The organism is Bartonella sp. AA16NXGY, assembly GCF_042197325.1.
Lineage (GTDB): Bacteria > Pseudomonadota > Alphaproteobacteria > Rhizobiales > Rhizobiaceae > Bartonella.
Window position 1 is genome coordinate 1 of sequence record NZ_JBHIRR010000006.1, and the last position, 57671, is coordinate 57671.

Sequence of the window (57671 nt, forward strand, 5' to 3'; positions counted from 1 at the left end):
TGAAGAGCAGATGAAGATAGTTCTTGAAGATGCCAATAAGTATACGGATGAGAAAGTTAGTGGTCTTGTCAATGATGGTGTTAACGAGTCGAAATCCTATACGGATATGAAGTTTGAGACATTGAATTATGCTATTCAGGATGTTCGGAAAGAAGCAAGACAAGCTGCTGCTATTGGTCTAGCGGTGTCCAACTTACGTTACTATGATATACCAGGATCTTTAAGTGTTTCATTTGGGAGTGGTTTATGGCGCAGTCAATCTGCACTTGCTATTGGTGCTGGTTATACATCTGAAGATGGAAATATTCGCTCGAATGTATCTGTGACAAGTGCTGGAGGTCATTGGGGAATAGGTGCTGGAATTACTCTGAGGTTGAGATGATAATAGAAAAAATGGCTGTTATTGTAAAAACGAGAAGTATGTTAGTAAAGGTTCTGCTGTTTGCTCTTGCCTTAATAGGCAAGAGCGAAAGCTTTGCCAACGAGAACAATAATATTTATACAGTGCATCCACCGCACTTATCGATACCTAAGGGAGAACCTGGCGAAACACGTCGAATTATTATGCAGTTTTATGATTGGACTTTGATTTGTGACGAAAAACAAAAGCTTAAACATAAGCAAGGTATATGTAATGTGACACAGACGGTTCATGATCAAGAAGGAAATACCATTTTTAGTTGGTCTCTTGTTTCTACGACAAGTGGTCAAGCAGTGATGCTTTTTCGAACATTGCCAAATTCTGATATAAATGTTCCGATTCAAATGTTTGTAAAAGGTGTTAAAAAACCTGTTCTTATTAATTATACGCAATGTAATGAAACGGTTTGTTTGGCACAATCACCTGTAGGGCCGGTTTTGACTAAACAAATAGAGCAGAACAATAAGGTACGTATTTCCTATAAAACTAAAGAAGGTAAGGTATTTTCTTTTACTGTACCATTTAAAGGGTTAAATGCAGCACTTAATTCTTTCCGTCCTTAGAATTCATCGAGTATTTTTAACAAGAGTCATTTTTCCATAAATTGTTGTATTATATTTCTGAGTGTAAATTATAAGGTCAAATAAGTAAGAAGTTTTATATAATATGATATCGAGGTGATTTATTGGAAAGAGTGAGAGTTTTATGAATATAAAGTCACAGTAAGTTATTTATATGTAATAGAAAATAAAGTTAGTGTTTCCCGTAATGCTTAAAGAATGATTTCGTTAGTTATTAAAAGTAAAAAAGATTAGAAATACTCGATTTATTCCTTACAATAATGAGTAGACTAAATTCTTTTTTTAAGCTTAAAATGGATTTTTAAAGCGGTCTGATTAAGCATTAATATTTTTCAGATAAATTTATAATTCTAGAGTTTTTTTTGAACGATAGTTTTTATTGGTATTCACGAAATAACAGCTATTGTAATTGCATTTTGTAGTACTACGGAACTTTTATTCCAGCATAATCAAAGCCATTTCATTGCATATAACAAACGAGGTTTGTGTGTGGATAACAAAAAAAATTTTTTTCTTATAAATCGTACTAATGTATAGGTTGTTGTAACCTTAAGAGTCAGCAAATAGTATGATAGTGTAGGTTTGTTACAATAGAGGTGTGCTCCGTGTGAATGGTATCAAGAAAAGAGCATAATTTATAAAAATTGATGTGAACGTAAACGATTAATTTATAGTTTTAAGTTCATAAAGAGATGCATGATTTCACGGAAACAACCGAAAGATTATACAAAAAACTGAATGATGTTAGTGTAGAAAATTTTAATGATAGAAAAAGAAAGAATGATTTCTTGTATATATCATTTGATGCTGCATTATTGCTTTATTTAGGAATGAGCAGAAGAGTTTTCGCGTTTATTTATTGGGGGACGCTCAAGGGATAAGGGACATGACCCCGTTAAATTATGGTTCAAAAGAGTTAAAGCAAGGAGAAATATACGATACCAAAGCAGATCAATTGTATGATCAGTGCGGTAGTAATACAAATAATCTTTCTGCATTGTCACGAACAGAGGCATACTCTGTCCTTGTTGATATAAAGAGACAACAGAGAAAAAAACATTATGAACAGAAACAGGTTTTTGTTCAATCTGAGGCAGCTTTTGAGTTTCATAATCAGATAATGATAGGTGCTCAAAAAACAAAAAAACTCAAAGCACCTTTTCTTCGACGGTTCCATCCAGTAAAATCTCCACCTCTTTATGCGGCACTTGATCTCGGAACAAATAATTGTCGTCTTCTTATCGCATCTCCCAGTAAACCTGGATATTTTCGTGTTGTTGATGCTTTTTCTCGTATTGTACGATTGGGAGAAGGTTTAATAAATAACGGTTTTCTTAATACACAAGCTATGGATCGTGCGATTGAAGCATTAAAGATTTGTCATTTAAAGCTAAAACAAAGGCATATTAAGCGTTATCGCTTGATTGCAACGGAAGCTTGTCGTTCTGCAGAAAATGGTAGACATTTTATTCAGCGTGTTTTGGAGGAGACAGGTCTTGAATTGGAAATTGTTGATCGGCAAACAGAAGCGCGTTTTGCTGTTACAGGGTGTAGTACACTTGTTGAACCAAATACTGACGCAATTGTGCTTTTTGATATTGGAGGAGGATCATCAGAAATTGTGCTACTTGATGTTTCTCAAAAGCGTTCTTTTCGTTTAGCTCGACAAATTATCGCTTGGACTTCTCTTCCTGTTGGTGTTGTTACGCTTGCTGAACGTTTTGGAGGGAATGATATTAGCTTAGACGATTTTGAAAAAATGAAAAGTTATGTGCGAGGGTTATTAAATAATTTTTCAGATCGTCATAAATTAGGAGAGTTAGCACAAGGTTCAAAGTTTCATCTTTTGGGAACCTCCGGTACGGTTACGACTTTAGCAGGAATGTATCTTAATTTAGAGCGTTATGATAGGAAAAAAGTGGATGGCATTTGGATGAAGGATGCAGACATTACACTTATGACACAACGTCTATTATCATGGGATATAGAAAAACGTGTCATAAGTCCTTTTATTGGGCGCGAGAGAGCAGATTTAGTTTTAGCTGGTTGTGCAATTTTAGATGTTATTCGGGAAGTTTGGCCAAGTCAGCGTTTAAGAGTTGCTGATCGTGGATTAAGGGAAGGAATTTTGATAGAGCTAATGTTACGCGATGGGGTATGGTGTCGTCGTAGAAAGAGCAGAGATTTCAAGTGTTAGAGAATTAAATATGGAGACAATGAATAACGATGAAAAAAACAACAAAAACACCGAGAGGTGGCTATGGAGGTTCAGGGTCACATGAATTATATCAGCGCGTAAAAAAGAAAGCAGGAACCATTAAAGCTTCATCACGACGATGGTTAGAGAGGCATCTGAATGATCCTTATGTCCATCAATCAAAAGTAGATGGGTATCGTTCGCGTGCGGCTTATAAACTCATTGAAATTAATGAGCGCTATAGGTTTTTGAAAAAAGGTCAAAAGGTTATTGATCTAGGAGCAGCACCTGGGGGCTGGTGTCAGGTGGTTGAGCGTATAGTAGGGTCAAGTGATGAGGATCCTAGCGTTGTTGGTATTGATTATTTACATGTTGATCCATTACCTAGAGTTGCCATGTTGGAAATGGATTTTTTGCATACAGATGCACCGCAGAAATTAATTGAAACTTTAGGGACAAAACCGGATGTGGTTCTTTCTGATATGGCAGCGCCAACAACAGGTCATCGTCAGACGGATCATTTAAGAACGATTTATTTATGTGAAGTTGCGGCTGATTTTGCTCTTTCGGTTCTCAAGCCTGGGGGATATTTTTTAGCAAAGGCTTTTCAAGGGGGAGCAGAAAACACTCTTCTTGCAAGATTAAAACAGCATTTTAAAAAAGTCTACCATGTTAAACCACCCGCAAGCCGATCAGAATCAGTAGAGCTTTATCTTCTAGCGCTTGAATTTAAGGGAAAAACAAAAATACAAGAATAGCACCTTCTTTTAAGAAGACTTAACTTTACTTAACCTATTTAAATGCGATGATTTTTTTCTCAAAGAGTTATCAGCGATAGTGACAGTTTTTCTGTTATCAATGATGAAAAACTGGTAAAATTAATGTATTGCCTATAGAGGTAGAGAGATTGATTCCTCAGTGAGTGTTTCCAATGAAATTTCTTGATCAAGCTAAAGTTTATATTCGTTCTGGTAATGGAGGTTCTGGAGCAGTATCATTTCGCCGTGAAAAATTCATAGAATTTGGGGGGCCTGATGGAGGAAATGGAGGACGGGGTGGTGATGTCTGGGCTCTTGTTGTTGATGGACTTAACACGCTGATTGATTATCGCTACCAACAGCATTTTAAAGCAAAAACAGGGGGACATGGCAAGGGGCGTAATATGACGGGTGAGAAGGGTGATGATGTCATCCTTAAAGTTCCGGTTGGGACTCAAATTTTTGAAGAAGATAATGCAACGTTAATATGTGATTTAACGGAAGTGGGACAGCGCTATCGCCTTGCAAAAGGAGGGAATGGCGGTTTTGGCAATCTTCACTTTACAACATCGACAAATCGGGCACCGCGTCGTGCAAATCCAGGTTTGTCTGGAGAAGAGCGTGCAATATGGCTTCGTTTGAAGTTAATTGCTGATGCGGGACTTGTTGGTTTACCCAATGCCGGAAAATCAACTTTTTTAGCTTCTGTAACGGCGGCAAAGCCAAAAGTTGCAGATTATCCTTTTACCACTCTACATCCTCATCTTGGTGTTGTACGAATTGATGGTCGTGAATTTGTTTTGGCTGATATTCCAGGATTAATTGAAGGAGCGCATGAAGGTGTGGGAATTGGAGACCGTTTTTTAGGACATGTGGAACGTTGTCGTGTGCTCCTTCATTTGATTTCTGCTCAAGAAGAAGATGTAGCAAAAGCGTATCAAATTGTGCGTCATGAACTTGAGGCATATGGAAATAATCTAAGTGATAAGACTGAAATTGTAGCTTTAAGCCAGATAGATACTCTCGCTCATGAAGAGCGTGAAGCTAAACGGGAAGCTTTGCAAAGAGCAGCGGATCAACCAGTTATGATGTTTTCTGCGGTTAGCCGCGAAGGTTTAGAAAATGTGCTGCGTGCTGGTGCACATATTATTGAAATATCACGCAAAGAGGAGAACGGTGGGGATAGCAGGATTGATTGAGATGGCTGTTGGATCGCAAAAACTTACACACTATAAACGTATTGTGGTCAAGATTGGATCTGCCCTTTTGGTTGATCCTCAGGCAGGTTTACGGGTTGAGTGGCTTAAAAGCTTGATCAATGATGTTGTTGAATTGCACAAAAAAGGCGTAGAGATATTATTGGTGTCTTCAGGTGCTATTGCTTTAGGAAGGACATTGCTACAGCTTCCTAAGGGGGCTTTGAAATTGGAAGAAAGCCAGGCATGTGCTGCTTTGGGGCAAATTGAGTTAGCAAAAACCTATGGTGATGCGCTTGCTCAACATGGGCTCAAAACAGGCCAAATTTTGCTCACTTTATTTGATACGGAGGAGCGAAGGCGTTATCTCAATGCACGTGCAACGATTGAGACGCTTTTATATTTGGGAGCTGTGCCTGTTATTAATGAGAATGATACTGTTGCAACAACTGAAATTCGTTATGGTGATAATGATCGTTTAGCTGCACGTGTGGCAACAATGGTGAGGGCAGATCTTTTAATACTTTTATCCGATATTGATGGTCTTTATACAAAGTCTCCCCATAGTGATCCTACGGCTGAATTTATACCTTTTGTTGCATCCATTACGCATGATATCGAAAAAATGGCAGATGTTGCTGCTTCAGAGTTTTCACGGGGAGGAATGAAGACTAAGCTTGAAGCCGGAAAAATAGCTAATGCTGCTGGAACGGCGATGATTATCACCTCAGGCAAGCGTATGAATCCTCTTGCTGCAATTGACAAAGGTGAACGCAAGAGTTTTTTTGCGGCAAGTAAGAAATCTGTCAATGCTTGGAAAACATGGATTTCTGGTCATTTAGATCCATCTGGTGTTTTGACGATTGATCAAGGAGCCATTAGGGCTCTTGAATCAGGAAAATCATTATTAGCTGCAGGGGTTATTGGCGTTGAGGGAAATTTCCAGCGTGGGGATACGGTTGCAATTGTTGGTACAGATGGAGTTGAGATTGCGCGTGGACTTGTAAGCTATGACAAAGATGAGGCTGTACGCATTATAGGACATAAAAGTGAAGAAATCGAAGCTATTCTTGGGTATGAGGCGCGCTCTGCTATGGTGCATCGTAATGATATGATTGTACGTTGCTTGACCAATACTGTTTAAAAAAGTTACTTTTGTTTTTATTGTTTTGGCAGAGTGGATGTTACGATGACTTTAGAAGAAAAAATGAAAGATATGGGACAAAAAGCACGCTATGCCGCTGCAGCATTGGCTATTGCTTCTTCTGAGCAAAAGAACAATGCATTAGAAATGATCGCTTTAAGTCTAGAGGCTCAGTCAGATGAAATTTTACGGGCGAATTGTCAAGATTTAGAGAATGCTGCTCAGAATAATTTGAAAGCTGCAATGATTGATCGGCTAAAATTAGATGATTTGCGTTTACGTGCAATGATAGACAGTGTTCGCCAAGTTGCTCGTTTATCTGATCCTGTTGGACAAGTGATGGATGAATGGACGCGTCCAAATGGGCTTCATATAAGTCGTGTACGAACACCTCTTGGTGTGATTGGCATTATTTATGAAAGTCGTCCCAATGTTACAGTTGATGCGAGTTCTTTGTGCTTAAAAGCAGGTAATGCTGCGATTTTGCGCGGTGGTTCGGATAGCTTTCATTCTTCTCATGCTCTTCATTTAGCTTTGGTACAAGGTTTAGAGCGCTCTGGTTTACCCAAAGATGCTATCCAAATGGTTGGAACGACAGATCGTGCTGCCGTTGGGGAAATGCTCAAAGGATTGGATGGAGCGATTGATGTGATCGTACCACGTGGTGGAAAGAGCCTTGTTGCCCGCGTTCAGTCTGATGCACGTGTTCCAATTTTTGCTCATTTGGAGGGACTTTGTCATATTTATATTGATAAATCGGCAGATTTAGATATGGCACGCAATATTGTTTTAAATGCAAAGCTGCGGCGAACAGGGATATGCGGTGCTGTTGAGACAGTTCTCATTGACAGCCAAGCATTAAAAAAATTTCTTCCTGTTTTAACTGCTTTACAGGAAAAGGGGTGTGAAATTCGTGCCACAGAAGATATTGTTTTTCTTATGCCAGATGTCAAATTAGCTTCTGAAGAAGATTGGTCGCATGAATATCTTGATGCTATTCTTTCTGTTAAAACGGTTGAGGGTGTTGAGGGAGCCATTGCTCATATCAAGCGTTATTCATCAGGACATACGGAATCGATTATTGCTGAGGATTTGGAAGTGGTGAAGAATTTTTTTAATCATTTAGATTCAGCTATTTTATTACACAATGCATCTACACAATTTGCTGATGGAGGTGAATTTGGTTTTGGAATGGAAATTGGTATCGCAACAGGAAAAATGCATGCACGTGGTCCCATAGGTGTTGGACAGCTAACATCATTTCAATATCACGTTAAAGGAAATGGTCAGGTTAGAGCTTGAGAACACCATTTTTTCCATGGAAAAATTGTATGCCACATGTTGAAAGATCTAATGTTGTGGGTCTTTTTGGTGGTTCCTTTAATCCACCGCATGCGGGGCATCTTCTTGTTGCAAAAATTGCCATTCGGCGTTTGCATCTTGATCAGTTATGGTGGATGATCACTCCAGGAAATCCTTTAAAGGATTGTACACAGTTGCTCCCTTTAGAGGAGAGAATGCGATTAAGTTTTAAACTTATTGACCATCCGAAAATTCGCTTGACAGGTTTTGAAAAAGCTATAGGGAGCAAAGTATCGGTAGATACGATTTTTCATATTCTTACTCATTACAGTGGCGTAAATTTTGTATGGATTATGGGGGCAGATAGTTTTGCGACGATACATCATTGGTATCGATGGCATGATATCGTCTCTATGCTTCCTATTGCGATTATTGATCGTCCTTTAGGCAATCGGTCAGCACTTTCCTCTCCTATGGCACATATTTATCGCCGTTTTCGTTTGGATGAGAGAGAAAGTAAGCGATTACCTTTTATCAAGCCACCAGTTTGGACTTATTTGCATGGACCTTTATCTTTTCAATCTTCAACAAACCTTCGTTTGAAGAAGAATGATTTTTCTTGAACATTTCATAAGATTCTGTTTCTCTTTAGAGAAGTCTCTTTTTTAGATTCCACAACGATAAGAAAGGATATTGATCTGAAAAACATTGCACACAAACACTCTTACGATACTATGCCTTCAAAAGAAAAAAAAGTTTTTTCTGTTAGTGAGAGTCTTGAAGTTATTCTCAAGAGTTTAGAAGATACAAAAGCAGAAGATATTGTTGCTATTGATATTCGAGGGAAGTCATCTTTGGCTGATTATATGGTCATAGCTTCAGCAAATTCGCAGCGTCATGTATCGTCTGTTGCTGATCATTTATTACATACTTGGAAAGATAGTGGGCAGGGGCTTGCGCGTGTAGAAGGGCTTGCTGGAGGTGACTGGGTATTGATTGATACAGGTGATATTATCATTCATCTTTTTCGTCCAGAAATTCGTCTTTTTTATAATTTAGAAAAAATATGGATGACGCCGGATTTAAACGATACGGCTTTGCTTCTCTTCGGAGATCATTAAAATGCAAATTTCTATTTTTGCGGTTGGTCGTATGAAAAGTGGGGCGGAGCAAAAATTAGTTCAGCATTATTTGGATCGTTTTTCTAAAATTTCTGGAGATGTAGGCTTTCATTTAAAAAAGTTACAAGAGATACCAGAAAGTCGTGCTCAAACAGTTTATCAACGTATGGAGGAAGAGGGGAGAAAACTTATTGAATTTTTACCTGAAAAATGTCGATTAATTGTGTTAGATGAGCGTGGAGAATCGATTTCGTCAATTTCTTTTTCTGAAAAATTGAGGCGTTATCGTGATGAGGGCATTCGAGATGTCGTCATTGCTTTGGGAGGACCTGATGGGCATAATGAACAAATAAGGAAGCGTGCTGATTTTCTTTTATCTTTTGGTTTGATGACGTGGCCACATCAAATTGCACGTATTCTTCTTACAGAACAACTTTACCGCGCTGTAACAATTGAAAATAATCATCCGTATCATCGTTTTTAATATTTTTGTTCAATTTTTAGCACTTATTTATATGTTTATTAATATTGTTTTAGCTGACACCATTTAAAGCATCTCTAATGTATACGATGAGGTGTCATGGTTTTTGCAAATGAAAAAGCTTCTTCATAGAAAGATGCTATATTTATATGAGGAGTGCGTCATATTTGTCATTCTGCTCTTGAGTATATTTTTTTGCTTTTCTGTATCGCATGCGGAAGATACAATGAGGAGTACGGAAGTCCATAAAGAATTAGGAGAAATTCGCCAAAATATTTCACTTTCGCGTGAGCGTGTTGCTTTTCTTATGCATCAAGTTGAGCATTTAAAAAAAGATCAACGTGTTTTGAGTGATGCACTCATAAAGGCGGCTAAAGAAGAACGTATAGTAGCAGATGATATTGCTAAAAGGGAAGAAAAGCTTAAAAAAATGATAGAAAAGCGGGTACAAGTCTATCAACGTTTAAAAAATCGTCGTGCTGAATTTGCGGAAGTTCTTGCAATTTTGGAGCGTATGGGATTGAATCCGCCTCCTGCTCTTATGATACAGCCAGAGGACGCGTTGGCTTCTATACGTAGTTCTGTTTTATTAGGTACCGTTATTCCTCAGATGCAAGAGAAAACACGAGATTTAACAGAAAAACTCAAGGAGTTGACCAATTTGAGTAATTCCATTACTACGGAATATAAGGCATTAAAGACAAAGCTGCAAAATCAAGCAGAGCAGCGAAAACGTCTAGAGCTTTTATTAGACCAAAAAAACAAACTACAAAAAAAATCAGAAAAAGAACTTACAGAACAGCAACAAAAAAATATTGCTCTTGCTAAAAAAGCGCAGTCTTTAGAAGAATTGATTTTAGAGCTCGACCGTCAGTCAAAACTTAGCTCTGATGCATCAGTACAGGTACGGAAAAGTTTGCAATTGTTAGAACAGTCCAATTTTGAAAGCCGAAAAGGTTCTTTACTTTTTCCTGTTTCAGGAAAAAGAATACATCACTCTAACAAAAGTTCGCAGATTACGCGCTTTGGTGAAACGATAGAAACAGAGTCAGGAGCTGTTGTTATATCACCTGTGGATGCTTTTGTTGCTTTTGCTGGGCCATTTCGTTCTTACGGACATTTAATCATTCTCAATGTTGGAAATGGTTATCATATCATTCTTACTGGAATGTCGAGAATTAATGTAAAACAGGGGCAGTTTGTTCTTTCAGGTGAGCCTCTGGGTATAATGGAAATGCAATTTATTTCAAACAGTGTTGCATTGGATATAGGAAAAACTTCTCCAATGCTTTACATTGAGTTTAGAAAGCAGGGAAAACCTGTAAATCCAACTCCTTGGTGGCAGACTGAAAAAATAAGAAGGAGCCAAAATGATTCGTAAAGTTATTCTTTTGGTCGCTGGGGTATTGCTCGGCGCCTGTTCAATGATTATGGTGCAGTCTGTTGCTGCGAATAATGAAGATAATGCATATAAAAAGCTAGCTATATTTGGCGATGTTTTTGAGCGTGTGCGTATGCAATACGTTACAGTTCCAGATGATAAAAAGCTTATTGAAAATGCTATCAATGGCATGCTCACATCACTGGACCCTCATTCATCTTATTTGAATGCTGAAGAAGCCAAGGATATGCGGGATTCTACGAAAGGAGAGTTCGGAGGTCTTGGTATTGAGGTCACTATGGAAAAAAACTTAATTAAAGTTGTTTCACCAATGGATGATACTCCCGCTTCAAAAGCAGGTATTCTAGCAGGAGACCTTATTTCAAAAATTGATGATGTACAAACGAATGGTCAAACATTGAATGAAGCTGTTAATAAGATGCGAGGTGCTCCTGGAACACCAATTACCTTAACAATTATTCGTTCTGGCGTTGATAAGCCATTTGAAGTGAAGATTGTTCGTGATATTATCAAAGTAAAAGCGGTGAAATATCGGGTTGAAGGTGATATTGGATATTTAAGAGTTATCCAGTTTTCTGAACAGACATTAAATAATCTTCTAGCGGCAATTAAAGATATCCAATCTAAAATTCCTGAAGATAAGCTAAAAGGTTACGTCCTTGATTTGCGGCTTAATCCCGGTGGGCTTTTAGATCAAGCTGTTAATGTTTCGAGTGCTTTTCTCAATAAAGGTGAAATTGTGTCGACTCGTGGGCGCAAAAAGAGTGATGTGACAAGATTTGATGCGAAGCCAGGTGATGTCATTAATGGAAAACCGCTCATTGTTCTTATTAATGGTGGTTCAGCAAGTGCTTCTGAAATTGTTGCGGGTGCACTGCAAGATCATCGTCGTGCAACAATTTTAGGGACGCAGTCTTTTGGTAAAGGATCTGTTCAAACAATTATTCCTTTGGGTGAAAATGGGGCTTTACGCTTAACAACAGCACTTTATTACACGCCATCAGGCACTTCTATTCAAGGAACAGGGATCACACCAGATATTATTGTAGAGCAACCACTCCCTGAAAAATATAAAGGTTATGATGTAAAAGTTGGTGAGTCTGCATTAAAAGGACATATCAAAGGAAAACGAGAGAGTAATAAAGGATCTGGTTCAGCTGCTTTTGTTCCCAAAGACCCTAAAGATGATATTCAATTGAATGAGGCTTATAAACTGTTACGAGGTGAAATGGCAAATGCAGCATTTCCACCAGATCCCAATAAGGATGTGTTAAAGTGAGAATTGATATCTATAGCTTGCGATTTTGAGGAATATTAAATGGATGCAGATATTAATTTGAAGATTCTTCCATATCGCAAATGTGTTGGGATTGTTGTCTTTAATCATGAGGGGAAAGTGTGGGTTGGGCGTCGTTTAATGATGCCCATTCATGCAGATGCAGATATTGACATATCTCATCGTTGGCAGCTTCCTCAAGGAGGGATTGATGAAGATGAAAAACCATTAGATGCAGCATATCGTGAACTTTATGAAGAAACGGGTATTCGATCTGTAAAGTTGATTAAAGAAGCACAAAATTGGTTCCATTATGATTTTCCACAAGAACTTATTGGGTGCACATTAACAAATAAATATCGTGGGCAAATACAAAAATGGTTTGCTTTCCAGTTTACAGGAAAGCTTTCTGAAATTGCGATTAATCCGCCACCAGATGGCAATAAAGCGGAATTCGATCAATGGAAATGGATTGATCTAGAAACCCTTCCGTTGATTGCTGTTTCTTTTAAAAAGCACGTTTATACGAAAGTTGTCAGCGAATTTCGAGGTAGCCTTAGACCATTATAAAAGCTATATGATTATGAGAAAGCTTTTTTTATTAAGATGCTTTATATTATAATAAATAATAAACATGTTTATCTTTTATGTAAAGAACAGGAATATAAAATGAAAAAGTTATTTAATTTACTTATAGTTTTTACTCTCTTGAGTATTTCATCTGTTGCATTTGCAACAAGTTCAAAGCCTCCTGCATCAAAAGATGCGGCAGCGACATTGCCAAATGGAGCTTCTTCTTTGACTGAAACCTACGGTTTGTGGACTATTAACTGTGGTATACAAGAAGGGAAAAGAATTTGTTTTATGCACCGTCAAGAAGTAAATGAGCAGGGGCGTGTTGTTGTGGCTATGGGCCTTACTCTCGATGCTGAGGGTGTTGTATCTGGTAATTTAACAGTTCCTTTTGGCATTTTGGTTTCTAAACCTGTTCGTTTACAAGTTGATGAGGGAAAAGCTGTTATCGAAACCGGTATCCGGACTTGTGTACCAGCAGGTTGTGTGGTTCCTGTCGTTTTTGACAAAAATCACGTAGCAGCTTTACGTTCTGGAAAACAGTTAAAGTTGGCGATGACAATTGCTGCTGCAGGTGAACCAGCTTTGAATGATTTATTTGTTCAGCTAGATGGTTTTAGCAGTGCTCTTAATCGTTTGACTGCTTTGCAGAAATAATTTTAAAACTAAAAGCGGCCTTTAAAAGGCCGTTTTTAGTTTGTTTGTTTTTTATAATTAATAATTAAAACGATGAGATTTAAGATTAATCCTATAAGGGATATTCAGATTTTTTGCCGTTTCTTCTATTTTATGTGCTATTTTTAATTTTGATATTTGTTTTCTAACTGCATCGTCATTAAATAGAGAGATGAAGAATTTAGATGTCTGGTTTTTATTCAAGAAAAAAGAGTATTGAAATATAAAACCATTTTTTGATACACAGACCTGCTTTAATGAAGGTTTTCTATACGCTCTTCTGTTTCCTTGATTGAAAGGGATGACGCATGATTTATGCATTGCTTCGAACGATTGATTTGATTTTTGAGATTTATATTGATATTTTAATCGCGAGTGTCATTTTTTCTTGGCTTTATGTCTTTAATATCATAAATTCGCGCAATCGCTTTGTTGTTTTGATAGGAAGCTTTCTATATCGTCTTACAAATCCCGTTCTAAGCCGTATCCGGCAAATTTTACCAAATTTTGGAACGATTGATATTTCACCTATTGTAGTGTTCATTATTATTTATTTTATTCGTACTTTTATGTGGCGCGTTTACGCAAACATGTATGTATAGAAATATTACTTGAGGCGAATACATGTTTTATCAAGTTGATAAAAATAACTTGATTTTGTTTGTATATCTCATTCCAAAATCATCTGTTGACAAAATAATAGGGGTTGAATGTAGGGATGGTGAAAAACAATATCTGGTTATACGCCTTCGTGCTGTTCCTGAAGATGGAAAAGCGAATAAAGCTCTCATTAAATTTCTTGCGAAGCAGTGGAGAATCCCATCTTCTTCTATTTCTCTGAAAAACGGTGCAATATCTCGCTACAAACAACTTTACTTTTCAACACATTTAGAAGAGCTAAAACAGATATGGCAATCCTTTAGAGATTACATCTCGTAGAAAAAATAAATAACAAAGCCTATAAAAAATAGGCTTTATTTTATTAAATCGTTATATTTTGTTATTGCGCTCAACAGCTTGCTTAATTAATTCATGAGCAAAGTTTTTATCACGCCATCCTTCAATTTTAGCCCATTTTCCAGGTTCCAGATCTTTGTAATGCTTGAAGAAATGTTCAATTTGTTTGAGTGTAATCTCGGGCAGGTCTGTATAGTCATGAATATTGATATAGCGTTTTGTTAATTTTGTAGTGGGAATGGCAATAATTTTTTCATCTTTACCACCATCATCTTCCATCATTAGAGCTCCGATGGGGCGAACATTGATAACACAACCAGGCATAAGTGGACGGGTATTACAGATAAGGACATCAATAGGATCACCATCATCTGAAAGCGTATGAGGGACAAAACCGTAATTTCCAGGATAAACCATTGATGTATGAAGAAAACGGTCAACAAATAATGCACCCGACTTTTTATCCATCTCATATTTTATTGGCTGCCCACCAAGAGAGACTTCCACAATAACGTTAATATCTTCTGGTGGATTTTTGCCTACGGGTATTTCCTTAATATTCATAGAGACATCCTTTCTGGAATATAGTGAGGCTCAATACAATTAAATATTTTACCAAAGAGATTATGAAATTAATTTGAAATTGATGCACGTGTTTTTTCAAAACGTTTACGTTCATTAGGATCAAGATAGAGCTTGCGGAGACGAATATTTTTAGGGGTTACCTCTACAAGCTCATCATCTTGTATCCACGATAAGGCGCGTTCTAACGTCATTTTAATGGGAGGCGTTAACTTTACGGCCTCATCTTTTCCAGAAGCGCGCATATTGGTGAGTTTTTTTCCTTTTAACACATTAACTTCTAAGTCATTATCTCGTGAGTGGATGCCAATAATCATACCTTGATAGACTTTCACACCCGCATCGATGATCATAGGTCCACGATCTTCAAGATTAAAAAGAGCATAAGCGACAGATTCACCGTTGTCATTTGAAATCATAACACCATTAACACGACCAGCAATGTCTCCTTTATAAGGTTCATAAGCATGGAAAAGGCGATTCATAATTGCTGTACCACGTGTGTCCGTTAAAAGTTCAGATTGATAACCAATGAGTCCTCGGGTTGGGGCATAAAAGACAAGGCGGACACGATTACCTCCAGAAGGACGTAACTCCACCATTTCGCCTTTACGTTCAGACATTTTTTGTACAACAATACCGGAATATTCTTCATCAACATCGATAACAACTTCTTCGATTGGCTCAAGAGTTATTCCATTTTCATCTTTTTGCATAACAACACGTGGGCGTGAAACACTAAGTTCAAATCCTTCACGGCGCATATTTTCAATGAGAACTGCAAGCTGTAATTCTCCTCGTCCTGAAACGTAGAAAGAATCTTTATCGGCTGATTCTTCAATTTTAAGAGCGACATTGCCTTCTGCTTCTTTTAACAATCGGTCACGAATGACACGGCTTGTTACTTTATCGCCTTCAGTTCCAGCAAGGGGACTATCGTTGACGAGAAAACTCATAGTAACAGTAGGAGGATCAATTGGTTGGGCAGTAAGGGGTTCATTGACAGTAGGATCACAGAAAGTATCAGCTACGGTACCTTTTTGCAGACCTGCAATCGCAACAATATCACCAGCACTTCCTTCTTCAATAGGTTGCCGTTCTAAGCCACGAAACGCTAAAATTTTTGAAATACGCCCAGTTTCTAAAAGTTTTCCATCTTGTCCAAGAACCTTGACATTTTGATTGGGTTTCAAAGAGCCAGAATGAATCCGTCCTGTAATAATTCGTCCCAAAAACGGATCCGCTTCAAGAATAGTTCCAATCATGCGAAACGGTCCTTCTGCTACACTAGGAGAAGGGACATGCTGCGTCACAAGATCAAATAAAGGACCTAATCCCTGATCTTTTGGTCCTTCAGGGGCTTCCGCCATCCATCCATCGCGTCCAGATCCATAAAGAATAGGAAAATCAAGCTGTTCATCGGTTGCGTCAAGAGCAGCGAAAAGGTCAAAAACCTCATTAATGACTTCATCAACGCGTGCATCCGGTCGGTCAATTTTATTAATAGCAACAATAGGGCGCAATCCTACTTTCAATGCTTTGCCAACGACAAATTTTGTTTGTGGCATCGGTCCTTCAGCAGCATCAACAAGTACAATGGCTCCATCAACCATATTGAGGATGCGTTCAACTTCTCCACCAAAGTCGGCGTGTCCTGGTGTATCAACAATATTAATTCGAGTATCTTTCCAAACAACAGATGTCACTTTCGCTAGGATTGTAATTCCGCGTTCTTTCTCAATATCGTTTGAATCCATCATACGTTCGCTTGTACGCTGATTATCACGGAAGTTTCCTGATTGCTTGAGAAGCCCGTCTACAAGCGTTGTTTTCCCATGGTCAACGTGGGCAATGATGGCAATGTTACGCAATTGCATAAATTTTCTTCTTTTCGTTTAATGAAATTTCATTTGAGGTAAAGTCTTTACATTCTTTGCCTGACTATTAGAAAACCTTTTACATGTTTTTTTATAATTTTGGAAGATGGAGGCAATATTTTTATGGCAAAACTATTTATCCAAGTCTTTAAGGCTCTATTGAGCTTCAATTTCTGAAGCTTCGTAAAAGTTTTTATAGTACGTATGTTCTATTCTCGAGCTAAGAATTATCCAAAAAATCACCGTCAACTTGATTTTTATCAATATGACACAAGGAATTTATATGAGCTCTTGTAAGAGTAAGTATAAAGCTAGCCATATTATTGTTGTTGTTTTGCAAAGAGATTAATAAAAATCCGGAATATCTCTCAATCCATAGCCAATTTATTGACAACTGTACAACATTCTTATTCTAAATAAAGCTTTTTCTTATTCTATAACTTGTCAATCAAAATCCAGATTTAATGCAATCGTGTATTTGAGGTAAATATTGAGACGATTAAGAATTTTATAAGAAGTTCTAGCTTTTGTATGCCAGATTAGGGCAAGAGTTATATCTGTTTGATTTATTTATGAACCCGGAATACAGTCTTATTTAGAAAGAATATGAAGGCATCCAAAGAAAATTCCCATCTTTGCTGTTAATCCAATTTATAATTTCAAAAGCATCTAAAGTAATATCTTTTAAACCATGGAGATAGTGCATTGCCTTACTTTTGTTAATTGCACTCTCTAATAGGAGTATGCTTTTCATGCCAAACAGAACACTTTAAACAGCATATACTTTTTGTTGCATATTCATGTACTTAAGAGAGATTGCTTAACGTACACTACATCCATTCCATGATAGAGCTCATAAATGATATAATATACGCGAATAGTATACTATTAACGCCTTTGTGAAGAAATATAAAGCCTGTTGAGTATCATCATGATTATTCTTTCTCAGCTGTCAATATTGCGCCAGTTTTTGATACGAGAGAGAGAGGATATAAGAAGTATTTTATTTTTTCTTGAATAGTTTTTAGACATACACCGATCTCGTTTGTGACTGGCAAGAAGATGACTTTAATCGATTTAATATGAGAAGCTTTATGATGAGGTAAAATTACGTTATTCGGAGCTGTTATTCAAAAAAATAATAAATTATCTATAGAGCGGTGCGCTAGAAAATAAATAATAAAGCTTATTCTCTTATGGAAAGAATCTTAGGTTACATGACAAGATTTTTCCATAAGTAAGAGTTTTTACTTTACATGTTTAAAGAAGAGTTCCTGACAAAATGAGAGAAGCTACAGAAAAATAGATTATAATGCCCATGACATCTACTAAAGTTGCCACAAAAGGAGCAGAAGCACTTGCTGGATCAAATTTTAAACCTTTAAGAATAAAAGGCAACATAGATCCAGAAAGAGAACCAAAGGTAACGATTCCAACTAAAGCTGTACCCACTGTTGTCGAAATAGCAATCCAATGTTGGCCATAGTCGTAGATACCTAGTTTTTGCCAAAGAGCAATGCGCGTAACACCAATAATTCCTAGTAAGAGACCAAGGGATAGTCCTGTTGGAATTTCACGAATGATCACTTTCCACCAGTCTTTCAACGTGAGTTCACGTAAAGCCAATGCACGGATAATAAGGGATGTAGCCTGTGAGCCGGAATTTCCTCCTGAGCTCATAATGAGAGGTATGAACAGTGTAAGAATAATCGCTTTTTCGAGTTCTGTTTCGAAATGTTGCATAGCGCTTGCTGTCAGCATTTCACCGATAAAGAGTAAAGCGAGCCAGCCTCCGCGTTTTTTCATCATTTCAGGAAACTTAATTTGCATATAGGGCTTATTAAGTGCTTCCATACCCCCAAATTTATAGGCATCTTCATTCATTTCATCGACCATAGTATCAAGCACGTCATCAACGGTTACAATGCCAATGACATGGTTACTTTCATCAACTACAGGCACAGAGAGAAGATCATGGCGCTGGAAAAGGCGTGCGATATCTTCATGATGTGTGAAAGGTGATATTGTAATGGGCGAGTCATGGGTAGGGACATTAAGAATTTGTTCATCAGGTGAGGCAAGAATAAGGTTACGCAGGGAAACAGCTTTGAGAAGAGTACCTGTTTTGGGGTCAATTACATAGCTGGTATAAACTGTTTCACGTGTTCGCTCGACCTCACGAATGTGATCCAAAGTTTTTTGTATGGTCCAGTTTGAAGGAACGGCTATAAACTCTGTTGTCATCAGTGCTCCTGCTGTATGATCAGGATAACTGGTGAGTTTTTTAAGTTCAGCGCGCGTTAAGGGGTTAAGCAAGGCATAAAGTCGTGTGCGGGTTTCCTTATCCATTTCTTGAAAGACGTCTGCAGCAGCATCGGCAGACATGCCATCAAGAATTTCAACAGCACGATTTATAGGGAGAAGTTCTAGGATGGCAGCAGGTTGCTCAAGCTCTGGTTTATCAAAAAGTTCGATAACATAATCAAGAGGCAGAAGACTAAGAATAGTTACACGTTCCATGATATCGAGGTCATTGATGATATCAATAGAGTCTGCAAAATGCTGGTTCTTTAACTTTTCAGCGAGAGCTTCAGGAGAAAAATTTTTGAAGTCGAAGGCCGTTTTGATTTCAGTCATGATAAAGTACCTCCTGAAGAGTTGGAGAGTTGTAAATCTAGATAATAGATGAGATAAAAACAAAAGTTTATGGAAGATTTAAAAAAAACTCCCCAGCTATATTCCCAATTGTTAATATTTGAAGTAAAGTCAAGGGTAAATTATAAGTTATAAACAAGTTTCTGAATCACTAAAACGAGAATACAGCTTAATTTGAGGATAATATAAAAACGTAAATGTAAAAATCAGTTCTGATTTTACCATCATTTCTTTAATGTAGTTTGCGATTTTCAAAAGAATCTAAAGCAATATTTTATAAAGAGTGGAGATTATGCTTTTCTCCAAGTGTTTTTGTTAATATGCAATTCTATTGTGATGTGCGAGCGAATAATCTTTATTGCTTCAATATAATATGGTTTGAATGAAAGAACTTTACGATTTTCAGGTTTTTTATTCAATAGGGTTTTGAAAGGTAGTTTTGAAACTCACGAAATAGTTTTAGTATGTTATCAATTTGTGTCGTAAAGATAATTGTTACAGTTTAAATTTATAATGGAGACATAAAGTATTATGACAAAAGCAGCAGTGCTGGACTGGAAGGGATTTTTAGGTCTTCCTGATTTTTCTTCTATAAGTGACGAAGATTTTAAACCCGCTTTTGAACAGGCACTTCAAGAAGCAGAAGAAGAACTAGAGGCAATTGCGATGGTGCAAGAACCACCAACGCTTGAGAATTTTTTGCAGCCTTTTGAGCTTTGCGGCAAAGCGCTTGATCGTGTCTGTTCAATATTTTTCTTACGCACCAGTGCTCATACGAATGTATTAATTCAACAGCTAGAGCAAGAGTTCGTTGTAAAACTTTCTCGTTATTCTTCAAAAATGATGATGGATGCGCGGATATTTGCGAAAATAGATATGCTTTATAAACAGTCGCAGTTGGGCACATTTGAGAGTGAAACAACACGTGTTCTTGAATTATGGTGGAAAAAGTTTGTTTGTCATGGGGCAAAACTCGATGAAAAAGCTAAGAAACGGCTTTTGGAAATTAATGAAAGACTTGCTTTTTTAAATGCTACTTTTGGACAAAATGTCTTAAATGATGAAGCTGAATGGATTCTGTTTTTAAAACAAACAGACTTATCTGGTTTACCGCAAGATCTCATTGCTTCAATGAAGGAAATTGCGTGTGAAAGAGGCAATGAAGAAGCGTATGCATTAACACTAGCACGTTCGATTGTTGAACTTTTTTTAAAATTCTCTGATCGTCGTGATTTGCGTGAGGTTGCATTCCAAGCTTGGGCTAAACGTGGTGAAAATAATAACAAGAATGATAATAAAACAATTATTGTAGAGATTGTTGCGCTTCGAGATGAGCAGGCTAAATTATTGGGATATAAATCTTTCGCAGATTTGAAGCTCGATAATACTATGGCTAAAAGTGTTGATTCCGTTATGGATTTGCTTATGCCTGTATGGAAGCGCGCAAGAGCGAAAGCTTCTACTGAGCAAATTGACTTACAAAATTTTGCCAACAATCAGGGCAGCAATGAATCTTTAGCTGCTTGGGATTGGCGTTATTATGCTGAAAAGCTTCGCACTGAAAAACTTTCTTTCGATAGCGCTGAGATTAAATATTATTTTCAGCTTGATCTTATGATTAAAGCGGCTTTTGGGGTAGCCGAAAAACTCTTTAGCATTACATTTGAAGAAAAAAACGCTGTTACACTTTGGCATCCTGATGCACGTTTGTGGGAAGTAAAAAAGTCTGATGGAAGTCTACTTGGGCATTTTATTGGTGATTATTTTGCACGTTCTTCAAAACGCTCCGGTGCGTGGATGAGTAGTTTGCAATCACAACATAAATTGGATGGCGGACAAAAGCCTATTATCTACAATGTTTGTAATTTTGCTAAACCACCTAAAGGGGAAGTTGCTCTTTTATCACTTGATGATGCACGTACGCTTTTCCACGAATTTGGACATGCATTGCATGGTTTGCTTTCTGATGTCACATGGCCATCTGTGTCGGGAACATCTGTTTCACGTGATTTTGTTGAGCTACCTTCTCAACTTTACGAACATTGGTTAACAGTACCAGAGATATTAAAATCTTATGCTATACATACAAAAACAGGCCATCCTATGCCACAAGAGTTGATAGATAAAGTCTTAGTAGCACAGACATTTAATGCAGGATTTTCTGCCGTTGAATTTATCTCATCAGCTTTAGTGGATATGGCTTTTCATCAAGGCGAAACAGTCACTGATCCAACAGTGTTTGAACGCCAAGAATTAGAAAAGCTGCAAATGCCTGATACAATTATTATGCGTCATCGTCCCCCACATTTTATGCACGTGTTTGCGGGGGATGGTTATGCATCTGGTTACTATTCTTATATGTGGTCGGAAGTCCTTGATGCTGATGCTTTTCAAGCTTTTGAAGAAACGGGAGATGTTTTTAATTCAGAGCTTGCTGATAAGTTGAAACGTTTTATTTACTCCGCTGGAGGAAGTCGTGATCCAGAGGAGCTTTATAAAGCTTTTCGGGGACGAATGCCTTTACCAGAGGCAATGATTAACAAACGTGGACTATAAGATATAACGGTATGGTTAACACCATGCCGTTTTCATATTATTCGAAAGGTACAGTTGCGATTTATGCAAATTTTCTCTTCATTATAGCTCTGTAAACAGAGTTTTTTATCTTATTCGCTTTTTGTTTATAGAGGAAAATAGATTTTGTATTTTAAATAGACATTATGGAAAAGAAAAATTATCAGCTCGATCTTTTTGATGCCCATTTGGTGGAAACCATGATTTTTTTATAAAACTTGACTTTCTTTTGCCTAAAAGGTGAGTGTTTTTTTGTGCCATATCATCGAGGCTCATTGGAGGCTGACGCATAATTTTACTCCGCTCTTGATTCTCTGATTCTTGTATAAGTTTTTGAATAACTTGATCGGTTGAGTAAGAATTTTCATGAGAAAAGGCATAAAAATTTGAAATATTTTTCAATGTTTTTTCTAAATAAGAGGCAAGTTTTTTCTTTCCTTCAGGGGTGAAATGCATGCCATTATTGGTGCGTAATTTGGTTATTTTTCCATTAATATCATAGCCTGAAAAAGAAAAATTTCCTGTCTCATCACTAAAGCCGCTCCAGATATCGAGAAAATACCCTCCTGCTGTTTCTGTTTCTTGTTTATAGAGCGCATTAAAAATTCTCATTTTTTGTGTCAAAAGATCATTTCCAAAAGAAGGTTGACCTATCCATATCCATGATTTTCCAGAGGCGTGAAGACTTTCAGCAATTTCGATAATTCTTTGTTTGTAGATGCGCATCCATTCTGACTGATTTGTGTTAATCATGTTATGAGAGTCTGTGATGGGTTGATTATCATTTGCACCGATCATCATGATAATAACATCGGGATTATTTTGATCAATGAGTTTAGAAATATTGCTTTGCCAAGAATAATAATCCGTTCGAACTAAGCCGGAAGCTGGCATTGTGTTGTTCATGATAACGATATCGCTATTATTTATAAAAAATTTCTTAAGTGCATCGGCAACAGCAGAAGCTGCAAAATCCCCTATGACAAGAATGCGCTTTGCATTCTCATTTTTTAGCTTTTGTATGTTTTTTTGTGTTACGATCTTTTTTTGCGGCTTGTCTATTTTTTGTTCTATAATTTGCGGTGGCTGCTGTGTCTGTTTGTTTTGTTGTGACAACCATTTGAAGAAGTTCGTTGCTTTACTTGGGGATGGCTGTAAGATCCCCACAATAGAAAGTGAAAACAGCAATAATGTCAAGTATATCAGGCGAAAAGAAGACAAAAATTTAGTCTCCCTTATTGTTTGCGAAGGAGAAAAAGCACTTGAGATGATGGATATCCATTTGCTTTTAGACCGTGACGCAGTTGAAAAGCTTTAATTGCTTTGCGAGAAGCTGTTCCGATTTTTCCATCAACATTCCCTTTATAATAGCCCAGTGCACTTAAGCGAGATTGTAGTTCTTTACATTCCTGGAAAGTAAGAGGTTGAAAAGGTCTTTGCCAATCATTTACCAATCTAGGATGTCCAGCAATGCGATCAGCAAGAAGGCCAACAGCAAACGCATAACGATCTGCATTATTATAATGTTTCAGAACAAAGAAATTTTTTGTGACTAAAAATATAGGTCCTTTTGCTCCATCTGGATATTTTAATATTGCTTGTTCAGCTGATGTAGGAAGAGGGTGCCCATTTGCGTGTTTTACACCTAATTTTTTCCATTGTTCAAAGGAATACCAGCCTTCAGGAAGGGTTTTCCCCTGCGGCACTTTTACCTCTACTCCCCAAATAAGATTAGGTTGCCAGCCATTTTTGTGGAGAAGGTTAGCAGCAGTAGCCAGAGCATCTGGAACAGAGTTCCAGATATCACGCCGTCCATCTTGGTCCATATCAACTGCATAGGCGAGATAACTGCTTGGAATAAATTGTGTATGCCCCAATGCACCGGCCCAAGATCCAGTGAGTTGAGAGCGTTTAATTTCGCCACTTTGTAGAATTTTCATAGCAGCAATCAGCTGTGTATATGCATATTTTGCACGTTTTTTATCAGCATAGGCTAAAGTTGCAAGAGAGCGAATGGTATCACGCATTACACTTTTATTAGCTAAAACCTTCCCATAGTTGCTTTCCATTGACCAAATAGCAAGCAGAATATTGCGATCAACACCAAAACGTTTTTCAATTTGAAGAAGCCATTTGTTCCATTTTTGAGTTTGGCGTCGTCCTTCCTCAATTGCAATATCATGGACACGATTATCGAAATAGTTCCATGAAGGAGCAACAAATTCCGGTTGGTATGCGGCGCTTTTTAGAACTTCTGGATCAATGGCATTAACACCTTTAAACGCCATATGAAACGTAGAGGGGGTAATATTGTGAGCAATAGCTATTTTTTTAAATTCTTTAATCCAGTGTTTAAATCCGCTATCAGCATATGAAAGGGGTGCAAAAAACATTAAAAAAGCAGAAAAAATAACGGCAGAGCCAGTGAGAAGAGTTCTCCAAGCTATTGACTTCTCTAAAAAAGAGAAAGTCTTCAATTCTGTTTTTTGCATTTTGAAATCCCCATTAATATTCAATTCATTAGATGTGCAATAACTTTATTTTGTATTTAGTTTAATCGATAATATGATCAAGAAGAGGAAAAAACTGAAATAAATAATACGTTTTAATCCCTTCAATAAATTCTCAGACTCTTTTTACATTTTTATTGCTCATTATAATGATAATCAAAACAATAAGATATCTTTTTTACCATTTCGTAAAAACATATGATAAATAAAACAAAAAAGTTATATGAATTCATTGAGGAGGGTGAGTGTGCGTAAAATCCGGAAAGCAGTATTCCCAGTAGCAGGTCTTGGTACGCGTTTTCTTCCTGCGACAAAAACGATTCCTAAAGAAATGCTAACAGTTGTTGATAAACCTGTTATTCAATATGTTGTGGATGAGGCGAGGGAAGCTGGTATTGAGCATTTTATTTTTGTGACTGGACGTAACAAAGCAGTCATTGAGGATTATTTTGATGCGCAAGTTGAATTATACACGATACTTGCTGAATGTGGAAAGAAAGAAGATCTTGCACACTTATACCGTTTACAGCCATTACCAGGGTCAACTTCTTTCACTCGGCAACAGCAACCTTTGGGATTAGGGCATGCTCTTTGGTGTGCACGTGAATTAGTTGCAGGGGAACCTTTTGCTTTGTTATTACCGGATATGTTGATACAAGCGAAAAAGGGCTGTCTTTCTGAAATGATGAGCCTTTATGAAAAGGTGGGTGGGGGAAATATTATAGCAGTTCAGGAATGCGATCCTAGAGAAACACATAAATATGGTATTGTTGGGAAAGGCAAACAGATTGCAAATGGTTTTGAAATCACAAAAATGGTAGAGAAACCAGCACAAGGTACGGCACCATCAAATTTGTACATCAATGGACGTTATATTTTGCAGCCAGAAATTTTTAATATTCTTTCCACTCAAGAACGGGGAACAGGAAATGAAATTCAATTAACAGATGCTATGATACGGCTTTCAAATGAGCAAGATTTTTGGGGTTTGCAAGTAAAAGGGCGCACTTTTGATTGCGGTTCTAAAGCTGGTTTTATTGAAGCCAACGTTGCATTTTCTTTGGCACGCGCTGATATGCACAGCCACGTTTCTGCTTCATTGAAAAATTTACTAGAAACCATTAATGTCGAAAAGTGATATAGATCTCTCACTTAATTTTATTGGTCGAATTTGATTATGACAATATCGTCTCCTCATATGGCTTTGCAAGGTGCAGTAGCATCAGCGCTTAAAACACTTGCTAGTGAAAAGCAGGGGCTTGAAGCTCTTGAAAAAGCTCTTCTGGAAAGTCTTTCTTCTTCTTTTGAAGCGGCTGTTCAAACTATTAGAAATGCTCGTGGACATGTGGTTATTACTGGTCTTGGAAAAAGTGGTCATATAGGGACAAAAATTGCAGCAACCTTAGCCTCAACTGGAACACCTGCCTTTTTTGTTCACGCTGCAGAAGCCAATCATGGTGATCTTGGTATGATTGGCTCTGATGACGTTATTCTTGCTTTATCATGGTCTGGTGAAACTCAAGAGTTAAGTGGTATTATAAGTTATGCGGCGCGTTTTCGTATCCCCCTTATTGCGATGACATCAAGTAAGCACTCTGTGTTAGGACGACAAGCTGATATTGTACTATTATTACCAAAGATAGAAGAGGCGTGCCCCCATGGTTTAGCCCCTACAACTTCAACAATTATGCAATTGGCAATGGGAGATGCATTAGCGGTTTCTCTTTTAGAAATGCGTGGTTTTACCGCAACGGATTTCAAAATATATCATCCTGGTGGTTCTCTTGGTGCAAGCCTTAAATACGTGTGTGATATTATGCATGAGGGTGATAATATTCCTTTGGTTATGCAGGGAACAGCTATGACTGAAGCGATGAATGTTTTGGTGGAAAAACATTTTGGTTGTGTTGGTGTTGTGAATCAAGAAGGTGAACTAATCGGAATTGTAACTGATGGCGATCTTGCACGTAACATTCATTTTAATTTATCAAAATTTAATGTTGACGAGGTGATGACCAAAGCTCCTAAAGTTGTAAAGCCAAATACACTTGTTGGTGCAGCAACAGCTTTTATTAATGATCATCAGATTGGTGCATTTTTTGTGGTTGAAGATAAAAAACCGATAGGAATTGTTCATTTTCATGATCTTTTGCGCATTGGCGCTGCTTAGATTAAAGTTCCCTATCAAATAAAATGTTATTTTAGGTTGAAATAGATTGAATGATACAAAGTTACAATTTTATTGTGAGGTGGCTTTACTGATATTTTGTGGAAGAAAATGATTATTTTACGCATTTCATAATGTTTAGAAAATTTTCAGGGTAAAGATTATACCAGCCTCTTTGCGTATTTTAGAGAGGATTTTCTATCAGGAGGAGAAAGGATATCGCCTCCTGCTTAATGTGTGTGCTCCCTCTGTTCTTAAGAGAGGTTTCCCTTGTACTTTGTTAAGATTTCCGCTTAAGGAAAAACTGTGCTCCTGTATGTGAGGTGCAGAGAAGTTGTGTGGCGTCATATGACATTGTACAATTGACTCTAGAAATTGTTCCACGGAGAATAGAGCGTATTTCAATTTCTATATTTTGGGCATTGAGATAATTATATGCTCCTTCTGATAGTTTTTCTTCTGTATCTGCTGCATGCGTTTCAAAAACACCATTGTGGAAAGAAGAAATAATACCATTCTCATCAACCCATTTTCCATCAATTCCAGTTGGCATATTTGAGTTATAATATCGCGAAAAGTTACAGGCACTTAACAGCAAGGCGGTAATTGTAAGACATAAAATATGATAGGTATGTTTCATTTATTGCACTCTATTTAGATTATTTTGCTCTCTAGTTTCTATAACATTATTAAATTACCCCATGAGTCAATATGAAAAATTTGATAAAAATCAATGAAAAAGCAAAAAAATGGAAAAAAATGCCTTAATGTTGTATTTAATTGACAGCTTGATGAATTTCGTAAGTGAAACACAAGAGGTAAAATATTTCTTATGGTTTACAACAATTTTTATATTAAGCTGCTAAGTAGTCTCAAAGGAGATTATTGACATTATGGTTGGTCCCATTCTTGTTGCGAGTGAAGATTATGGAAGACGTATAGAACTTTCTTCTATGCTGCGAGGTTTTGGTTATCGTGTCATTGAAGCAGAAAATGGTCTCCGTACGATTGATCTTTTACACAGGCGTAAAAACATTGTGCTTGCACTCCTTGATGTCGTTATGAGTGATTTGAGTGTGAGCGATTTGATTAAAATGATTAGAGTTGCTGGTGTTTCTGTTCCTATTGTCGTTATAGCACAACAAGAGAATCAGCATTTACTCCAGAAAGCTTTAACAGCTGGAGCTATTGATTATTGGATCCATCCAGTAACATTATTACGTGTAAGAGTTACTTTGGATATCCTTGCTCTTATTTCTGCCTTGGAGCATGAGGTTCGAGATATTCGGCGAAAAAAAGAGAATCATTTACGGTTTTCTGATCTTTGCGTAAAAAGTAGAGCTATGCAGATAGTATTAGAACAATCGAGACAAGCAGCAACTTCTTTACAGAATCTTTTGATAGAGGGAGAAGCTGGAACAGGACGTGAGACATTAGCTCGGATTATTCATCATGAGGGATTATTTTCGGAGGGTGTTTTTGTTCGCTTTCAATGTTCAGCCATCGTTGATCCAGAAGAAGAAAATCAGCAGTGGTTTAAAGAATTCCTACCATTGGTTTCTTCTCTTGAAAAAGGGACACTTTGCCTTTGTGATATTGATCGACTTGAGCCCATACAGCAAAAACGGTTTGCTCATTACCTTAAAGAAAGGGAAAGGGATACAAAAGGAGATTTTTTTCCTTTTCGGATCATCGCTATTTCAACATCGCGTTTAAAGGACTTGGTTAATGAGAACTTTTTTTTGCATAGTTTGTTTGAACAATTTTCTCACTTGTCTATTAGCGTTCCTGCTTTACGAGAATTAAGGGATGATTTTCCAGAGATCACACAACGTTTGATTGATCGCATTATCACAGAAACAGGGCGATCACATGTCCATGGTTTAGCAGGCTCTGCTCTTTCCTTGCTTATGCAGTATGATTGGCCTGGCAATAGAAATGAGCTTGAAACCTTTTTATTTCGTGCGATTTTACTCAGTGAAGGACCGTTATTAACTGTTCGAGATTTTCCGCAATTAATGGGAAATTCATTAATGAATGTTCCCAATATCATTGAGGGTAATATGCAAGAAGATAATGAGCAAGAATCGATAAAATTTTTGAATACTGATGGGCATGTACGTACTTTTGCAGAAATGGAGCATGATATTATAGAGAAAGCGATTAAACATTATAAAGGACATATGAGTGAGATTGCGCGTCGCCTTCATATTGGTCGCTCTACACTTTATAGAAAAATGGAAGAATTGAGAGCAATAAGAAATCAAGAACGAAAGTAAATTCATAACAAATTTCTCTTCATGACAAGCAAGCGTTTCAAAAAATAGAGTGAATTTTGATAAAGTCCGTGGGGGAAAGCTGAAGAAAACAATCATTTATTGTAAAATTTATCTATAGTGGATGATTTTGTTGATTTAAATCAAATATAAATTTTATGTGACTATTTTAATCGTTTGTTTCAATTTATACAATTTTAGTTAAGTTTACATTTATTAAAACAGAGAAGCATTTTTAAAAACTTTTAAATACTACCGCTAAAATTTTTGTATCATCAATATTAAATTTATACTCTCTTAAGCAAGAAGTGGCATTTTATCTGCTATACGATTAAGATAAAGTGATTAGTGTTATCGTTTGCATTACTGATGATGTGATAGTTTAAAATAGAAAGTTTGCCCTCTTTGACTCTTTTACAGATTGTTATTGGTTTTGTCCTCTTTTTTTTTATTGCATCTATGTTGGCAATCTACACCTATGGGCGTTTTGTGAAAAATGCTAGGGGAAAATGTTCTTATGCGTTACCTCTTCAGAAAGATGAAACTAAGCTTGATCGTATCGTCAGTCAATTAGCTGAGAAAGAAAATGGATTGGGGATTGATAAAGATGCCCTTTCCCTCATTATCAGCAATTTGGATGCGTTTTGTGTTCGGGCAATAGGAGCTGCAGAGGCTGGGCGTAGCCTTGATCTGATGTATTATATTTGGGATGATGATTTAACGGGGCGCCTATTATTAAGTGAAATAGTTGAGGCAGCTGATCGAGGGGTTCGGGTACGGCTTCTTTTGGATGATATTAATGCTCAGGCACGTGATCCAGCTTATATTGCGCTAGATAAACATCCTCACATTGAGGTGAGAATGTTTAATCCAGGGCGATCGCGTAAAGGTGGTTTACGCCGTGGTTTAGAAATTATATTACGGGCAATTACTGTAACACGTAGAATGCATAATAAAGCTTTTATTGTTGATGGCAGGGTCGCTTTTGTAGGAGGACGTAATCTTGCAGATTCTTATTTTGATGCTGGTAAAGAATCCCATTTTCGAGATTTAGATTTGATGTTAATCGGTCCTTCTGTTAAAAAGGTAGAAAGTATCTTTGATGATTTTTGGAATAGTGCTGTTGTTTTGCCAATTCATACTTTGGTTGTTCCTAAAAGCGCAAGTGATCTTAGCTATTGGAAAGATAAATTACGAAAGTTTCGTGATTCCAAAGTTGCAAAAGTTTATTTAGATTATGTCAAAGAGCACATTAACTTTAATTGTTTTATCCAAACAGGAAAGCGGTTATTTTTAGCAGACAAAGTTGTTGTTCTTTCTGACCCTCCAGAAAAAGCATTGCGTAAAAAAGCAAGTAATTGGCTTATGAAGGCACTTTCAAAGGTTATTGGAAATGCCCAAAAAACGGTTCAGATTACGTCACCTTATTTTGTTCCTGGTAAGGTTGGCACGCAGAATTTTAGTAATTTGGTTTCAAAAGGTGTTGATGTCAAAATTCTGACAAATTCTTTAGCAGCTACTGATGTAGCATTAGTGCATGGTGGTTATGTACCTTATCGTAAGGCATTGTTGAAAAGTGGTGTTAATCTTTATGAATTAAAAGCGGAAGGCAATACTCATGGGTTACGATTGTTTCGATCGAGTAAGGCAAGTCTACATGCCAAAGCTTTTTTAATTGATCGTAAAACAGCTTTTATTGGATCTTTAAATTTTGATCCAAGATCAGCATCATTAAATACAGAAATGGGCATTCTTTTTGAATGTGCTCCCATTACAGCAAGATTAGATTTGTTGTTTTCTGAAGAAACCACAGGGGAAATGAGCTATCATCTGCGTCTTGGTGATAATAATCGTATTTATTGGGATTTTATTGAAAATGAAAAAAAATATAGCATTGACTATGAGCCAGAAAGCAATTTTTGGCGTCGCGCATTTGCAAAAATAATAAGTTGGTTACCTATTGAATCACAATTGTAAATTTTTATAAACCACACTTAAAAAAAATATTTATTTTTCTTTTCATTTTGTTTGTAGCATGGCATAATTTTTTGCCAATCTACCATGTATGAGAACCGCAGTTGTATTTTAAAGCTTCTTGCGGTGTTTTATTATAAAAGGAATTTTGATATGGCAAAGATTGTTGAAACGGGGACAGGTGCATTGGCACTGACTTTTGATGATGTACTTTTACAACCCGGTCATTCTCTTGTTATGCCTAGTCAAGTGGATCTCAGTACGCGCATTGCAGCGGATATTAAGCTCAATTTGCCATTGCTTTCTGCGGCAATGGATACGGTAACAGAATCGCGTTTGGCAATTGCTATGGCTCAAGCTGGTGGTCTTGGGGTTATTCATCGTAATATGTCTCCTGCAGAGCAGGCAGAAGAAGTTCGCCAAGTAAAAAAGTTTGAATCTGGTATGGTTGTTAATCCAGTCACCATTGGACCAGATGCAACACTTGAAGAAGCAAAATCTTTGATGCGCTCTCATGGTATTTCCGGTATTCCGGTTGTTGAAAATGGTGCTAAAGGTGAAACTGCTGGACGGCTTGTTGGCATTTTGACAAATAGGGATGTGCGTTTTGCATCGGATCCTAAACAAAAAATTTATGAATTAATGACGCATGAAAATTTAATCACAGTGCGTGAAAATGTTCAACTCAATGAAGCGAAGTATCTTTTACATCATCATCGTATTGAAAAATTATTAGTTGTGGATGAACAGAATCGTTGTGTCGGACTGATAACAGTTAAGGATATTGAAAAAGCAAAATTAAATCCAAACGCTGCCAAAGATTCACAAGGTCGCTTGCGTGTTGCAGCTGCAAGTAGTGTAGGGAACGATGGGTTTGAGCGGGCTGAACGATTAATTGATGCAGGCGTTGATATTCTAGTAATTGATACTGCACATGGACATTCTCAGCGTGTATTAGACACTGTTGAGCGTATTAAAAAAATGACGTTTTCTCCAGCTATTATTGCTGGTAATGTGGCGACTGCTCAAGCAACACAGGCTTTGATTGACAGTGGTGCGGATGCTATAAAAGTTGGGATTGGTCCTGGTTCTATTTGCACAACGCGAATTGTTGCAGGTGTTGGTGTTCCTCAGCTTGCAGCCATTATGAATGCTGCAGAAGTTGCTGAAAAAGCGGGCATTCCCGTTATTGCTGATGGGGGGATAAAAGCTTCGGGTGATTTTGCTAAAGCCTTAGCAGGTGGGGCTTGTGCTGCTATGATTGGCTCTCTTTTAGCGGGTACAGAAGAAAGTCCTGGTGAAGTTTATCTTTATCAAGGACGATCCTTTAAAGCTTATCGCGGCATGGGATCTGTTGGTGCTATGGCACGAGGATCGGCAGATCGCTATTTTCAAGATGATGTTCGTGATGAACTTAAGTTGGTTCCTGAGGGTGTGGAGGGGCAGGTGGCTTATAAAGGTCCTATAGCATCAGTTCTACATCAGCTTGCTGGTGGACTTCGTGCTTCAATGGGGTATGTTGGAGCAAAAGATCTCGTAGAGTTTCGTGAAAAAGCAACGTTTGTACGTATTACGAATGCGGGACTCCATGAAAGTCATACGCATGATGTTTCTATCACACGAGAGAGTCCAAATTATCGTGGGCCAGTTTAAAGATACAAGAGCCTAATATCATATTGCATAAATATAAAATTTGCCGAGAACAAGAAAGAGAGACTGCGCTTTTTCTGTTTGTAATTTGGTGTAATAATCCCAAAAAGGAAAGAATTAGAGGTTAAAACTCTAATTCTTTCTGTTAAGACTATATGAAATAAGTTATATAAAATTAGAATTAACTTTTTGTTGTCTTCCGTCCAGTCTTTGACGCACGTTGGCGAGTGTTTGTCTGATCACTTTGAACGGATTTCTTTCCGTTGTTTGAGGGCATTGTATTATGACGGCTTTTAGACGAAGTTGTTTTTCCATTATTATAAGTCATTATTTTCTCCTTTAAAATTGTCTGGCAGTTGCCATTAGAGTAAAAACGGTCATGCCAAATAGTGGTTCCAAGCATTTTCTAAAAAGTTAATTTTTTGTTGAACGTAAGATGAGCTTGTTTAATTTTATGAGAAGATTTTTTCTATTGTTCAGACAATCCTCGTAAACTTTATTTTACGCCAATAAATTAAAGAGTTTGTTTTTTTCGTAATGCATGGCGGAAATAAGTTTTTTATGGATGGCTACGTATCTTTTAGTATAAGAGGTAGAAGGATAAAAAACGAATGGGCAGAAGATGAAAGGAAAAATTTAGATACTCTAAATTGGATCTTATAAAAAAGTATGATCAGATCGTTTTAAGATTGAATGTAAATTTTTTATGGCGTTGAGAAGGTTTCATTGGCAAGAAGGCGATAATATTATTTTTTAGATGATTTAAAATTTTATTATTTTAATGGGAGAAATGAATGCGATTAGGTGGGCGTTTGCAAGCAGCAATAGATGTTCTCACAGAGATAGAAATGAAGCATCGCCCAGTAGGAGAAGCTTTAAAGGATTGGGGTCTTTCTCATCGCTTTGCTGGAGCAGGTGATCGTGCAGCTATTGGTACAATCGTTTATGATGTTTTAAGACGACGTTATTCTTTACAATGGCGTATGGAGAGTGATGATATCCGAGATATCGTTTTTGGTGCCTTATTAGATTCTGGAAAAATGACGCTGGAGCAAATTGACGGTGAGTTGACAGAAGATCGGTTTGCACCGCAGTTATTAGGGGCTAAACAGCGTAAATCGTGGCAAGGTCAGCAATTAGTGGATGCTCCAGACTATATTCGTGGTGATATTCCGCAATGGTGTCAAGCGCATCTGCGTCCTTTATTTGGTGATAATTGGATCACTGAAGCGGCTGCGTTAGCAACGCGTCCTTCTTTAGACCTACGGGTAAATAACCTAAAGGCAACACCAGAAAAGGTGCTGAAAGAATTAGCAAAAACCAAACTTAAATCTTTTCCATGGTTTGGGCAAGCTTTAAGAATTGCACCGATTGAAAAGTTTAATCGTCATCCCAATGTTCAAGTGGAACCAGCTTTTCAAAAAGGACACTTTGAAATACAGGATTTAGGATCTCAAATTGTTGCTCACCTTGTGGAAGCGCAAGAGAGCATGCAGGTATTAGATTATTGTGCAGGTGCTGGTGGCAAAACATTAGCTTTAGCTTCCGATATGAACAATCGTGGGCAAATTTATGCTTATGATTCCGATAAAGCGCGCTTAGCTCCTATTTTTGATCGTCTTCGACGCGCTGGTGTTCGTAATGTACAAACACGAGCACAAAAAGAAGAATTGAAGCCATTAATAGGCCAGATGGATAGAGTTCTACTAGATGCACCATGTAGTGGGACAGGAACATGGCGTCGTCGTCCAGATGCGAAATGGCGTTTAACATTAGAACAAGTGAAACAACGCCAAACAGAACAGAGGGATATTTTGAATGAAGCGATAGCTTATCTTAAGCCAAATGGGCGCTTAATCTATATTACCTGTTCTCTTTTTACAGATGAAAATGAGGAACAAATTTCCCATTTCCTTCAACAACATTCTCATTTTTCTCCAATAGATATGCCAGCGCTTTGGCAGAAACATTTTAGTTTTTCTCCTGTGCAACCAGTTTTTTCAAATTATGGACTTACTTTGTCGCCAGCCACAACACAAACAGATGGGTTCTTTTTATCTGTGTTGCAAAAAAAACATTGATCCATATTTTTGCACTTTTTATCATAAACTTTACGAGAATAATCTTTTTCGTAAGAAAATAGGCTTGTGAAAAGAGAAAGATTAAATCATAACTCTCATGAGTTTTCTTTTACAATTGTTGATTGGTTTTCTATGAGCATATCACATCCAGACACTGTTCTTATTATTGACTTTGGTTCACAAGTTACACAACTTATTGCACGACGGGTACGAGCAATGGGGGTATATTGTGAAATTGCTCCTTTTCAATTGGCTTTAGAAGCTGTGCGCCGCATAAATCCTAAAGCTATTATTTTATCAGGGAGTCCTTATTCCGTTATTGATGAGGGCTCTCCGCGTGCACCAATGGAAATTTTTGAGGCGGGTGTTCCGATTTTGGGTATTTGCTATGGTGAACAAGTCATGTGTGTTCAGCTTGGAGGAAAGGTTGAAGCTGGACATGAGCGTGAATTTGGGCGTGCTTTTTTGGAAGTTCAAGAAGAGAGTGCCCTTTTTGATGGAGTGTGGGAAAAAGGTTCTCGTTATCAAGTATGGATGAGCCATGGTGACCGTGTGGCAGCTTTACCAGAAGGTTTTCGTGTCATAGGAACCTCAAAAGGAGCTCCCTATGCGGCTATTGCGGATGAAAAAAGACATTTTTATGCGGTACAGTTTCATCCTGAAGTTATCCATACACCGGATGGTACAAAACTTTTGCAAAATTTTGTTCATAAGATCTCTGCTATTAAAGGCAATTGGTCAATGGCTTCTTATCGTGAGCAGGCAATTGCTACGATACGACAAAAAGTTGGGAAAAGTCGTGTGATTTGTGGTCTTTCAGGGGGAGTGGATTCATCTGTTGTAGCGGTACTCCTTCATGAAGCTATAGGAGATCAACTGACATGTATTTTGGTAGACCATGGGCTGATGCGCAAGAATGAAGCTGAAGAAGTTCTCACGCTCTTTCGTGATCATTATAATATAGAGCTTATTCACGTTAATGCTGCTGATGTGTTTCTTAATGCTTTAAAAGGTGAGACAGATCCAGAAAAAAAACGCAAAACAATTGGTCGCCTTTTTATTGAAGTTTTTGAAGAAGAAACGAAAAAAATAGGAGGTGCAGAGTTTTTAGCACAAGGAACACTTTATCCAGATGTTATTGAGAGTGTGTCTGCTATTGGTGAAACGGTAACCATTAAAAGCCATCATAATGTGGGTGGGCTACCAGAACAGATGAAGATGAAACTTGTAGAACCGTTACGTGAGCTCTTTAAGGATGAGGTTCGCTCGCTAGGACGAGAGTTAGGGCTACCGGAGCAGTTTATTGGTCGCCATCCTTTTCCAGGTCCCGGCCTTGCAATTCGGTGTCCAGGTGCTGTAACACGTGAAAAATTAGAAATTTTACGCGAAGCAGATGCTATTTATCTTGAGGAAATCCGTAAGGCCGGTCTTTATGATGAAATTTGGCAAGCTTTTGCTGTTCTTCTTCCAGTTCAAACTGTTGGTGTTATGGGGGATGGTCGCACTTATGAATTTGTTTGTGCTCTTCGCGCCGTCACATCTGTAGATGGAATGACTGCTGATTTTTATCCTTATGATATGGCGTTTTTAAGTAAGACAGCAGCACGTATTATTAACGAAGTTAGAGGGATTAATCGTGTTGTATATGATGTAACCTCAAAGCCTCCTAGTACTATTGAATGGGAATAATTAAAATGAAGGATAAGTCTTTTAAGAATAAAATATGACTGAGGGTTTGATATTCGAAAAGTGTAGAAAAAATCATTTAAAAATGATTGTGTATTTTCATATGATATAAGCTTTTATCTGGCAATCTGTACGTCAATATCGTTTAAAATTGAGAAGTGTGGGATTTTGCATGTCTGAGAAAAAAATTGTTGCACACCGTGGAGGAGCTCATCTTTATCCTGAAAATACCCTTTCGGCATTTAATAATGCTATAGCGTTAGGTGTTGATGAAGTTGAATGCGACGTTCATTTGCTAAAAAGCGGTGAAGTGGTTGTCTTTCACGACTTCCGTCTAGACCAATTGGTTGGAAAAAAGGGGTATATTCACGACATTGATAATGAAACACGCAAACAACTCTGCGTAAAAGGAAGCCAAGAAGCACCTCCCTTATTAGAAGAAGTGCTTGATCTTTTAGCACCAACGAATGTTGCATTGCATCTTGAAATCAAGACATGTGGTGAAGTGGAGCGCGAAACAATATTATCCCAAAAAGCGCTTGCGCTAATAAAAAGCCGAAATTTATCAGAACGGGTTTCTGCTATTAGTTTTGATCCTTTTATCCTTCGTCCTTTTATTGAAGCAGGAATACCATCTGGTCCATGTGTTGATAATTTCGAAGGTGATATGTACCGTCATTTTTCTGAATGGAAGCAATTAGGTTATTCTGATCTAAGTTTAGATGGCTCTATTGTTTCACAGAACTTTATTGAATCAGCTCTTGAGGCTGGTTTTACTGTAGGGGTATGGACAATTAATGGAAAAGCTCGGTTATCATATTGGCTTGATATGCCTGTACATTATATTACGACAGATCAACCTGATCTCGCATTGCAATTGTGTGCACAAAGGTAAAAATACATCAACACAAAAGGAACTATATATCTTCATAAAGTTAGCGTAATGAAAGAAGAAAAATTATCTAATATACGACAATAATACATTGATTTATAATCATAATTAATATTTTATTCATGTGAGTAAGAGACCTTAATACGTAAGATTCTCTTATTTCAAATATTTTTACAATGAATCAATCAAAATCATTCGTTTGCACATTACAAGCAGGGTTGGTGTGTGGATAAAAAATGATTGAGAAAAGAATAAAAATATTCATTTAACGTATTTTAAATGCAAGATTTGTTGAAGCATTAGGATCGCACATGATGATGTCGTTTTGCACTTTTATGAAGTGTAAAAATGATGGCATACAAAAAGTCTTATATACTTTAATGGAGAGGCTTTAGGGCTTATTTTATAGGTGCTATCATGAAATGTAGATGTATTGAAAGATTTTTTAACAGCATGGAAATTGGTTATACAGTGTCATTTTGTTTTGCGTGAGGGGTGTGATCTTGTTACAGGGAAAGAGACTATTAAGCGCTTCAAAATGATTTTCTTAATTTTAAAAAAATTCTATTTGTCTCTTCTTTAAATTCAGTAGCAACATCGTGTTAAAGTTATAAGCCGAAAGTTATAAGACAAATAATAAAAGAATAAACAATTCTTTTTAAAAAAGTAAATCCAGATATTAAAATAGTCATTGAAATGATATTTACGATCTATATCTTTTTACCAAGTGACTTTTCTTATTTAAGCCATCTCACTTTTTTCAGATAGTTACAAACGCGTATTTCGTGAATACATAAGAAAGCTTATAAAAGAAAATAAATAAATTTAAACAAATTCATTTGACCTTTAGGTGGTTCCTGTTTAAATGAGAGAATATGTTTCTGAAATAAAACTGTCATAGCATGTTCATGTGTAATACTATAAATTTAGGGGTAGTTTGTATTCCATCACTTCAGAAAGGGTGAAGCATGAGTCGTTTTTATCTTTCCATAGCGGCCACGGTTGCTATCATAATGTCCACAGCGGGGATGACAGAAAGTTTTGCACAGACAAAAATCAGCTTTTGGCATTCTATGAGTGGTGAATTAGGAAAGCAAACTGAAAGTCTCATTAACGATTTTAATGCAAGTCAATCTGAGTATAAAGTTGTTTCTTCATTTCGCGGTGAATATGAAGAGGGATTGATTTCACTCATTGCAGCATTTCGTGGAAAGAAACAGCCAGTACTTGCTCAAATTTATGACGTTGGTACTGGAACTATGATGGCTGCAAAAGGTGCAATCTACCCATTTTATCAACTTATGGCTGATACAAAACAAGAATTTGATCCTACAGATTATTTCCCTGCTATTAGTGGTTATTACTCCGATGAACAGGGACGTATCGTCTCTATGCCATTTAATATTTCAACACCCATCCTTTATTATAACAAAGATATCTTTAAAAAAGCAGGGCTTGATCCAGAACAGCCTCCTAGAACGTGGCAAGATATAGAAAACTTTTCCAAGAAAATTCTTGAGACTAAAGCGGCAACTTGTGGTTTTACAATGGCTTATGCCGCTCAATGGATTGGTATAGAAAATTTTTCAGCGTTGCATAATGTTCCTTTTGGAACGAAGGAAAATGGCTTTAAAGGACTTGATTCAGAACTTACATTTAATGGACCTTTACAAGTGCGTATGTGGACTGACCTGAAAAAGTGGTCTGATCAAGGTATTTTCCGTTATGGTGGTCCAGCAGGTGCATTAGATTCAACACCAATGTTTATGGCACAAAATTGTGCAATTTTTATGCAATCTTCAGGATCACATGCTGGAATTGTTTCTGAAGCTCAGTTTAATGTGGGGGTTGGTATGCTACCGTACTATAAGGATACAGAAGGAGCACCACAAAATTCAGTTATTGGGGGAGCTTCTATTTGGGCGTTTAAGGGCCATACTCCAAAGGAATATGCAGGGGCAGCCGCTTTTCTTAAATTTCTTTCAAAAACAGAAAATCAAGCAAAATGGCATCAGGAAACAGGTTATCTCCCAACCACAAAAGCGACTTATGAATTGAGCAAAAAACAACATTTCTATGAAAAAACGCCAGGTGCGGATATAGCTATCAAACAGATTAATCTTAATCCACCAACAGTTAACTCAAAAGGGATAAGATTTGGTAATTTACCACAAATTCGTGCCATTCTTGATCAAGAGTTGGAAGCTGTTCTTAGTGGTTCAAAAACGCCGAAAGATGGTTTAGATGAGACCGTTGAACGTGGAAATAAACTCTTGCGTGAATTTGAAAGATCTAATCATTAATTTCGTTTTATTGTTAAACATTAAAGACTCAACAAAAACGGTTGAGTCCTTTTTGTTTACTTTTTTAAAGTCTCTACATTTAAAGAGCCCTATGAATGCAAGAAAAACATGCATATTTTAAAAATAGTCTACTTTCTTACGGACTGCTTTTTCCTCAGCTTCTTGTGACTTTTTTGTTTTTCTTTTGGCCTGCTGCTCAAGCAATAAAATCATCTTTTGAGCGTGAAGACCCTTTTGGCTTTACAACAACCTTTATTGGTTTTGAGAATTATCTAACCGTTCTTTCTGATCCTACTTATCGGCAATCGCTTTTTACAACCGCAGTATTTTCCATCTCAGTTACTGTCGCTTCAATGACAATATCACTTCTCTTAGCTGTCTGTGTTGATCGTGTCATCCGTGCAAAAAAGGCTTATACAATGCTTTTGCTCTGGCCCTATGCTGTTGCTCCAGTATTGGCAGGTATATTGTGGCTGTTTATCTTTCATCCCACCATCGGAATTATCCCTTTTTTTCTCGAGAAAATAGGGGTGCTATGGAATTATCGTATTAATGGCACTCAAGCAATGATTCTTATTGTCATTGCGGCTAGTTGGAAACAAATTTCTTACAATTTTCTCTTTTTTCTTACAGGTCTTCAATCTGTTCCGCGTTCTCAAATAGAAGCAGCCGCCATTGATGGTGCTGGTCCCTTTAAACGATTTTGGACAGTGGTTTTCCCGCAAATTTCACCAACGACGTTTTTCCTTCTTATTGTCAATGTCAATTATGTTATGTTTGATACTTTTGGTATTATTGATAATACAACTTCTGGAGGTCCTGCGCGTGCAACGAGCATCCTCGTCTATAAAGTATATGACGATGGCTTTAGAAATCAAATAATCGGTGCATCAGCAGCACAATCAACAATATTGATGTTGATGGTTATTGTCTTAACGTTTATCCAGTTTCGCTGGATTGAGCGCCGTGTACAATATTAGGAAACAAATTATGGTTGAAAATCGCCCTGTTTTGAAATTTCTAACCCATATTATTCTCATTGTTGGTATTATCATTATTTGCTTTCCAGTTTATGTTGCTATCATTGCATCAACTCATAGTTCAGCAGCATTTAACTCAGGAACACTTCCTCTTTTGCCTGGGAAATATGCTCTGGAAAATTATAAAACAATCTTTGGTGATGGCCTTGCACAGCTGGGTTTGCCCAACCTCTGGCCACTCTTAATGAATTCATTCATTATGGCTCTTGGGATTAGCGTTGGAAAAATTATTATTTCACTTTTGTCTGCTTATGCAATTATTTACATGCGCTTTCCCTTCCGAAAAACTGCTTTTGTTCTTATTTTTGTTACATTGATGCTCCCTGTCGAAGTTCGTATTCTTCCAACCTATGAGATTGTTGCAAAATTGGGGATGGTCAACACCTATAGTGGAATGATTATTCCACTTATTGCATCTGCGACCGCTACATTTTTATTTCGCCAGTTTTTTTTGACTGTTCCAGATGAACTCTTAGAGGCGGCACGTGTTGATGGTGCAGGTCCAGTTAAATTTTTTAAGGATATTCTTCTTCCTCTTAGTAAAAGCAATATTGCTGCTTTATTTATCATTATGTTCATTTATGGATGGATACAATATCTCTGGCCTCTTATCATCACAACGGATCAAAATCATCAAACGATCCTTATTATTTTAAAACAGCTTATTGTCGAATCACTTCAACATGATCCTCAATGGAATATACTCATGGCAGTATCGGTTGTTGCCATGGTTCCCCCTGTTCTTGTTGTTATCTTCATGCAGCGGCTTTTTATCAAAGGCCTTATTGAAACGGAGAAGTAATTGTGGCCATAATCCAGTTATCAAATATAAAAAAACAGTATGACAACGGCATTCTGGTCATTGATGATTTAAACTTAACTGTTGCCGATAAAGAACTTCTTGTTCTTGTCGGTCCTTCAGGGTGCGGAAAATCGACCTTATTACGTATTATAGCAGGACTTGAACAAGTTACCTCAGGTGAATTATGCATTGATAACGAATGTATCAATGATCGTGAACCAGCTGATCGTGATATCGCTATGGTTTTTCAAAATTATGCCCTTTATCCCCATATGACAGTTCGTGGAAATTTAGAATATGGTCTTAAAAATCGTAAAACTCCTAAAGAAGAAATTAAAAAACGTATCGCACATGCTGCAAAGCTTTTGGAGATAGAACCATTTCTTGATCGTAAACCACGACAATTATCAGGAGGACAACGTCAGCGTGTTGCAATGGGGCGTGTGATTGTACGTCAACCCCGTGTTTTTCTCTTTGATGAACCTCTTTCAAATCTTGATGCAAAATTACGGGCGCAAATGTGTATTGAAATAAAAACACTACAGCGTTCATTAGGAACAACGAGCCTCTATGTTACCCATGATCAACTAGAAGCTATGACATTAGCTGATAGAATAGTCGTTTTGAATAAAGGAGCTATCGAGCAAATTGGAACACCAATGGAAATTTACGATACTCCAGCAACAACATTTGTTGCTGATTTTATTGGTTCTCCTCCTATGAATTTTCTTGATCGCTATGTCTTAGAACAACATTTAGGGCATTCATTTTCTTATGGTGAAGAAACTGATCTTTTAGCATTCAGACCTGAAATAATCTTATTGGGCGAACATCCAGATAAAGGGCCTGTCTTTCACACAAAAATTGAGCTTATCAAGCTTATTGGAACAGGTTGCCATGTTTTAACGCGTTGGAATGGTATCATCTTTACGATTGAAATAAAAGAACGCTTGACACACGACTATGGTCAAAAACTAAGTTTCACTGTTGCTCATCAGAATTTTCATACTTTTAATAAAAACACAGGAAAGCGCACAAATAATAAGTAAGCATTAATTGATGTGATACGACTCTCTTTTATGCTGCGTCATGATAATGGTGTGTTTTGACTTGCTCAATTACATTTACAAACTCAGGTTGTAACCGATGGGATTAAAAACAAAATTTTAACAGTTTTGGTAATGATCTATTGTCCCATAGCGCTGAGAATGTCAAAACATTTATATGAAGAAATTTTGCATTTTCACGGTCTGTAAGAAGAATATAATTTTCAAACATCATTTTCATTATAAAAAAAATATCAATATAGAATAAATCTTTATTAACCATATTTTTACTCATTTATAATTTTGTTATAAAAAACAACATATTATCATATGTTTCTTGATGTAATAATTTATGTGTATTATAAAAGTAAATGAGAGAAATAGAGAGAAAAAATGAGTTACAGATAAGGAAGGATGCGCCCCATATCTGAGCTTTGATCCCTAACATAAGAAGTCTATTTGATGCACAAAATACGACGCTGTTCTAAATAATCTCTACGAGAATAGGCGCATTCTATCTTACCGCTGGCCATATGATCTAAAATAGTTTCAGAGCTCCTATAAGAAGCATTTGTTTTTTTTACCAATCACATAAATTAGAGAGAAACCTATGCGCGCATGCTGCAAGTTTATTTTTTCTCGTGTAAATCACTATGCAATTCTCAGCAAGGGTATCTGATAAGTTGCAAAAAATCACTGAGAGATAGAAGGCGTGCTTGTTTTAGAATTTTCATTACTTTTAGCGATAAAAGCAGATGAAACACATCTGTAACATCTCATCGATCTTTTCTATATTCTTGAGTTAAAAATTGCCTGTAGATCATCCTCAAACAGATCTTTATGAATATAACATAAGGGATCGATGCGAATACCTATAAGAATCAGCAGGGACAAAGGCAGTTATGTTATTGTTTTACAAAGCATTCTATAAAAGCTGGTATATTTTTTCAATATATTGCCAGTTTATTAATGGTTTTATGATATTACTTTCTTATAAAGCGCGTGCTTTTTGTTGCTTATAAATCAACCTAAACTTTATACAGCAGTATGTTTGAGACAAATATGAAGACGGTTCAGTGCTGTATTCAGTTTTGTATGCCAAAGTAGAATAAGCTTATCTGCTTGTGTAATTTCTAAAATGAGGAGACAGCTTAATTTAGGGAGAATATGAAAGCATCAAATAAAAAATAGATTCTGTCTTTAGCATCATCTTTTAATTTAGTATTGCAATTTTCAAAAACATCTGAGCCAGTGTCTCTTACATAATGGCGATTAAGTATTGCCGAACACATTTTTTTACGTAATAGAATTGCATCTCTCATACAAAACAGAATACCTAAACAGAAGGCTATTGGGTTGCCAATTTACGCACTTTTTTTAAAAAATATCTTGCAAGGTTGTTCCAACTATTTTTTCACGCAGTCGTTTATAAGTAGTATAACATAAAATCCATTGTGTATCGCCATCTTTATGCTTATAAAAATGCAAGCTGGGGCCATTATCATACTCTCTTTCAGTCTCCAACATTGCAACAATTATTGTGTTGAGACTCTTCATAAGAGGTATTTTTTCTTCAAGTGGTTTTTATTCATACACTAATTCTACTTGCATGTTATAAATGAAGTTGGATAGATAAAAATACTTTAAGAAAGAGACACCAAATTCTTCTTATGAATCGTTTCAAGTGTCGAGAGTTATTGTAAAAAAAGCATTGAAAAATAGAATGCTACTGCTGACAGTTTGGGCACCATGAGGCAATAAATCCACTTACTTTATCTATCTTAGAATCTATAGAGTATAAATTTCTCTGTAAAAGTAACTTTATTTCATATCAATGTTATCAATTATAGCTGTTGGGGCATCATTAGTAACATAATCATAGACTTACGATTTTATGAACTCTTTTTTATCTCTTTTATAGAAGATCTTAATGTTTTGTGATAGCATCAATGATGGTATTCACATTATGTTCCATCATATCGAGATAAGTTGCTGCAGGGCCATTTTTGTTTGACAATGCATCAGAATAAAGTGTTCCACCAATTGTTAAGCCTGTTTCTTTTGCAATCTGTTTTATGAGACGGGGATTAGAGATATTTTCAACGAATAGGGCAGTTGCTTTATTCGCTTTAATTTGTTTTATAAGTTTAGCAACATCGGCTGCGGTTGCTTCAGTTTCTGTTGAAGCACTTTGAGGGGCAAGGATAGTAAAACCATATTCCTTGGCAAAATAGCCAAAGGCATCATGAGATGTGATAATGATACGTTTATCTTTAGGAATGGTAGCAATTTTTGTTTTCAGGGTATCTTGTGCTATTTTAAGTTTTTGGATGTAGGTTTCGGCATTTTTTTTGTAGCTGGTACAGGATTGTGGATCGATTTTACAAAAAGCAGCAGCGATATTCTTCACATAGATTTTGACATTGGGAATTGTTTGCCAAGCGTGTGGATCAATAACGCTGTGGTGGTGATGGGCATTATGTTCTTGATTTTTCATTTTGAGGGAGGGAATGTTAGCGCTAACTTCGACAAGAAGTGCTTTTGTACCACTTGCTGTAATGAGGCGATCAATAAATCCTTCTAAATGAAGCCCGTTGATGAAAATAATTTGAGCATTTCTAAGAGCCTGAGCATCATGGGGGGTAGGTTCATAAGTGTGAGTATTCGCATTGGGACCTACAAAAGTGGTCATAGAGATATGGTTGTCTCCTACATTTTTTACGAGATCTGCAAGAATAGAAAAGCTCGCAACAACTTTGATTTTATTGTGTGCAGAAGCAGAAAATGGAGAAAGGGCAAGCAATAAAGCTCCAAGAAGAACAAATTTTTGAGCAAACTTAGGCACATTTTTTTCCTTAAAGTGAGGAGGTATAAAAGAGGTGGGGAAACCATGTTACAATAAAGCCACGTGGACTTATCAAACAGGAAACAAGATAAATAAATCCTGCGGCAATGATGATAGCAGGGCCGGAGGGAAGTGAAAGATGAAAAGAAAGCAGGAGACCACATACGCTAGAAATGATTCCAAAAAGAGTGGAAAGCGCGCAAATAGGGCCTAGCCGTGAAAACCAAAAACGGGCTGTAATGGCTGGAATCATCATAATACCAACGGAAAGTAATGTTCCTAGTGATTGAAAGCCTCCAACCAGATTCAGCACCACAAGTCCAAGCAATGAAATATGAATATATTTACTCAATGGAGAGAGTGATTTAAAAAAGAGGGGGTCAAAGCTTTCTAAAACGAGTGCACGCCAAAAAATACAAAGGCTGCAGAGTGTAATCAGCATTATAGTAGTGATTAACCAAAGGGCTTGTGCATCAAGTGCAAGAACCGATCCGAATAAGAGATGAAGCAGCTCAATTGTTGAGTCTTTCAGTGAGATAATAATAACACCTGCCGCGAGTGCAATAAGATAAAAGACGGTCATGGATGCATCTTCTTTCTGAAAGCTGTTTCGTGAAATCAAAATGGTTGCTAAAGCAACAATAAGACCAGCGAAGATACCACCAAGTGTCATAGATATGAGGGAAAAGCCACAAATCAGAAAAGCAATTGCAACACCAGGAAGAATGGCATGAGAGATAGCATCTCCTGTCAAGCTCATTCCTCGGAGCATCAAAAACACACCAACAGGACAAGCGCTAATAGACAGAAAAATAGAACCGATAAGGGCGTTTTGCATAAATTGGAAATCAACAAAGGGGGCAAGAAAAAATGCATACACGTCTTATAACCTAAGAAAGAGAGGATCATTGATGAGAAGATTTTGTTTTTGTGCGCTAATAGGGAAAGAATTGGATGTGAGAGGTGGCATAACGTGATGAAGGGTGTTGTTTAAAAACTGTGTTGTTTCTCCATAAAAGGCGTTTTGTTGATCAATTTGAATCATTTGGGGGAAAAATTCTTGCACGATGAGAGGGTTATGGAGTGCGGTGAGAATTGTGCGTCCTTGCTGTTGCCAGTATGTGATCAGAGCAAGAAGGTCTTTTTGGGTATTATGATCTACACCATTGAAAGGTTCATCAAGTAAAATAATATTGGCATCTTGTACAATGATACGTGCAAAAAGAGCGCGTTGTAATTGCCCGCCTGATAATGTTTCAAGCGAACGGGGTGCGAGTTCTGTAAGCCCAACCATTTTAAGAGCATTTTGAATCTTAGAATCATAAGGGCGCTGATTCTTCCATAATCCACAAAAAGACCACAGTCCTGTTTTTACAAGCGTTTTCACATCAATTGGAAATGTTTGATCTATATTACATTGCTGAGCAAGATAAGCAATGCGGCTTTTTTTTGGTTTTGTAATTTTTCCTTTAAGAGGTTTAATCAATCCGGCGATGGCTTTTAGCAGTGTCGATTTTCCAGCGCCATTATCACCTGTTATTGCAACCAATGAACCAGCTTTTAACTTTGCTGAAAAGTTCTTTATTGCTATTCTATTCCTATAGCCTAATGTTGTTTTATTGAAGTGCAGATCCATATTTTTTACCATCGTTGCTTATTATTTTGGAAACTATGTAATAATATAACGTTTGTCAACAAAATGTTATATTATTACATAGTTTTGAGTACTGAAAATTTTAGTGGGAAGATCGTGGAAAATTAAAAATAATAATTGAATTCACCTTGACGAAAGAGAGAGAGTATATACTATATATAGTATCAAAATGATTGGTGATTCTAAATAAGCACAAGAGAGGGTGTTAGTGTGTTTCGTTTGGTATCTAAGTTATTTCCATTATTGTAAAGAGTTTATTGGCCAAAGGTATAGCAGTATTTTTACTGAAGGGTCTCTTTTGGAAGGATTTCCTTTCGTTTTTGTAATTGATTTTTGCCGTAAAAGAGCAAACAGAGCTCTTGAAAAACGGTAGTTTAGAACATTAGTTTTTTAGACAGCAGGAGGGAATTGTAATGCAAGCAAAAGATTGTTTTATAACTAGGGGGCTTTGCCATTTAAGTTGTAGAATAATCGCTTATTCTCATCATAGTTTTTGAAGTTATTTGATGAGGAATTCTGTTATGTTCAGGAAGCTGTGTATTATTTGAAAATAACCACATGTTTTGCGTACAATTTCTATTTTTTGTTATTCTTGAGTACCTATAAAATTATTAGATTGACCTTTCAGGGTTGATTGTTTGGAATTGTGAAAGTTGAAGAAAATGTCGATCACTATTTATAGCAAACCATCTTGTGTCCAATGTGATGCTACACGCCGCGCTTTTGATGCAAAAGGCATTCATTATCGTGTTGTTGATATTTCCTGTGATGAACAAGCATACAGTTTTGTTCAATCTCTGGGGTATCGTCAGGTTCCTGTCGTTGTTTGTGGTGAAAATCATTGGTCTGGTTTTAGACCAGATATGATTAGTGGTCTTTGTGCTTAATGGGGCTTATTGTTTATTATTCGAGTGCAACGGGTAATACAGAACATTTTGTCTCGCAGCTTGGGCAAAGACTCTTCAAAATTGATAAAAGAAAGCCTTCTGCATTGGTTGGTGAACCTTATGTATTGGTTGTTCCTACATATGCAGATGGTGAAGGAAGAGGGGCCGTGCCGAAAGCCGTTGTCCAGTTTCTTAATGAAGCTGAGAACCGAAAATTAATTTGTGGTGTTATTGGCGGTGGGAATCGTAATTTTGGTCGCTATTATAATCTAGCAAGTAAAATTATTGCTGAAAAATGTTGTGTACCTTGCCTTTATCGTTTTGAGCTGCGTGGAACTGATGAAGACGTTATTTATGTAAAAAAGGGATTGGAAAGATTTTGGAAACAATTGGTATAGGACAATCGCAGAAATCGGATCAGATTACTGATTATCATGCGTTGAATGCAATGCTTAATCTTTATGATGAAAATGGTCATATTCAATTTGATATGGATCGGCTTGCTGCGCGGCAATATTTTCTTCAGCATGTTAATCAAAATACAGTTTTTTTTCATAACCTGAAGGAAAAAGTAGATTACTTAATAGAGGAAGGTTATTATGAAAAAGCTTTATTTGAGCTTTATGATTTTTCTTTTATTAAAAAGCTTTTTAAACGTGCTTATGCATTTAAATTTCGTTTTCCTACCTTTTTAGGCGCATTTAAGTATTATACCAGCTATACACTGAAGACTTTTGATGGGAAACGTTATCTTGAACGTTATGAAGATCGCGTTTGTCTTGTAGCTTTATATTTGGCACAAGGGAATAAAGCTCTTGCTGAAAGTTTTGTGGATGAAATTATTACAGGACGTTTTCAACCGGCAACACCAACATTTTTAAATGCTGGGAAAAAACAACGAGGTGAATTGGTTTCGTGTTTTTTGCTACGTGTTGAAGATAATATGGAATCGATAGGTCGTTCGGTTAATTCGGCTTTGCAGCTTTCAAAACGTGGTGGAGGTGTGGCGCTTTGTTTAACGAATTTGCGGGAAGCAGGGGCGCCAATTAAGCAAATAGAAAATCAGTCCTCAGGTGTTTTACCGGTGATGAAACTCTTGGAAGATTCTTTTTCTTACGCCAATCAGCTTGGGGCACGACAGGGGGCTGGAGCTGTTTATTTGCATGCTCATCATTTAGATATTATGAAGTTTTTGGATACAAAGCGTGAAAATGCTGATGAAAAAGTTAGAATTAAAACGCTTTCGCTTGGTGTCGTTATTCCTGATATTACTTTTGAGCTTGCACGGAATAATGAGGATATGTATCTCTTCTCATCGTATGACATCGAGCGTGTGACAGGTAAGCCCTTTAGCGATATTTCTTTAACGGAGCATTATCGTTCTTTTGTTGATAATGCAAAGATTCGTAAAAAGAAAATAAGTGCACGCGTTTTTTTCCAGACATTAGCGGAAATTCAATTTGAGTCGGGTTATCCCTATATTTTATTTGAGGATACTGCTAATCGATCGAATCCGATAGCTGGGCGCATAAGTATGAGCAATTTATGTTCAGAAATTTTGCAGGTGAGTGAGGCGAGTGAACTGGAGACAGATTTAACTTATCGCACGATTGGAAGTGATATATCCTGTAATCTTGGATCCATGAATATTGCCAAAGCAATGGAAAGTCCTGATTTTGGACAGACCGTGGAATCTGCTGTTCGCGCTCTGACTGCTGTTTCGGATATGAGCAATATTGATTGTGTGCCTTCCATTGCGAAAGGCAATGCTGAAAGTCATGCGATTGGTTTGGGACAAATGAATTTGCATGGGTTTCTAGCGCGTGAGCAGATCTATTATGGGTCTCCAGAAGCGATTGATTTTACCAATATCTATTTTTATATTGTGACATATCACGCCATACGTGCTTCCAATTTAATTGCGCACGAACGTCAAGAAATGTTTGCAGGGTTTGAAAAATCAGCTTATGCAGATGGACGTTTTTTCGAGAAATATATTGAAAAAGAATGGAAACCGCAATTTGCGCTTGTGCAAGAGCTTTTTGCACGGAATAATATTGTTATTCCAGATCAAAAGGATTGGCAGGAACTCAAAAAATTAGTTATTGAGTACGGGCTTTATAATCGCAATCTACAGGCAGTTCCTCCCACGGGATCTATTTCCTATATTAATCATGCCACTTCCTCCATTCATCCGATTGCTTCAAAAATCGAAATTCGCAAAGAGGGAAAAATTGGGCGCGTTTATTATCCTGCTCCTTATATGGATAATACGAATTTGAATTTTTACCAAGATGCTTATGAGATTGGCCCTGAAAAAATTATAGATACCTATGCTGCGGCAACACAGCATGTTGATCAAGGTCTTTCATTAACATTATTTTTTCCTGATACGGCTACTACACGTGATATTAATCGCGCACAAATTTATGCCTGGAAAAAGGGGATAAAAAGTATTTACTATGTACGATTACGGCAAGTAGCATTGAGTGGAACAGAAGTAGATGGCTGTGTTTCGTGCAGTTTATAGGAGATCATCATATGACAAAGATTACAACCAAAAATCCTGTTGTGTGCGCTGTTAATTGGAATAGATTACATGATGAGAAAGATCTTGAAGTATGGAACCGCTTAACTGGGAATTTTTGGTTACCTGAGAAGGTTCCACTTTCCAATGACATTCCCTCATGGTCAAGCTTAACGGATGAAGAACGCAAGCTAACGATTCGTGTTTTTACAGGACTAACGCTTCTTGATACAATTCAAAACACTGTAGGAGCCATTTCGCTTCTGGCTGATGCGATAACAGAGCATGAGGAGGCAGTTTTGACGAATATTGCCTTCATGGAAGCGGTTCATGCACGTTCTTATTCCTCTATTTTTTCAACCCTTTGTTCGACGGTAGAAGTTGATGATGCGTTTAGATGGTCAGAAGAAAATATTCATTTGCAGAAAAAGGCTAGATTAGTACTTGAGCGTTATGAAGCAAATGATCCACTTAAGAAAAAAATTGCTTCGACTTTGCTGGAAAGCTTTTTATTTTATTCTGGTTTTTATTTGCCCATGTATTGGGCCAGTCGCGCTAAGTTGACCAATACAGCAGACCTCATTCGACTAATCATTCGTGATGAAGCAGTCCATGGTTATTATATAGGTTATAAATTCCAATTGGGCTTTGCAAAGCTTGATGAAGCCAAAAGACAAGAAATTAAAGATTTTGCTTTTAACCTGCTCTTTGATCTTTATAACATCGAGTGCAAATATACTGAAGATCTTTATGATGCGCTTGGATTGACAGAAGATGTTAAAATTTTTCTTCATTATAACGCTAACAAGGCTTTAATGAATTTAGGTTTTGAAGCTCTTTTCCCCCCTGAGGTTTGTCGTGTTAATCCCGCTATTTTGGCAGCTTTATCACCAAACTCTGACGAAAATCATGACTTTTTTTCAGGGGCAGGTTCTTCTTATGTCATTGGCAAGGCGGTTGCTACCACGGATGATGATTGGGAATTTTAATGTTTGCATGCAAATAGAAGTGCGCGGGGTATTCCACTGAGGTCTTTGCGCATTTCTAAACATTGGAAGCCATTTGTTTCAAACAAATTGCAAACTTCTTTTTCTTGAGAGTAACCAATTTCAACAGCGATAGTGCCGTTTTCTTTTAAGTAGTTGGCTGCTTCATGGGCGAGCTTTCGATAAAAATCAAGACCATCTTTTCCACCGACAAGAGCGCGCAATGGATCATGTAAGCGCACTTCTTTTGCAAGTTTTTTGATATCTTTTGCGGGGATATAAGGTGGATTGGAAACAATAAAATCAAAGCGATCTGTGACAGAATCAAACCAGTCGCTAAGAAGGGGTGTGAAGCGGTGTGCTACTTCAGCATTTTTTGCATTTTTTGTCGCTGTTTTAAGGGCATCTTCAGAAATATCGACAGCGACTGCATAGGATTGGGGAATTTGTTTAAGAATGGCAATGGCAATGGCGCCACTTCCTGTTCCCATATCAAGGAATGTTGTTCTTCTCGAATTTTCGATCTGTTTTTGGAGAAAAGGGAGAACAAGATCTATCAGCGTTTCTGTATCAGGGCGTGGTTCTAACGTCTCTTGAGATAATGTAAAAGATATACCATAAAATTCTCGTGCTCCTATAATACGGTAAACGGGTTCGCCTGCAATACGCCGTTGTAAAGCCTGTTCTATTTGTATAATATGCTCAGAAGATAGATGCATATCTGGTTTAGAAACTCTTTCAGCAGCATTTATTCCTGTTATCCATTCAATGAGTATATTCGCATCGAGATTGGCTTCAGAAATTCCTTTCATGCGCAATTTTTCTTGAGTTTGTTGGATGACATTTTTGAAAGAATATTTGTTCAATTATTGTCCATTTCCATCAGGAGTGCTGTTTGGTGATCTGAGATGAGTGCATGAATAAGCTCATCAAGATCTCCCTCTAGAATGCGATCAAGCTTATACAAGGTTAGATTAATACGGTGATCCGTGACACGTCCTTGTGGAAAATTATAGGTACGAATACGTTCTGAGCGATCACCAGAACCAACTTGGCTTTTACGAGAAGCTGAACGTTCACTTTCCGCTTTTTGTCGTTCGATATCGAATAAGCGTGCCCGTAAAATTTGAAGGGCTCGTGCTCGGTTTTGATGTTGTGATTTTTCTGCTTGTACGACCATAATTCCTGTTGGAATATGCGTGATACGAACAGCTGAATCCGTTGTATTAACATGCTGTCCTCCTGCTCCAGATGCACGCATTGTGTCGATACGAATATCTTCAGGACGAATATCAATATCAATATCTTCAGCTTCTGGAAGCACAGCAACGGTAGCAGCAGATGTATGGATACGCCCACCTGTCTCTGTTTCTGGGATACGTTGCACACGATGAACCCCTGATTCATATTTCAATTTAGAAAAGACACCTTTTCCTGAAATGGTAGCAATAATCTCTTTATATCCGCCAACTTCCCCCTCACTAAGTGAAATAACTTCTACTTTCCAATTGTGAGCATGGGCATAACGTTCATACATGCGGAAAAGATCACCGGAAAAAAGTGCTGCTTCTGAGCCACCCGTTCCTGCTCGAATTTCAACAATAGCGTTTTTTTCATCAGCAACATCTTTAGGTAAAAGCAGAATCTGGAGTTCTTTTTCAAATTGCTCTACTTTTTTATATAACGATGGTAGCTCTTCCTGGGCAAGATTACGCATCTCTATATCTGTTTGTTTATCGTTGATAATCGTTTCTAATTCTGTAATCTCTTCGTAAAGAGCATTTAATGCGCGTATAGAGGTAATAACGGGTTGTAGTTCTGCATATTCAGAAGCTAATTTGACATATGTTTCAGCATTTGGATTCGTCGTCATTTGGCTTTCAATTATTTCAAAGCGCTTTTCAAGCTGTCTCATACGATCTTGTGGCAAGGAAACCATGATAATATTGGCCTAATTTTTCATAATACAATTTTTATAATATTTTGTTGCAATGATTGTTTGTTATAATATTGGCAATGAATTACCGTATAGCATCATACAAAGAGGGGTAATAAAGCAATTCTTTTTTTTTGCCAATGAAAACTATTATATTTTAAAGGTAAATTTTTATAAAATTTGATTTGCCTGAGGTATTTTATCTAATGATATATGATTACTTTTTTAAGAGTTTTTTTTTCCGTAAAGTTCAAGGCGGTGATGAATAATATCATAGCCAAGGGATTTTGCAATTTCCTCTTGCAGCTTTTCAATAACATCAGAATGAAACTCGATAACTTGTCCTGTTTCTATATCAATGAGATGATCATGATGTTGCCCATCTGCTTGCTCAAAACGAGATGGACCACCACTAAAGCTATGGCGATGAATTGTTCCATTTCCTTCTAATATTTTCATGGTTCGATAAACAGTTGAGAGTGAAATATTCGAATCTATTTTGTTTGCACGCTGAAAAATTTCAAATGCATTAGGATGATCATTTGTATCAGTCAAAATATCAAGAATAACTCGTCGTTGACGTGTTACTCTTAAACCAGCTGTGCGCAATTCTTGCTCATAATTTCGCTTTTTATTCATTTGCATAGTTTGCTTTTCAAACAAAGGCTCCATGACAGTGTTTGTATTTTTTCTCTGAACCGCAAGGACAACGCTCATTACGTCCAACTTTTCCCCATGTGGTTATATCGTTAGGGTCACGATCTTGTGGATTAACAAATCTATTTTCTTGTGATCGTGCCCATAAGGTGGGAGCATTTTCTTGACTTTGATCATTAAAGACAGAAGAAGCAGCATCAGTTTGCTCAGGCATGGCCGGTTCTGTGGGGTGTTGAATGATTTCAAAGCGCATAAGCTTAGAAGTGACAATTCGGCGCAAATTTTTCAACATACTTTGAAAGAGTTCAAATGATTCTGTCTTATATTCATTGAGCGGATCCCGCTGCGCATAACCACGAAAACCAACAACAGAACGCAAATGGTCTAAACTCACCAGATGTTCACGCCATAACGTGTCAATAGTTTCGAGCAATACTGCTTTGTGAAAATAAGCCATAACTTCTGGAGAATATCGTTCAGTACGCTCATTTTCAAGTTTTGTAACAGCATTTGATACACGCTCTAGAATTTGCTCCTCGGCAATTCCATCTTCGTTTGCCCATTCTTCCACTGGAAGCTCAAGATTAAAGAGTTGTTGAAGCTCTTCTTCGAGAGTTTTTGCATCCCATTTTTCAGAATATGTCCCTGATGGAATATAAGCCTCTACGAGATCCTCTACGACTTCATTACGCATTTCAAGGATCATTTCTGATAAATCATCTGCATTCATGACCTCCATACGCTGTTCAAAAATAACCTTGCGTTGATCATTCATGACATCATCATATTTTAGCAGATTTTTACGAATTTCAAAGTTTCGTGCTTCGACCTTTTTTTGTGCTTTTTCAAGGGCTTTATTAATCCATGGATGGATAATAGCTTCATTTTCTTTCAATCCAAGTTTTTGCAGCATACCATCCATACGGTTAGAGCCAAAGATACGCATAAGATCATCTTGAAGAGAGAGAAAGAATTTTGAGCGACCAGGATCGCCTTGGCGACCAGAACGTCCACGAAGCTGGTTATCAATACGACGGCTTTCATGACGTTCAGTAGCGATAACGTAAAGCCCTCCAGCCGCTAAAGCTTTTTCTTTAAGCTTCTGAACATCTTTTTTTATTTCTTCAATTTTAGCTGTCCGCTCTGGACCTTCCGGGATATCCTGTAACTCTTGTCGGATGCGCATTTCAACATTACCACCAAGCTGTATATCCGTACCGCGTCCTGCCATGTTGGTTGCAATGGTGAGAGCTCTAGGAACTCCTGCTTGCGCAATGATATATGCTTCTTGTTCGTGATAGCGAGCATTTAAGACTCTAAAATCGGTAATGCCTTCTTTTCGCAAACGCTCTGCCAATTGTTCTGACTTTTCAATAGAGGTTGTTCCAACAAGAATAGGCTGTTCTTTTTCGTGAGCTTGACGGATATCATGCACAATTGCCCGATATTTCTCTTCTGCTGTTCGATAAATCTCATCATCTTCATCAATACGTTGTATTGGCAAATTTGTAGGGACTTCGACAACGTCAAGACCATAAATATTTCTGAATTCTTCGGCTTCTGTTGTTGCAGTTCCAGTCATGCCAGATAATTTTCTATACATACGGAAGTAATTTTGGAAAGTGATGGAAGCAAGTGTCTGGTTTTCTGGTTGAATAGCAACATGCTCTTTAGCTTCTAACGCTTGATGAAGTCCTTCAGAATAACGCCGCCCAGGCATCATTCGCCCTGTAAATTCGTCAATAATAACGATTTCATCATTGCGAACAATATAATCTTTATCGCGAGCAAACAGTTTATGAGCTTTTAGAGCATTATTGACATGATGAACGATAGCGACATTTTCTATGTCATAAAGACTCTCACCTTTAAGATGTCCAGCTTGTTCGAGCATTTTTTCAATTTTTTCAGTACCAACTTCGGTAAAGGTCGTTGTTTTTTGTTTTTCGTCTATTTCATAGTCTTCTGGAGTTAAGGCAGGAATAAATGTATCAATAAGGTTATAGAAGTCAGTACGATCTTCTAGAGGACCAGAAATAATAAGGGGGGTACGGGCTTCATCAATAAGAATCGAATCAACTTCATCAACAATTGCGTAATGATGTCCACGTTGGACCATTTGACTATGATCGAAGGCCATATTATCACGCAAATAATCAAAACCTAGTTCATTATTTGTGGCATAGGTGATGTCGCATGCATAGGCCTCTCGGCGGGCATCACTATCAAGATCATGAAGAATCACGCCTGTTGTAAGCCCTAGAAAACTAAAAATTTTCCCCATTGTTTCAGCATCACGACTGGCGAGATAATCGTTTACTGTCACAACATGAACGCCTTTACCTTCCAATGCATTGAGATAAATTGGTAGAGTTGCCATTAATGTTTTACCTTCACCAGTACGCATTTCAGCTATGCCGCAGTCGTGAAGGACCATTCCACCAATAAGTTGCACGTCAAAAGGACGCATGTCATAAACACGTTTTGCGGCTTCACGAACAGTCGCGAAAGCTTCCGGTAAGAGCAAATCAACACCCTCACCTTCACTAAGACGTTTACGAAAGGCATCTGTTTTTTGGCAAAGTTGCTCATCACTTAATTTTACGAATTGTTCTTCCAAAGCATTAATTTGTGCAACTTTTTGGCGGAGTGCTTTGAGATGTCGCTCATGAGCTGAACCAAAAAACTTACGGGCAAAAACACCTAAACTGACCATCTCTGGCCCTTTCTTTTAATTGTTGTCACTCTTGTTGGGTAATTCATACGCTCTCCCCATACTCTACATTTTCTTCAAATTATCTGATATCATTAGTGACATCATGAAATGCAGATGGTACCATTATACTTGCTGGTGTGCAATTTTTCACTCTAATTATAAAGTAGAGATAAGAGGCTAAGCGCTTTATGTCAACTTTAAGTATGCTATTTAACTGATACAATACAAAGTAATTTAAGATACAATATGTCATTTTTCTCTATTATCATGTTTTTCATCTGCATTAGATAGGATTGGAGAAACTGAGATAAAAGGATAATTTTATACTTTTTTTAAATAAAATTACTAATTTATTTCTCTATGTTTAAAGATTAAAGTGTTATGGTAAAGAGAATTGGAATCTTGAACCTGCCTTCATTTTTAAGGAGTATATTTATGAAATTTAACTTTATCACGCTTTTTTTAGCATCAACTTTATTGGCAAGTACAAGTTTAGGGGTGAGTGCTCAAGAAGGTTTGAATTCATCGTCGAGTGATTTAAAGACTTTAGAGAAAGCTTCTGAAAAAGCCGTTTCTCCTTCTCATGTTATGGCGGTTATTGATGGGAAAAATATTACAGCAGGCCAATTGGATGATTTAGCGCTTGAAATAAATCCTAATTTAGCACGTTTTCCTGATGAACAACGCCGTATGATGGTTCTAAAAGCTTATTTAGATATGCAGGCCCTCGCAAAAGCAGCAAGAAGCAAAGGTCTTGATAAGACAGAAGCTTACGATAAACGTATGGCAGTCATGCGTGACAATGTTCTTCAACAGCTTTATTTTAAACAGGCGATTGTTGATAAAATATCGGATACTGATTTGGAAGCTCTTTATAAGCAAGAAGTTGCTGCTTTACCTAAAGAGGATGAGGTTAAAGCGCGTCATATTTTGGTCAAAACGAGAAAAGAAGCAGAAGCTATCATTAAGCATTTAAATAAAGGCGAAAATTTTGAAGAGATTGCAAAGAAAAGTTCAACAGATGGTTCTGCTGCCGTTGGGGGTGATCTTGGTTATTTTAGCCATGGTCAAATGGTCAAGCCTTTTGAAGATGCCGCATTTGGTTTGAAAGTTGGCGAATACACAAAACAACCCGTTGAAAGTCCTTTTGGTTGGCATATTATTAAATTAGAAGATCGTCGTGTAAAACAACCGCCTGCATTTGATGATGTTAAAGAGATGTTGCGGACACAGCTGATAAAAAAGCGCTATCAAGAACTGATTG

At 37.3% G+C, this 57671-nt stretch carries 48 protein-coding genes (1 of these 48 running past the window's edge); 34 read left to right on the top strand and 14 right to left on the bottom strand.

The window, feature by feature from the left end; translation table 11 throughout:
* The 16 genes from ACFINK_RS04755 to ACFINK_RS04830 form a co-directional block, all read left to right on the top strand.
* A partial coding sequence (locus tag ACFINK_RS04755) for a YadA-like family protein (protein ID WP_375638348.1) occupies nt 1-382 on the top strand: 382 nt, incomplete at its 5' end.
* Nucleotides 379-984 carry an invasion associated locus B family protein gene (locus ACFINK_RS04760; RefSeq protein ID WP_375611868.1) on the top strand — a complete coding sequence of 202 codons (606 nt, stop codon included), beginning with the start codon at nt 379-381 and terminating at the stop codon, nt 982-984. The genes ACFINK_RS04755 and ACFINK_RS04760, both read left to right, overlap by 4 nt.
* Before the next feature lie 904 nt (nt 985-1888).
* Nucleotides 1889-3199 (top strand): Ppx/GppA phosphatase family protein, encoded by a 1311-nt coding sequence (locus ACFINK_RS04765; RefSeq protein ID WP_375638349.1) that lies wholly within the window; start codon nt 1889-1891, stop codon nt 3197-3199.
* A 29-nt stretch (nt 3200-3228) separates the two neighbouring features.
* Entirely contained in the window at nt 3229-3957 is a 729-nt protein-coding gene (locus tag ACFINK_RS04770; RefSeq protein ID WP_375638350.1) for an RlmE family RNA methyltransferase, read from the top strand.
* Between the two features lie 173 nt (nt 3958-4130).
* Nucleotides 4131-5156, top strand: a complete 1026-nt coding sequence (obgE, locus tag ACFINK_RS04775) for a GTPase ObgE (protein WP_375632262.1) — start codon at nt 4131-4133, stop codon at nt 5154-5156.
* 1 nt (nt 5157) lies between these two features.
* Complete coding sequence (proB, locus tag ACFINK_RS04780; RefSeq protein ID WP_375638380.1) at nt 5158-6297, top strand: glutamate 5-kinase; 1140 nt, start codon at nt 5158-5160, stop codon at nt 6295-6297.
* Between the two features lie 45 nt (nt 6298-6342).
* Complete coding sequence (locus ACFINK_RS04785; RefSeq protein ID WP_375611863.1) at nt 6343-7599, top strand: glutamate-5-semialdehyde dehydrogenase; 1257 nt, start codon at nt 6343-6345, stop codon at nt 7597-7599.
* 29 nt (nt 7600-7628) lie between these two features.
* Nucleotides 7629-8222 carry a nicotinate-nucleotide adenylyltransferase gene (locus tag ACFINK_RS04790; RefSeq protein WP_375611862.1) on the top strand — a complete coding sequence of 198 codons (594 nt, stop codon included), beginning with the start codon at nt 7629-7631 and terminating at the stop codon, nt 8220-8222.
* 111 nt (nt 8223-8333) lie between these two features.
* Nucleotides 8334-8720 (top strand): ribosome silencing factor, encoded by a 387-nt coding sequence (gene rsfS, locus ACFINK_RS04795; RefSeq protein ID WP_375610572.1) that lies wholly within the window; start codon nt 8334-8336, stop codon nt 8718-8720.
* A 1-nt stretch (nt 8721) separates the two neighbouring features.
* Nucleotides 8722-9204: a 23S rRNA (pseudouridine(1915)-N(3))-methyltransferase RlmH gene (gene rlmH, locus ACFINK_RS04800; protein ID WP_375611861.1), complete on the top strand. Its 483-nt coding sequence runs from the start codon at nt 8722-8724 to the stop codon at nt 9202-9204.
* Between the two features lie 133 nt (nt 9205-9337).
* Nucleotides 9338-10582, top strand: a complete 1245-nt coding sequence (locus tag ACFINK_RS04805) for a murein hydrolase activator EnvC family protein (protein WP_375611872.1) — start codon at nt 9338-9340, stop codon at nt 10580-10582.
* Nucleotides 10572-11882, top strand: a complete 1311-nt coding sequence (locus tag ACFINK_RS04810; protein WP_273790634.1) for a S41 family peptidase — start codon at nt 10572-10574, stop codon at nt 11880-11882. Before ACFINK_RS04805 ends, ACFINK_RS04810 begins: the two co-directional genes overlap by 11 nt.
* Before the next feature lie 39 nt (nt 11883-11921).
* The gene (locus tag ACFINK_RS04815; protein WP_375611860.1) at nt 11922-12449 is read left to right on the top strand and encodes an RNA pyrophosphohydrolase; all 528 of its coding nucleotides are present in this window, start codon (nt 11922-11924) and stop codon (nt 12447-12449) included.
* Between the two features lie 99 nt (nt 12450-12548).
* The gene (locus tag ACFINK_RS04820) at nt 12549-13109 is read left to right on the top strand and encodes an invasion associated locus B family protein (RefSeq protein ID WP_273790632.1); all 561 of its coding nucleotides are present in this window, start codon (nt 12549-12551) and stop codon (nt 13107-13109) included.
* Nucleotides 13110-13435: 326 nt separating this feature from the next.
* Nucleotides 13436-13729, top strand: coding sequence for a YggT family protein (locus tag ACFINK_RS04825; protein ID WP_375611859.1), 294 nt, complete (start codon nt 13436-13438; stop codon nt 13727-13729).
* A 22-nt stretch (nt 13730-13751) separates the two neighbouring features.
* Nucleotides 13752-14066 carry a DUF167 domain-containing protein gene (locus ACFINK_RS04830; protein WP_375611858.1) on the top strand — a complete coding sequence of 105 codons (315 nt, stop codon included), beginning with the start codon at nt 13752-13754 and terminating at the stop codon, nt 14064-14066.
* A 51-nt stretch (nt 14067-14117) separates the two neighbouring features.
* Here ACFINK_RS04830 and ppa read toward each other — a convergent pair whose 3' ends face one another.
* The 3 genes from ppa to mgtE form a co-directional block, all read right to left on the bottom strand.
* A complete protein-coding gene (gene ppa, locus ACFINK_RS04835; RefSeq protein WP_375613276.1) occupies nt 14118-14648 on the bottom strand; it encodes an inorganic diphosphatase in 531 nt (176 codons plus the stop codon).
* A 68-nt stretch (nt 14649-14716) separates the two neighbouring features.
* Complete coding sequence (gene typA, locus ACFINK_RS04840; RefSeq protein ID WP_375613277.1) at nt 14717-16543, bottom strand: translational GTPase TypA; 1827 nt, start codon at nt 16541-16543, stop codon at nt 14717-14719.
* 1260 nt (nt 16544-17803) lie between these two features.
* The gene (gene mgtE / locus ACFINK_RS04845) at nt 17804-19180 is read right to left on the bottom strand and encodes a magnesium transporter (RefSeq protein WP_375606748.1); all 1377 of its coding nucleotides are present in this window, start codon (nt 19178-19180) and stop codon (nt 17804-17806) included.
* Nucleotides 19181-19729: 549 nt separating this feature from the next.
* Here mgtE and ACFINK_RS04850 point away from each other — a divergent pair.
* Nucleotides 19730-21754, top strand: a complete 2025-nt coding sequence (locus ACFINK_RS04850) for a M3 family metallopeptidase (RefSeq protein ID WP_375638351.1) — start codon at nt 19730-19732, stop codon at nt 21752-21754.
* A gap of 162 nt (nt 21755-21916) precedes the next feature.
* Here ACFINK_RS04850 and ACFINK_RS04855 read toward each other — a convergent pair whose 3' ends face one another.
* Nucleotides 21917-22993: an SGNH/GDSL hydrolase family protein gene (locus tag ACFINK_RS04855; RefSeq protein ID WP_375638352.1), complete on the bottom strand. Its 1077-nt coding sequence runs from the start codon at nt 22991-22993 to the stop codon at nt 21917-21919.
* Nucleotides 22994-23007: 14 nt separating this feature from the next.
* Nucleotides 23008-24264 (bottom strand): lytic murein transglycosylase, encoded by a 1257-nt coding sequence (locus tag ACFINK_RS04860; RefSeq protein WP_375613280.1) that lies wholly within the window; start codon nt 24262-24264, stop codon nt 23008-23010.
* Between the two features lie 265 nt (nt 24265-24529).
* Between ACFINK_RS04860 and ACFINK_RS04865 the strand changes: the two genes are divergently transcribed.
* Complete coding sequence (locus ACFINK_RS04865) at nt 24530-25420, top strand: UTP--glucose-1-phosphate uridylyltransferase (RefSeq protein WP_375638353.1); 891 nt, start codon at nt 24530-24532, stop codon at nt 25418-25420.
* Nucleotides 25421-25459: 39 nt separating this feature from the next.
* Nucleotides 25460-26452, top strand: coding sequence for a KpsF/GutQ family sugar-phosphate isomerase (locus ACFINK_RS04870; RefSeq protein ID WP_375613282.1), 993 nt, complete (start codon nt 25460-25462; stop codon nt 26450-26452).
* Between the two features lie 277 nt (nt 26453-26729).
* On the opposite strand, the gene omp10 is transcribed toward ACFINK_RS04870, so the two are convergent.
* Nucleotides 26730-27089, bottom strand: coding sequence for an outer membrane lipoprotein Omp10 (omp10, locus tag ACFINK_RS04875; protein WP_375611849.1), 360 nt, complete (start codon nt 27087-27089; stop codon nt 26730-26732).
* A gap of 253 nt (nt 27090-27342) precedes the next feature.
* Between omp10 and ACFINK_RS04880 the strand changes: the two genes are divergently transcribed.
* From ACFINK_RS04880 to guaB, 3 genes are all read left to right on the top strand, one after another.
* Nucleotides 27343-28728 (top strand): sigma-54-dependent transcriptional regulator, encoded by a 1386-nt coding sequence (locus ACFINK_RS04880; protein WP_375611848.1) that lies wholly within the window; start codon nt 27343-27345, stop codon nt 28726-28728.
* A gap of 402 nt (nt 28729-29130) precedes the next feature.
* Nucleotides 29131-30702, top strand: a complete 1572-nt coding sequence (locus ACFINK_RS04885) for a phospholipase D family protein (RefSeq protein WP_375613283.1) — start codon at nt 29131-29133, stop codon at nt 30700-30702.
* Between the two features lie 150 nt (nt 30703-30852).
* The gene (gene guaB / locus ACFINK_RS04890) at nt 30853-32352 is read left to right on the top strand and encodes an IMP dehydrogenase (RefSeq protein WP_375613284.1); all 1500 of its coding nucleotides are present in this window, start codon (nt 30853-30855) and stop codon (nt 32350-32352) included.
* A 178-nt stretch (nt 32353-32530) separates the two neighbouring features.
* Here the strand turns inward: guaB and ACFINK_RS04895 are convergent, their stop codons facing one another.
* The gene (locus ACFINK_RS04895) at nt 32531-32677 is read right to left on the bottom strand and encodes a hypothetical protein (protein WP_273722522.1); all 147 of its coding nucleotides are present in this window, start codon (nt 32675-32677) and stop codon (nt 32531-32533) included.
* A 466-nt stretch (nt 32678-33143) separates the two neighbouring features.
* On the opposite strand from ACFINK_RS04895, the gene ACFINK_RS04900 reads away from it, so the two are divergent.
* The 7 genes from ACFINK_RS04900 (at nt 33144) to ACFINK_RS04930 (ending at nt 42202) form a co-directional block, all read left to right on the top strand.
* On the top strand, nt 33144-34430 hold the full coding sequence (locus tag ACFINK_RS04900; RefSeq protein ID WP_375627664.1) for an RsmB/NOP family class I SAM-dependent RNA methyltransferase: 1287 nt from the start codon (nt 33144-33146) through the stop codon (nt 34428-34430).
* 132 nt (nt 34431-34562) lie between these two features.
* Nucleotides 34563-36119, top strand: a complete 1557-nt coding sequence (gene guaA, locus ACFINK_RS04905) for a glutamine-hydrolyzing GMP synthase (RefSeq protein WP_375611844.1) — start codon at nt 34563-34565, stop codon at nt 36117-36119.
* A 169-nt stretch (nt 36120-36288) separates the two neighbouring features.
* Nucleotides 36289-37011, top strand: coding sequence for a glycerophosphodiester phosphodiesterase (locus ACFINK_RS04910; RefSeq protein ID WP_375611843.1), 723 nt, complete (start codon nt 36289-36291; stop codon nt 37009-37011).
* Nucleotides 37012-37976: 965 nt separating this feature from the next.
* A complete protein-coding gene (ugpB, locus tag ACFINK_RS04915) occupies nt 37977-39311 on the top strand; it encodes a sn-glycerol-3-phosphate ABC transporter substrate-binding protein UgpB (protein WP_375618067.1) in 1335 nt (444 codons plus the stop codon).
* Nucleotides 39312-39406: 95 nt separating this feature from the next.
* Nucleotides 39407-40291, top strand: a complete 885-nt coding sequence (ugpA, locus tag ACFINK_RS04920) for a sn-glycerol-3-phosphate ABC transporter permease UgpA (RefSeq protein ID WP_375627662.1) — start codon at nt 39407-39409, stop codon at nt 40289-40291.
* A gap of 10 nt (nt 40292-40301) precedes the next feature.
* Nucleotides 40302-41153 carry a sn-glycerol-3-phosphate ABC transporter permease UgpE gene (gene ugpE / locus ACFINK_RS04925; RefSeq protein ID WP_375613289.1) on the top strand — a complete coding sequence of 284 codons (852 nt, stop codon included), beginning with the start codon at nt 40302-40304 and terminating at the stop codon, nt 41151-41153.
* A gap of 2 nt (nt 41154-41155) precedes the next feature.
* Complete coding sequence (locus ACFINK_RS04930; protein WP_375613290.1) at nt 41156-42202, top strand: sn-glycerol-3-phosphate import ATP-binding protein UgpC; 1047 nt, start codon at nt 41156-41158, stop codon at nt 42200-42202.
* Between the two features lie 1924 nt (nt 42203-44126).
* Here ACFINK_RS04930 and ACFINK_RS04935 read toward each other — a convergent pair.
* Genes ACFINK_RS04935 through ACFINK_RS04945 form a run of 3 tightly spaced genes read right to left on the bottom strand, consistent with a single transcriptional unit; the run spans nt 44127 to nt 46680 of the window.
* Nucleotides 44127-45044 carry a metal ABC transporter solute-binding protein, Zn/Mn family gene (locus ACFINK_RS04935; protein ID WP_375613291.1) on the bottom strand — a complete coding sequence of 306 codons (918 nt, stop codon included), beginning with the start codon at nt 45042-45044 and terminating at the stop codon, nt 44127-44129.
* Between the two features lie 10 nt (nt 45045-45054).
* The gene (locus ACFINK_RS04940) at nt 45055-45924 is read right to left on the bottom strand and encodes a metal ABC transporter permease (RefSeq protein ID WP_375613292.1); all 870 of its coding nucleotides are present in this window, start codon (nt 45922-45924) and stop codon (nt 45055-45057) included.
* A gap of 3 nt (nt 45925-45927) precedes the next feature.
* Nucleotides 45928-46680, bottom strand: a complete 753-nt coding sequence (locus tag ACFINK_RS04945) for an ABC transporter ATP-binding protein (protein WP_375613293.1) — start codon at nt 46678-46680, stop codon at nt 45928-45930.
* 680 nt (nt 46681-47360) lie between these two features.
* On the opposite strand from ACFINK_RS04945, the gene nrdH reads away from it, so the two are divergent.
* Genes nrdH through nrdF form a run of 4 tightly spaced genes read left to right on the top strand, consistent with a single transcriptional unit; the run spans nt 47361 to nt 51101 of the window.
* Entirely contained in the window at nt 47361-47585 is a 225-nt protein-coding gene (nrdH, locus tag ACFINK_RS04950; protein WP_005774163.1) for a glutaredoxin-like protein NrdH, read from the top strand.
* On the top strand, nt 47585-47983 hold the full coding sequence (nrdI, locus tag ACFINK_RS04955; protein WP_375613294.1) for a class Ib ribonucleoside-diphosphate reductase assembly flavoprotein NrdI: 399 nt from the start codon (nt 47585-47587) through the stop codon (nt 47981-47983). Before nrdH ends, nrdI begins: the two co-directional genes overlap by 1 nt.
* Nucleotides 47965-50115, top strand: a complete 2151-nt coding sequence (nrdE, locus tag ACFINK_RS04960) for a class 1b ribonucleoside-diphosphate reductase subunit alpha (protein WP_375638354.1) — start codon at nt 47965-47967, stop codon at nt 50113-50115. Before nrdI ends, nrdE begins: the two co-directional genes overlap by 19 nt.
* Before the next feature lie 11 nt (nt 50116-50126).
* On the top strand, nt 50127-51101 hold the full coding sequence (gene nrdF / locus ACFINK_RS04965) for a class 1b ribonucleoside-diphosphate reductase subunit beta (RefSeq protein ID WP_273722534.1): 975 nt from the start codon (nt 50127-50129) through the stop codon (nt 51099-51101).
* Here the strand turns inward: nrdF and prmC are convergent.
* The 4 genes from prmC to secA all read right to left on the bottom strand — a co-directional run bounded on the left by prmC (nt 51098) and on the right by secA (nt 56407).
* Nucleotides 51098-51964: a peptide chain release factor N(5)-glutamine methyltransferase gene (prmC, locus tag ACFINK_RS04970; protein WP_375638355.1), complete on the bottom strand. Its 867-nt coding sequence runs from the start codon at nt 51962-51964 to the stop codon at nt 51098-51100. The two genes, nrdF and prmC, sit on opposite strands and share 4 nt — an antisense overlap.
* Nucleotides 51961-53037 (bottom strand): peptide chain release factor 1, encoded by a 1077-nt coding sequence (gene prfA, locus ACFINK_RS04975; RefSeq protein ID WP_375613296.1) that lies wholly within the window; start codon nt 53035-53037, stop codon nt 51961-51963. Before prfA ends, prmC begins: the two co-directional genes overlap by 4 nt.
* A gap of 222 nt (nt 53038-53259) precedes the next feature.
* Nucleotides 53260-53751: a Fur family transcriptional regulator gene (locus ACFINK_RS04980; protein ID WP_375611830.1), complete on the bottom strand. Its 492-nt coding sequence runs from the start codon at nt 53749-53751 to the stop codon at nt 53260-53262.
* Nucleotides 53690-56407, bottom strand: coding sequence for a preprotein translocase subunit SecA (gene secA, locus ACFINK_RS04985; RefSeq protein ID WP_375638356.1), 2718 nt, complete (start codon nt 56405-56407; stop codon nt 53690-53692). The genes ACFINK_RS04980 and secA overlap by 62 nt, the downstream gene beginning before the upstream one ends.
* Before the next feature lie 435 nt (nt 56408-56842).
* On the opposite strand from secA, the gene ACFINK_RS04990 reads away from it, so the two are divergent.
* A protein-coding gene (locus ACFINK_RS04990) for a peptidylprolyl isomerase (protein ID WP_375611828.1) crosses the window boundary here: on the top strand, nt 56843-57671 show its 5' portion. It continues 125 nt past the right edge of the window; only the first 829 of its 954 coding nucleotides appear in the window; its start codon is at nt 56843-56845; its stop codon lies off the right edge, out of view.

Excerpts from the sequence above, each read along its gene's own strand:
- ACFINK_RS04820 (WP_273790632.1), top strand. The coding sequence starts at position 12,549 with ATGAAAAAGTTATTTAATTTACTTATAGTTTTTACTCTCTTGAGTATT.
- ACFINK_RS04770 (WP_375638350.1), top strand. The coding sequence starts at position 3,229 with ATGAAAAAAACAACAAAAACACCGAGAGGTGGCTATGGAGGTTCAGGG.
- ACFINK_RS04790 (WP_375611862.1), top strand. The coding sequence starts at position 7,629 with ATGCCACATGTTGAAAGATCTAATGTTGTGGGTCTTTTTGGTGGTTCC.
- ACFINK_RS04895 (WP_273722522.1), bottom strand. The coding sequence starts at position 32,677 with ATGACTTATAATAATGGAAAAACAACTTCGTCTAAAAGCCGTCATAAT.
- ACFINK_RS04945 (WP_375613293.1), bottom strand. The coding sequence starts at position 46,680 with ATGGATCTGCACTTCAATAAAACAACATTAGGCTATAGGAATAGAATA.
- secA (WP_375638356.1), bottom strand. The coding sequence starts at position 56,407 with ATGGTCAGTTTAGGTGTTTTTGCCCGTAAGTTTTTTGGTTCAGCTCAT.
- typA (WP_375613277.1), bottom strand. The coding sequence starts at position 16,543 with ATGCAATTGCGTAACATTGCCATCATTGCCCACGTTGACCATGGGAAA.
- ACFINK_RS04815 (WP_375611860.1), top strand. The coding sequence starts at position 11,922 with ATGGATGCAGATATTAATTTGAAGATTCTTCCATATCGCAAATGTGTT.
- rsfS (WP_375610572.1), top strand. The coding sequence starts at position 8,334 with ATGCCTTCAAAAGAAAAAAAAGTTTTTTCTGTTAGTGAGAGTCTTGAA.
- omp10 (WP_375611849.1), bottom strand. The coding sequence starts at position 27,089 with ATGAAACATACCTATCATATTTTATGTCTTACAATTACCGCCTTGCTG.
- ACFINK_RS04825 (WP_375611859.1), top strand. The coding sequence starts at position 13,436 with ATGATTTATGCATTGCTTCGAACGATTGATTTGATTTTTGAGATTTAT.
- ugpE (WP_375613289.1), top strand. The coding sequence starts at position 40,302 with ATGGTTGAAAATCGCCCTGTTTTGAAATTTCTAACCCATATTATTCTC.
- ugpA (WP_375627662.1), top strand. The coding sequence starts at position 39,407 with ATGCAAGAAAAACATGCATATTTTAAAAATAGTCTACTTTCTTACGGA.
- ppa (WP_375613276.1), bottom strand. The coding sequence starts at position 14,648 with ATGAATATTAAGGAAATACCCGTAGGCAAAAATCCACCAGAAGATATT.
- guaB (WP_375613284.1), top strand. The coding sequence starts at position 30,853 with ATGGCAAAGATTGTTGAAACGGGGACAGGTGCATTGGCACTGACTTTT.
- obgE (WP_375632262.1), top strand. The coding sequence starts at position 4,131 with ATGAAATTTCTTGATCAAGCTAAAGTTTATATTCGTTCTGGTAATGGA.
- prfA (WP_375613296.1), bottom strand. The coding sequence starts at position 53,037 with ATGGTTTCCTTGCCACAAGATCGTATGAGACAGCTTGAAAAGCGCTTT.
- rlmH (WP_375611861.1), top strand. The coding sequence starts at position 8,722 with ATGCAAATTTCTATTTTTGCGGTTGGTCGTATGAAAAGTGGGGCGGAG.
- ugpB (WP_375618067.1), top strand. The coding sequence starts at position 37,977 with ATGAGTCGTTTTTATCTTTCCATAGCGGCCACGGTTGCTATCATAATG.
- proB (WP_375638380.1), top strand. The coding sequence starts at position 5,158 with ATGGCTGTTGGATCGCAAAAACTTACACACTATAAACGTATTGTGGTC.
- nrdH (WP_005774163.1), top strand. The coding sequence starts at position 47,361 with ATGTCGATCACTATTTATAGCAAACCATCTTGTGTCCAATGTGATGCT.
- ACFINK_RS04880 (WP_375611848.1), top strand. The coding sequence starts at position 27,343 with ATGGTTGGTCCCATTCTTGTTGCGAGTGAAGATTATGGAAGACGTATA.
- ACFINK_RS04805 (WP_375611872.1), top strand. The coding sequence starts at position 9,338 with ATGCTATATTTATATGAGGAGTGCGTCATATTTGTCATTCTGCTCTTG.
- ACFINK_RS04830 (WP_375611858.1), top strand. The coding sequence starts at position 13,752 with ATGTTTTATCAAGTTGATAAAAATAACTTGATTTTGTTTGTATATCTC.
- ACFINK_RS04860 (WP_375613280.1), bottom strand. The coding sequence starts at position 24,264 with ATGCAAAAAACAGAATTGAAGACTTTCTCTTTTTTAGAGAAGTCAATA.
- nrdF (WP_273722534.1), top strand. The coding sequence starts at position 50,127 with ATGACAAAGATTACAACCAAAAATCCTGTTGTGTGCGCTGTTAATTGG.
- ACFINK_RS04810 (WP_273790634.1), top strand. The coding sequence starts at position 10,572 with ATGATTCGTAAAGTTATTCTTTTGGTCGCTGGGGTATTGCTCGGCGCC.
- ACFINK_RS04900 (WP_375627664.1), top strand. The coding sequence starts at position 33,144 with ATGCGATTAGGTGGGCGTTTGCAAGCAGCAATAGATGTTCTCACAGAG.
- nrdI (WP_375613294.1), top strand. The coding sequence starts at position 47,585 with ATGGGGCTTATTGTTTATTATTCGAGTGCAACGGGTAATACAGAACAT.
- ACFINK_RS04850 (WP_375638351.1), top strand. The coding sequence starts at position 19,730 with ATGACAAAAGCAGCAGTGCTGGACTGGAAGGGATTTTTAGGTCTTCCT.
- mgtE (WP_375606748.1), bottom strand. The coding sequence starts at position 19,180 with ATGACTGAAATCAAAACGGCCTTCGACTTCAAAAATTTTTCTCCTGAA.
- ACFINK_RS04910 (WP_375611843.1), top strand. The coding sequence starts at position 36,289 with ATGTCTGAGAAAAAAATTGTTGCACACCGTGGAGGAGCTCATCTTTAT.
- ACFINK_RS04765 (WP_375638349.1), top strand. The coding sequence starts at position 1,889 with ATGACCCCGTTAAATTATGGTTCAAAAGAGTTAAAGCAAGGAGAAATA.
- ACFINK_RS04760 (WP_375611868.1), top strand. The coding sequence starts at position 379 with ATGATAATAGAAAAAATGGCTGTTATTGTAAAAACGAGAAGTATGTTA.
- ACFINK_RS04980 (WP_375611830.1), bottom strand. The coding sequence starts at position 53,751 with ATGAGCGTTGTCCTTGCGGTTCAGAGAAAAAATACAAACACTGTCATG.
- guaA (WP_375611844.1), top strand. The coding sequence starts at position 34,563 with ATGAGCATATCACATCCAGACACTGTTCTTATTATTGACTTTGGTTCA.
- ACFINK_RS04785 (WP_375611863.1), top strand. The coding sequence starts at position 6,343 with ATGACTTTAGAAGAAAAAATGAAAGATATGGGACAAAAAGCACGCTAT.
- ACFINK_RS04870 (WP_375613282.1), top strand. The coding sequence starts at position 25,460 with ATGACAATATCGTCTCCTCATATGGCTTTGCAAGGTGCAGTAGCATCA.